The following is a 55,811-nucleotide window of genomic DNA, read 5'->3' as shown; positions in this document are numbered from 1 at the left end:
CGCCTTCAACCCCGGTCTGCCGCCCGCCGAGCCGTTCCCCATCCCGGTGCACTCCGGTGACATCCGGGTGGACGTGCAGTCGGCGCTCGCGATGCTGGCCCCGGTGTGGGGGCTCAGGCCGCTGCTCGACATCGACGAGCGGCAGGCGCGCGATGACCTGGCGCGGGCCGCCGTCATGGCCCTGTCCTACGTCGCGCAGTCCGCGCGCGGCCAGGGTCTGCCGATGGTGCCGCAGCGCGAGATCGACAAGGCGAACTCCGTGGTGGAGCGGTTCATGATCCGCTGGCGCGGGGAGCCCGACCCGAAGCACGTGGCGGCCGTGGACGCCTACTGGACGTCCGCCGCCGAGCACGGCATGAACGCGTCGACGTTCACCGCGCGGGTCATCGCCTCCACCGGCGCGGATGTCGCCGCCGCGCTGTCCGGCGCGGTCGGCGCGATGTCCGGTCCGCTGCACGGGGGCGCGCCGTCCCGGGTGCTCGGGATGATCGAGGAGATCGAGCGGACGGGGGACGCGGACGCCTACGTCCGGCAGGCGCTGGACCGCGGCGAGCGGCTGATGGGCTTCGGGCACCGGGTGTACCGGGCGGAGGACCCGCGGGCGCGGGTGCTGCGGCGCACCGCGCGGGAGCTGGGCGCGCCGCGGTTCGAGGTGGCGGAGGCGTTGGAGAAGGCCGCGCTGGAGGAGCTGCACAACCGCCGGCCCGACCGGGTGCTGGCGACCAACGTCGAGTTCTGGGCCGCGATCGTGCTGGACTTCGCCGAGGTGCCGGCGCACATGTTCACGTCGATGTTCACGTGTGCGCGGACCGCCGGGTGGTCGGCGCACATCCTGGAGCAGAAGCGGACGGGCAGGCTGGTGCGGCCTTCGGCCCGCTACGTGGGGCCGGGGGCGCGGCGGCCCGAGGACATCGCCGGGTTCGCGGACATCGCCCACTGAGCCCACGGAGCCCACGGAGCCCAATGGGAGGGTTGCTCGGGGCGCGTGGGCGGCTGCGGTGCGTCGTGGTTGCCGCGCCGGTCCCCGCGCCCCCTGGAAAGCGGCCCATCGGGCCTGCTTTTCACGCTGCCGTCAGCAAGTCCCTGTGGTGCCGCTCCGCGACCAGCGGGTGCGCCCTGAGCTTGCCCTTCAGTTCGTTGTAGCCGTACTCGGCGTACAGCGGATTCGACGGGTCCGCCGTGATGCCAGGGGCCTGCGCGGCGTGCGGGAAGGGCAGTGGCTCGATCCTCGCGTCCAGGCGCGGGTTGTAGAAGAACGGGACCGAGAAGCGCTCGGTGGCGCCGGGCGGGCTGACGACCCGGTGGTTCGTTGCCAGCAGGTAGCCGTTGGTGGCGACTTCGAGGAGTTCGCCGAGGTTGACCACGAAGGCACCCTCGATCGGCGGTACGTCGTGGAAACGGCCGTCCTCGCGCTGGACCTGGAGGCCGCCCACCGTGTCCTGGAGGAGCAGGGTGAGGAAGCCGTAGTCCTTGTGGGCCCCGACGCCCTGGCCGGTGCCGTCGTCCGCGCTGCCGGGGTAGCGGACGAGCTTGAGGTGCGGGTGGGCGTGGGCGCCGAAGACGGGGTCGTAGAAGTCGGCCGGGGCGCCGATGGCGGTCAGCAGCTCGCGCAGCAGGCGGTGGGCGACCGCGCTGAGCCGATCGATCCAGGCGAGGGCGGCGGTACGCAGTCCGGGGAGCGCGGCCGGCCACTGGTTGGGGCCCTGGAGCCACCAGTACGGGGGCTCGCCGGGGCCGGGGACCCGGGCGGGGCGTTCGGCGCCTATGTCGAGCTGGTCGCGCCAGTCGCGGGCGCCGCCGGTGCGTTCGTCGCCGGTGCGGGTGTAGCCGCGGAAGTGCGGGGACCGCACGTTGTCCAGGGCGAGCCGGTCGGCCGCGGGGAGGGCGAAGAAGGCGCGCATGGCGGTGAGCAGCGCGTCGGTCTCGGCCTGGGTCACGCCGTGTCCGACGAGCTGGAAGAAGCCGACGTCGTGGGCGGCGCTGTGCAGCTGGGCGTGGAGCAGGGCGCGGGCCTGGGGGCCGCGGTCGGCGGCCGACAGGTCGATGATCGGGAGCTGGTGGTACGACGTCGCTGTGTGCGTGGTCATGGTGCGTCCGCGGGGTGTACGGGGCACGGGTGGCCGCCGAGGGGTGAGGACGGCCCCCGGAGCCGGAAAGAAGGAAGAGTGGGGGCTGGGTCAGGCGGAGGTACGCCGACAGCCCATGCTCGTGACGCGCACGTAGTCCACGTGGCGGCGGCGGACGAGCATCGGAAGCATGCGCCAAGGGTAACGCGCTCCCGTGGCGGCCCCCCCCTCAGCCCAGGGCGTCCTCCAGCAGAGCCGCCCACTGGGCGACGACCCGTTCGCGGCGGGCGGTGTCGTCGGTGAGGAGGTTGGCCAGGCCGAGGCCGCGGGCCATGTCCAGCAGGCCCTGGACGGTCTCCCGGACGCCGGGGCGGGACTCGTCGGCGCCGAGGAGCTCGACGGCGATGCGGTGGGTCTCCCGGCCGACGCGGGCCTCCAGCTCGGTCACGCGGGGGCGCAGCGGTTCCTCGTTCGAGGCGGCGACCCACAGGTGCAGGGCGGACCGGAAGAGGGGGCCGGTGTAGAGGTCGACCAAGGCGGCGACGACGGCCCGGCGGTCGGCGGCGCCGTCCGGGAACAGGGCCCGCAGTGCGAGGGAGCGTTCCTCGGAGACGTACTCGACGGCCGCGGTGAAGAGGTCCTCCCGGGTCGGGAAGTGGTGCTGGGCGGCGCCCCGGGAGACGCCGGCGCGTTCGGCGACGACGGCGACCGTGGAGCCCGCCCAGCCGTACTCGGCGAGGCAGGCCACGGCGGCCTCCAGGAGCCGCTGCCGGGTGGCCCGGCTGCGGTCCTGCTTGGGGCTGCGGTCCGGCTTGGCACCGCGGTCCGGCTTGGCACCGCGGTGCGGCCTGGCGCCGCGGTCCGGCTGCCCGCCGCCGCCCGGCTCGCCGCCGCCCGGCTCCGCGCCGCGGTCCGGCCGGGGTGCGCGGTCGCGTTCCGCCGTCGTGCTCATGTGGTCACACCACCCATGCCGCGTCCCGTCTTTCCAGGAAGGCCGTCATCCCCTCCCGGGCCTGGCCGGAGGCGAACAGCCGGGCCGACAGCCCGCTCAGATCCGCCGCGTCCCGGTCGAATGTCTCCAGCACCCTAGCCGTGAGCAGCCGTTTCGTCTCGGCCAGGGCCTGCGGTGCGGAGCGGCGCAGCCCGTCCAGGACGGGAGCGAGGGCCTCGTCCACGTCGTCCGCCGTCACCGTCAGCAGACCGAGGCGTACGGCCTCGGCCGGGCCGAAGCGTTCGCCGGTGAGGTAGTAGCGGGCCAGCGCGCGGGGGTCGGTGCGCGGGATCACCGGCAGGGAGATCACGGCGGGGGCCACGCCGATGCGCACCTCGGTGAAGGCGAAGGTGGCGGCGGAGCCGGCCGCCGCCAGGTCGCAGGCGGCGAGCAGGCCGAGGCCGCCCGCGCGGACGTGGCCGGTGACCCGGGCCACGACGGGCTTGGGCAGCTCCACGATCTGCCGGAGCAGGGCGACCAGCGCTTCCGGGTCGGGCGGGTCGCGCAGGTCGGCGCCGGCGCAGAAGGTGCCGCCGGTGTGGGTCAGGACGACGGCCCGTACGCCGGGGTCCTCGCCGCACGCGGTCAGGGCCTCGGCGAGGGCGGACACCAGGGCCGCCGAGAGGGCGTTGCGGCTGCCGGTGGCGTCCAGGCTGAGGGTCTCGACCGCACGCGCGCGCGTGCGCCCGATCAGGTCCGTCATGTGTGCTCCCTGAGCTGTCGGCGCAGGATCTTGCCGGAGGCCGCGCGGGGGACGGTGTCGGTGAAGGTGACCCGGCGGACGCGTTTGTAGGGCGCGACGCGTTCGGCGACGTACAGCAGGACGTCGTTCTCGGTGAGGCCCCCGGTGCTCGCGTGGCGGACGACGAAGGCGTGCGGGACCTCGTTGCCGTCCTCGTCGTAGGCGCCGATGACGGCGGCGTCGGCTATGCCGGGGTGGGTGAGCAGCAGGGCCTCCAGTTCGGCGGGGGCCACCTGGAACCCCTTGTACTTGATGAGTTCCTTGACCCGGTCGACCATGAACAGCCAGCCGTCGGCGTCGACGTACCCGACGTCCCCGGTGTGCAGCCAGCCGTCGGCGTCGATCATCTCGGCGGTGGCGTCGGGACGGCCCAGGTAGCCCTTCATGACCTGCGGGCCCTGGATGAGGATCTCGCCCGTCTCGCCGGTGCCCAGGTCCTTGCCGGGGTCGTCCAGGGAGACGATCCGCATCCGGGTGCCGGCGATGAGTCGGCCGACCGTGCCGGCGGGGGCCTCGTGCAGGCGGTCGATGGGGACGACGTGGGTGCCGGGGGACAGTTCCGTCATGCCGTACGCCTGGCCGATCGGGGGCAGGCCCAGGCGTTCGGCGCAGGCCAGGGAGAGCCGGGCGTCCAGCGGGGCGGCGGCGCTGATGACGTACTCCAGCGAGGAGAGGTCGTAGCGGCTGACCGCCGGGTGCTTGGCCAGGGCCAGGATGATCGGCGGGGCGACGTACAGGCCGGTGATCCGGTGGTTCTGGATCGCGGCGAGGAAGGTGTCCAGCTCGAAGCGCGGCAGGACGACGACCGTGGCGCCCTTGCGCAGCGGGGCGTTCATCAGGGCGGTGAGGCCGTAGATGTGGAAGAACGGCAGGACGGCGAGGATGCGGTCGCCGGGGCCCATCGGGACGGCGGGTTCGAGCTGGTTGAGGTTGGTCGCGATCTGCCGGTGGGTGAGCATGACGCCCTTGGGGACGCCGGTGGTGCCGGAGGAGTACGGCAGCGCGGCGACGTCCTCGGCCGGGTCGATCACGACCCGCGGTTCGGGGGCGGTGGTGGCGAGCAGGTCGATCAGCGAGCGGTGCCCGGGCGCGTGGTCGCACACGAGGATCTCCCGGATGCCGCCGGCGAGTCCGGCGGCCCGGCGGGCCGTTTCCAGCAGCGGGGAGACGGTGACGATCCAGCGGGCCGCGCTGTCGGCGAGCTGCTTGGCGAACTCCTCGGCGGTGGCGAGCGGGTGCACGGTGGTGACGGTGGCACCCGCGCGCGTGGCCGCGTAGAAGGCGGTCGGGAAGGCGATCGTGTTGGGGCTGTGCAGGGCGAGGACGTCGCCCCTGCGGACGCCGGCGTCGGCGAGGGCGGCGGCGAGGCGGCGGTGGAACCGGTCCACCTGCTCGTACGTGAGGGTGGTGCCGTCCGTGCCGTCGATCAGGGCCGGCTGGTCGCCGTAGGCGGCGGCCCGGCCGAGGACGGCCTCGTGGATGGGGAGTTCTACGGGCGGAACGTCTGCGTACTCGCTGTGGAACACGGTTCCTCCTCGCGGGCCGTCAGTACGACTTGGGCAGTCCCAAGGTCTGGTGGGAGACGTAGTTGAGAATCATCTCCCGGCTCACCGGCGCAATACGAGCCACGCGCGCGGCCGTTATCAGCGAGGCGAGCCCGAACTCGCGCGTGAGGCCGTTGCCGCCGAGGGTGTGCACGGCCTGGTCGACGGCCTTCACACAGGCCTCCCCGGCCGCGTACTTGGCCATGTTGGCGGCCTCGCCGGCGCCGGCGTCGTCGCCGCAGTCGTAGAGCCGGGCCGCCTTCTGCATCATCAGGCGGGCCAGTTCCAGCTCGATGTGGGCCTGCGCGAGGGGGTGCGCGACGGCCTGGTGGGCGCCGATCGGGGACTTCCAGACCGTGCGGTCGCGGGCGTACCCGACCGCCTTGGCGAGCGCGTGGCGGCCCATGCCGATCGCGAACGCGGCCGTCATGATCCGCTCCGGGTTCAGTCCGGCGAACAGCTGGAGCAGACCGGCGTCCTCGTCGCCCACGAGCGCGTCGGCGGGCAGCCGCACATCGTCCAGGACCAGCTCGAACTGCTTCTCCGCGGCGCTCAGTTCCATGTCGATGGGCCGCTTGTGGAAGCCCTCCGCGTCGGTCGGGACGATGAACAGGCAGGGCTTGAGGCTGCCGGTGCGGGCGTCGGCGGTGCGGCCGACGATCAGGACGGCGTCGGCGATGTCGACACCGGAGATGAACACCTTGCGGCCGGTGAGGAGCCAGTCGGTGCCGTCCCGGCGGGCCGTGGTGGTGATGCGGTGGGAGTTGGAACCGGCGTCCGGTTCGGTGATGCCGAAGGCCATGAGACGGGACCCGTCGGCGATGCCGGGCAGCCACCGCCGCTTCTGCTCCTCGGTGCCGAAGCGCGCGATGACCGTGCCGCAGATGGCCGGGGAGACGACCAGCATGAGCAGGGGCGAGCCCGCGGCCCCCAGCTCTTCGAGCACGATGGAGAGGTCGGCGATGCCGCCGCCCCCGCCTCCGTACTCCTCGGGCAGGTTCACGCCGAGGTAGCCGAGCCTGCCGGCCTCGGACCAGAGCTCGGCGGGGGGTTTGCCCTCGGCGACGGTACGGGTGAGGTAGTCACGGCCGTAACGCTTGCCGAGGGCGGCCACCGCGGCGCGCAGGGCCTTGTGTTCTCCGGATTCGATGACGGCGGTCATGGCGCTCCTAGGAAGAGGTTTCCTGCACTACTGCCAGCAACGTGCCCGGCTCCACCTGCCGGCCCGGCTCGGCGTGCAGGGCGGTGAGCGTGCCCGTGGCCGGTGCCGTGATCTGGTGCTGCATCTTCATCGCCTCCAGCCATACGAGTCCCTGGCCGGCCCGGACCGTCGCCCCTTCCACCAGGCCCTCGGCGACGCGCACGACCGTCCCCGGCATCGGCGCGAGCAGCGAGCCCGGCGCGAGCCGGGCCGTCGGGTCGGGGAAGCGGGGCAGGGCGGTGAGCCGGGTGGTCCCCACGTGGACCTGGTCGCCGTACCGCGCCACCTCGAACCTCCGCTGCACGCCGTCGATCTCCAGGACGACGAGACCGGCGTCGGCGTGCACCACCCGCACCCCGTCGGCCGCGAGGCCCTGCCGCGTGTGCCGGTAGCGGACCTCGTGCTCCTGGCCCGCCACCGCGTACCGCTTCACCTGCGGCTGCGAGGGAACGTTGCGCCAGCCGCCGAAGCGGGAGCGGCCGTGGGCGTCGGCGAGGGCGGCGGCCAGGGGGGCGTACGGGTCGGGCGCCGGGGTGGTCAGGGCGGTCAGGTGGCGGTCGTAGAAGCCGGTGTCCATGCGGCCGCCGGTGAACTCCTCGTGGCGCAGCGAGCGGACGAGGAGGTCGCGGTTGGTGACCGGGCCGTGGATCGCGGCGGACTCCAGCGCACCGGCGAGCCGGCGGATCGCCTCCGCGCGGGTGGGCGCGTGGGCGACGACCTTGGCGAGCAAGGGGTCGTAGTGGACACCGATGGTGTCGCCGTCGGCGTAACCGGTGTCCAGGCGGACGCCGGAGGGGACGGCGAGGCGGTGCAGGGTGCCGGTCTGCGGGGCCCAGCCCCGGGCCGGGTCCTCGGCGTAGAGGCGGGCCTCGACCGCGTGGCCGCGCGCGCGGGGCGGCTCGGGCTCCAGGGCGTGTCCCTCGGCGACCCGGATCTGCTCCGCCACCAGGTCCACCCCGAACACCGCCTCCGTGACGGGGTGTTCCACCTGGAGGCGGGTGTTCATCTCCAGGAAGTGGGCGCGGCCGTCGGCGACCAGGAACTCGACCGTTCCGGCGCCGGTGTAGGAGACGGCGCGGGCCGCGCGCACGGCCAGGGTGCGCAGCTCTTCCGCGAGCCCCTCGGCGAGTCCGGGTGCCGGGGCCTCCTCCACGACCTTCTGGTGGCGGCGCTGGAGGGAGCAGTCACGGGTGCCGAGCGCCCAGACGGTGCCGTGGGTGTCGGCGAGGATCTGCACCTCCACATGGCGGCCGTGCTCCAGGTACGGCTCCACGAAGACCTCGCCGTCGCCGAAGGCGCTCGCGGCCTCGGCGCGCGCGGCCTCCAGCGCGGTCGCCAGCTCGTCCAGGCGGCGCACGATCCGCATGCCGCGCCCGCCGCCGCCGGCGGCCGCCTTGACCAGGACCGGCAGGTCGGCCTCGGTGATCCGGTCCGGGTCGAGGGGGTCGAGGCCCATCAGGCGCTTGGCGCGGGTCTTGGACGCCATGGCTTCGACGGCCTGCGGGGGCGGGCCGATCCACACCAGGCCGGCGTCGAGGACCGCGCGGGCGAAGCCGGGGTTCTCGGAGAGGAAGCCGTAGCCGGGGTGCACGGCGTCCGCGCCGGCCGCCAGGGCCGCCCGCACGATCAGGTCGCCGCGCAGGTACGTCTCGGCGGGCGCCGCGCCCGGCAGCCGTACCGCCGTGTCGGCCAGGCGCGCGTGGAGCGCGTCGCCGTCCGCGTCCGAGTGCACGGCGACCGTGCGGATGCCGAGGCCGGCGCAGGTGCGGAAGACACGGCAGGCGATCTCGCCCCGGTTGGCGACGAGCACACTGGAGATCATCTGGTCCCTCACATCCGGAAGACGCCGAAGCCGCCGCGCACGCCCTCGTAGGGCGCCGTGTGGATGGCGGACAGGCACAGGCCGAGGACGGTACGGGTGTCGCGCGGGTCGATGACGCCGTCGTCGTACAGCCGCCCGGACAGGAACATGGGCAGCGACTCGGACTCGATCTGCTGCTCCACCATGGCGCGCAGGGCGGCGTCCGCGTCCTCGTCGTAGGGCCGGCCCTTCGCCGCCGCCGACTGCCGGGCGACGATGGACAGCACGCCGGCGAGCTGCTGCGGGCCCATGACGGCGGACTTGGCGCTGGGCCAGGCGAACAGGAAGCGCGGGTCGTAGGCCCTGCCGCACATGCCGTAGTGCCCGGCGCCGTACGACGCCCCCATGAGGACCGACAGATGGGGCACGCGGCTGTTGCTCACCGCGTTGATCATCATCGCGCCGTGCTTGATGATCCCGCCCTGCTCGTACTCCTTGCCGACCATGTAGCCGGTGGTGTTGTGCAGGAAGAGCAGCGGGATGTCGCGCTGGTTGGCGAGCTGGATGAACTGGGCGGCCTTCTGGGACTCCTGGCTGAAGAGCACGCCCTGGGCGTTGGCCAGCACACCCACCGGGTAGCCGTGCAGGGCCGCCCAGCCGGTGACCAGGCTGGTGCCGTACAGCGGTTTGAACTCGTCGAAGTCGGAGCCGTCCACGATGCGGGCGATGACCTCGCGCGGGTCGAAGGGGGTCTTCAGGTCGTCGGGGACGATGCCGAGCAGTTCCTCGGGGTCGTACCTGGGCGGCTCGGCCGGGCCGGGGTCCGGGTACGCCTTGCGGTGGTTCAGCCGGGCGACCACCCGCCGGGCCTGGCGCAGCGCGTCCCGCTCGTCCACGGCGAAGTGGTCGGCGAGGCCCGACACGCGCGCGTGCATCCCGGCGCCGCCGAGCGACTCGTCGTCGCTCTCCTCACCGGTCGCCATCTTCACCAGCGGCGGACCGCCGAGGAACACCTTCGCCCGCTCCTCCACCATGATCACGTGGTCGGACATGCCGGGGACGTAGGCGCCGCCCGCGGTGGAGTTGCCGAAGACGACGGCGATGGTCGGGATGCCGGCGGCGGAGAGCCGGGTGAGGTCGCGGAAGATGGCGCCGCCGGGGATGAAGATCTCCTTCTGGGAGGGCAGGTCGGCGCCGCCCGACTCCACCAGGCTGATGCAGGGCAGCCGGTTGGCGAGCGCGATCTCGTTGGCGCGCAGGGCCTTCTTCAGGCTCCAGGGGTTGCTGGCGCCGCCGCGGACGGTCGGGTCGTTGGCGGTGATCAGGCACTCCACGCCCGCGACCACCCCGATGCCGGTGACCAGCGACGCGCCGACGGGGTAGTCGCTGCCCCAGGCGGCCAGCGGGGACAGTTCGAGGAACGGGGTGTCGGGGTCCAGCAGCAGCTCGACGCGCTCACGGGCGAGCAGCTTGCCGCGTCCGCGGTGCCGCTCGACGTACTTCTCGCCGCCGCCCTCCAGCGCCTTGGCGTGCTCGCTCTCCAGGTCGGCGAGCTTGGCGAGCATGGCCTCGCGGTGGGCCCGGTGGCCGGGTCCGGCGGGATCGACAGCGGTGGGCAGAACCGTCACAGCAGGGTCTCCGGTATGTCCAGGTGGCGGGAGCGCAGCCACTCGCCGAGGGCCTTGGCCTGCGGGTCGAAGCGGGCCTGCGCGGCGACGCCGGCGCCGAGGATGCCCTCGACGACGAAGTTGAGGGCGCGCAGGTGGGGCAGCACGTGCCGGGTGACGGGCAGATCCCGGCTCTCCGGGATGAGCTGCCGGAAGCGTTCGGCGGTCAGGGTGTGCGCGAGCCACCGCCAGGCGTCGTCCGTCCGCGCCCACACGCCCACGTTGGCGTTGCCGCCCTTGTCCCCGCTGCGCGCCCCGGCGACGCGCCCGAGCGGTGCCCGGCGGGTCGGGCCGGGCGGCAGCGGCTCGGGGAGCGGCGGGTGCGGTACGGCGTCCAGGGGCCGCGTCTCCTGGGGCGGCGGCACGGTGAGGCGGCGTCCGTCGGGGAGGACCGCCACATGGTCGACGGCCCCATGGGGCACGTACACATCCTCGAACACCCCATAGGGGGCGCCCTTTCCGGGTGGGGACAACACATGGAAACCCGGGTAGCTGGCGAGCGCCAGCTCCACGGCGGCCCCGCTGAGCGCCCGCCCGACGACCTGCTGGTCCGGATCCCGTACGACGAGCCGCAGCAGCGCGCTGGCCGTCTCCTCGGTGTCCGCGTCCGCCCGGTCGGTGCGCACCAGGTCCCACCGCACCTCCCGCGGCGGCGACGCGGCCAGCGCGCCGGCGAGCTGCTCGCGCACCAGGTCCGCCTTGGCCTCGACGTCGAGGCCGGTGAGCACGAAGACGACCTCGTTGCGGAAACCGCCGAGCCGGTTGAGCCCGACCTTGAGGTCCGGCGGCGGCGCCTCCCCGCGCACCCCTTCGATCCGCACCCGGTCCGGCCCCTCCTGGCCGAGCCGTACGGTGTCCAGCCGTGCGGTGACGTCGGGTCCGGCGTAGCGGGCGCCGCCCGTCTCGTAGAGCAGCTGGGCGGTGACCGTGCCCACGTCCACGAAGCCGCCGGTGCCGGGGTGCTTGGTGATCACGCTGCTGCCGTCGGCGTGGATCTCGGCGAGCGGGAAGCCGGGCCGGCGCACGTCGCCCTCGCCGAAGAACGCGTAGTTGCCGCCGGTCGCCTGGGTCCCGCACTCCAGCACGTGCCCGGCGACGACGGCACCGGCGAGGCGGTCGTGGTCCGCCGGTCCCCACCCGAAGTGGGCGGCGGCGGGACCGGTGACGAGGGCCGCGTCGGTCACCCGGCCGGTGACCACCACGTCGGCGCCGGCCCGCAGGCAGGCGGCGATGCCGAAGCCGCCGAGATAGGCGTGGGCGGCGAGGGTGCCGGGGTGCCGTGCCGTGAGGTCGTCGCCCTCGACGTGCGCGATGCGCAGCGGAACACCGAGGCGTTCGGCCAGGGCGCCGATTTCCGTGGCGAGGCCGCGGGGGTTGAGGCCGCCCGCGTTGGTGACGATCCGCACCCCGCGCTCGTGGGCGAGGCCGAGGCAGTCCTCCAGCTGGCGCGGGAAGGTGCGGGCGTACCCGGCGGCCGGGTCCTTCAGCCGGTCGCGGCCGAGGATGAGCATGGTGAGTTCGGCGAGGTAGTCACCGGTGAGGACGTCCAGCTCGCCGCCGGTGAGCATCTCGCGCAGGGCGTCGAAGCGGTCGCCGTAGAAGCCGGAGAAGTTGCCGATGCGCAGCGGCCTCACCGGTCGCCGTCCTTCGGCGGGCGGCCCGCGCCGGGCGGTCCCGCGAACGCCTGGGCGATGTCCAGCCAGCGGTCCGCGTCCGGGCCGGTGGCCGTCAGGGCGAGGTCGGCCCGGTGGGCGCGCTGGGTGACCAGGAGGCAGAAGTCGAGGGCGGGGCCGGTGACGCGCTGGCGGGCCTCGGGCGGGCCGTGGCTCCACACCTCGCCGGAGGGTGCGACCACCTCGACGCGGAACTCCTCCTCGGGCACCGGCAGTCCGCGCGCCCCGAAGGCGAAGTCCCGCGCCCGTACCCCGATGCGGACCACATGCCGGAGCCGGTCGGTGGGGGTGCGCACCACACCGAGGGCGTCCGCCACGTCCTGCCCATGGGCCCAGGTCTCCATGAGACGGCCGGTGGCCATGGAGGCGGCCGACATGGGCGGCCCGAACCAGGGGAACCGGGCGCCGCTCGGGGCCCGGCGCAGCGCCTCGTCCAGCGCGGCCCGGCCCTCCCGCCATCGGGAGAGCAGCTCGGCGGGCGGCAGCCGGGCGCCCTCCTCGGCCCCGTCGTCCACGAAGGAGCCGGGGGCCGCGAGCGCCTTCTCGACGATTTCCCGGAAGCCGGCCTCGTGGGTGACGGCGAGCAGGGCGGCCTTGTCGGTCCAGTGCAGGTGGGCGATCTGGTGGGCGACGGTCCAGCGCGGCGCGGGCGTCGCGACCGCCCACCCCTCCTCGCTCAACTCGGCCACCATACGGTCGAGTTCTCCGCTTTCCTCACACAGATCACCGAAGACGCGCGTCGGATCGGGCATGGGGGGAGCATGGCAGCGGGGGCGGAAACAATCAAGCGTGCTTGCATGACTTTGCCGCCGACAGCCGTCTGGGCCGTCCTCTGCTTCTGGGAATGACAGGGTCGGCGGGCGGCGGGGAGTGGTCAGCGGTCGGCGGACAGCTGACAGTGGGCGGCGGTCGCCGGGTAGCGGGCGTGGGGGGCGGGCAGCGGGCAGTGGGCGGCGATCGGTGGTCGCCGGGGGGCGGGCAGCGCGCAGTGGGCGGCGGTCGGTGGGTGGCGGGGGGCGCTAGACCGTCGGCTTGCCCCGCCCCACCTGCGTCCGGACCGCGCCGATGCTCGCTGCGATGACCAGGCTGATGGCCGCGGCCTCGGCGGCGGAGAGGGACTGGTCCAGGATGAGGAAGCCGGCCGTGGCGGCGATGGCCGGTTCCAGGCTCATGAGGATGGCGAAGGTGGAGGCCGGCAGCCGGCGCAGGGCCAGCAGTTCGAGGGTGTAGGGCAGGACCGAGGAGAGCAGGGCGACCGCCGAGCCGAGGGCGATGGTGGTCGGGTCCAGCAGGCGGGCGCCGGCCTCGGCGATGCCGATGGGGAGGAAGAGCAGGGCCGCGACCGCCATGGCCAGGGCCAGGCCGTCCGCCTGCGGGAAGCGGCGGCCCGTACGGGCGCTGAAGACGATGTAGGCAGCCCACATGGCGCCGGCGCCCAGGGCGAAGGCGACACCCGTGGGGTCGAGGTCGCTGAAGCCTCCGCCGCCGAGCAGGAACACGCCGGCGAGGGCCAGGCCCGCCCAGAGCACGTTGATCGCGCGGCGGGAGGCAAGCACGGACAGGGCCAGCGGACCGAGGACTTCCAGGGTGACCGCCGGCCCCAGCGGGATACGGGCGACCGCCTCGTAGAACAGGCCGTTCATCGCGCCCATCGCGATGCCGAAGACGGCGACCGTGCCCCAGTCGGTGCGCGAGTGGCCGCGCAGCCTGGGGCGGCAGACCAGGAGCAGGACGACGGCCGCCGCGAGCAGCCGCAGCGTGACGACGCCCGCCGCGCCGGCCCGGGGCATCAGGGTGACCGCCAGCGCGCCGCCGAACTGCACCGAGACGCCGCCGGCCAGGACCAGCCCGACCGGCCCCAGCGAGCCGAGGCGGCCGGGAGTACGCGGAGACGACGGCGGCGTCGGCACCGGTGTCGGCGTCGAGTGGGCGGCGCTGGGGCTGTTGACGGTGCTCACGGCGGTCCTGGTGGCTGGCTGGGATCAGATCACGTACATCTCCATGTACTCCAGAGTCCAGGGTAATAGACCCCGTCAGGAGTGTGAACCCCTGACGGAACTGTCCTGGATGGTGAGACGGGGCCCTCTCAGATGCCGGGCCAGGGGTCCTCGCGGGCCGGCTGGGGCCAGGCTGCGGCCTGGGTGGGGTGCGGGTCGTGGCCGTACGCCTGCGCGTGCGCCGGTACCTGCGTGTACGCCGGCGGGGTCCACGTGTGTGCGTGCGCCTGCCGGTGGTCCGTCGCGTACCCGTGCCCCGGCGCCGGGTGCCGCCCCTCCTCCCACAGCGGCATGCGCAGCTCGCCGGTGTCCTGCAGGGCGTTGTTCTGTGAGCGGTGCAGCCGGGAGTAGGCCCCGCCCCGGGCGAGGAGTTCCTCGTGGCGGCCGGCCTCCACGACGCGGCCCCGGTCCACGACGAGGATGCGGTCGGCGTCGGGGGCGAGGTTGAGATCGTGCGTGATCATGATCGTCGTACGGCCCGCCATCAGCCGGCGCAGGGGTCCGACCACGCGGCGGGCGGCCAGCGCGTCCAGGCCGGTGGTCGGCTCGTCCAGGACCAGGACGGGCGCGTCGCGCAGGATCGCGCGGGCGATCGCCAGGCGCTGGAGCTGGCCGCCGGACAGCCGGGCGGAGTTCGGGTCGACCCGGGTGTCGTAGCCGTCGGGCAGCCGCAGGATGAAGTCGTGGGCGTCGGCCGCCCGCGCCGCCTCCTCGATCGCCTGCTCGCTGGCGCCGGGCCGGCCGCAGGCTATGTTGGCGCGCACCGTGTCGTGCAGCACCAGGGTCTCCTGCGGGAGCAGGGTGATGTATTCGCGCAGCCGGGCCAGCGGGAAGTCCCGCAGGGGTACGCCGTCCAGGAGTACGTCCCCGCAGTCCGGGTCGTAGAAGCGCAGCAGCAGCTTGGACACCGTGGACTTGCCGGCGCCGCTCGGGCCGGTGACGATGACCAGCTCGCCGGGGGCGACGGCGAGGGAGAGGCCGTCGAGGGCGGCCTTCCCGGTGCCCGGGTAGCGGAAGGTGACGTCCCGGACCTCGACGGTGCCGTCCGGGCGGCCGTTCTCCGTGGGCCGCCGGGGATCGGTGACCGCGGGCCGGACGTCGAGGATTTCGATCAGGCGTTCCGCGCCCGCGGTGGCGGCGGTGACGGTGAGGCCGAGCTGGGCGAGGCCGCGGACGGGCGGGTAGAGGTAGCCGAGGAAGGCGGCGAAGGCGAGGAGCCGGCCGAGGGTCATCCGTCCGGTGGAGATCTCCCACGCGCCGATGCCGATCACGGCGAGCACGCACACCGTCTCGATGACCTGGACCAGCTGCTCGTACGCCTCGTTCAGGCGGGTGGCGCGGACCGAGGCGCGGAACCAGGCGTTCGCCTCCTCGCGCAGCCGCCGGCGCTCGGCGTCCCGGCGGTCGTACGCCTGGGTGAGCACGATGTTGCCGAGCGACTCCTCCACCACGGAGGTGATCGCGCCGTCGGCGACCCGGCCCGCGCGCGAGACGTCCTTGATGGAGCCGGCGAAGCGGCGCGCGGCCAGCCAGAACAGGGGGGCGAGGACGAAGGTGGCGGCGGCCAGGTCCCAGCGCAGCCAGAACGCGGCGGCGGCGTAGAAGAGGGCGGAGAAGGCCGCCGAGGCGGCGCCGACCAGGCCGGACACGACCATCGTCTCGATCGCCTCGACGTCACTGGTCAGCCGGGAGAGCAGGTCGCCCTGCCGGTGCCGCTGGAAGAAGTGCGGGGGCAGCCGCTGGACGTGGTCGAAGACGTGCTCGCGCAGCCGCATCACGAACCGCTCGGTGGCCCAGGCGGCCAGCGAGTTGCCGGCGTAGGCGACGAGCGCGCCGGCCACCGCGATTCCCAGCCACTGCGCCGCCGGGGACCAGAACGCGGCCGGCGACCCCTTCCGCAGGGCGTGGTCGGTCAGCTCGCCGAACAGCAGGACGGCCTTGGTCTCGGCGAGTGCGGCGAGCACCGTGCACAGCCACACCACAGCCAGCCAGCCGCGCAGCCCCCGGGTCAGCGGCCAGAAGCGGCGGAAAGCGGCGCGGGCCGGGATCGAGGGGGTGTCCGCGTATTCGGATTCCTCGGGATTTTCGGTGTCCATTCGCCCGCCTCCGGCCTTTCTGGTTTTTCTTGCAGCCGGCCCCCGACAGAATGCGGGGCACGAGAAAAGGGGGCCGGCGGCGCACCGTCGGCCCCCTTCACGGTCCGGCGTCGGATCAGTGGTCCTGGCCGGGCAGCGGCTTCGGCAGCGGCTTGTGCGCATGCTTCTTCGCCTTGGCCTTCGGCGGCGGGGGCAGCTGCTTCTTGGGCTTGGGGGACAGCGGGGCAAGCTTCTTGAAGCTCATTTCCGACTCCTTGTATCGCATTTTCCGATGGTGCTGAATTGCTGAATTCCGCGTCCGGAACCCGACACCAAAGAAACTACACGCTCCTCCCGGGCCCGAACGGCAAAAATGGCAAAGGAGCGCTGTGAATCCCCTGGGAAAAGCTTGGCAATGGCCGGAGAAGCTGAGAATGGCCTCAGCGCCGGGACATGTAGACGTCGAACGCCTTGTGCAGCAGACGGTTCAGCGGGAAGTCCCACTCCCCCACGTACTCCACGGCCTCGCCGCCCGCGCCCACCTTGAAGCGGAGCAGGCCGAGCAGATGGTCGGACTCCTCCAGGGTGTCGGTGATGCCCCGGAAGTCGTAGACATGGGCGCCGAGTTCGTGGGCGTCGCACATCATCCGCCACTGCATGGCGTTGCTGGGCTGCACCTCGCGCTTGCGGCTGGTGGAGGCGCCGTAGGAGTACCAGACGTGGCCGCCGACGACCAGCATGGTGGCCGCGGCGAGGAGGTCCCCGTCGTGGTGGGCGAGGTAGAGCCGCATCCGGTCGGGGTGTTCGGCGGTGAGCGCGCTCCACATGCGCTCGAAGTACGGCAGCGGGCGCGGGATGAACCGGTCGCGTGCGGCGGTCTCGGTGTAGAGCTCGTAGAAGGCCGGCAGGTCCTCCCGACCACCCCGGACGATCTTCACACCCGCCTTCTCGGCCTTCTTGATGTTGCGCCGCCACTGCTGGTTCAGTCCGCGGTGGACGTCCTCCAGGGACCGTCCCGCGAGCGGAACCTGGCACACGTACCGCGGCTGTCCGGCGGCGAACCCGTCCTCGCCGCCGGGTTCCGCCTGCCGCCAGCCCATGCGGCGCAGCCGGTCGGCGAGGTCCACGCCCGGCTCGCACGACGTCGCCGGCACATCGCGCAGCCGGTGCGCGCCGGGGTCGGCGATCGCGGCCTTGACCGCCTCGGGGCTCCACCGCCGGGCCACCACGGGCGGCCCCATCTTCACCGAGAAGGCGCCCCTGGCCTTCAGGTGGGCCAGCATCGGATCAAGCCAGCGCTCCAGGTCCGGGGCGTGCCAGTCGATGACCGGCCCCTCCGGGAGGTAGGCCAGGTACCGCTTCACCTTGGGCAGCGGCCGCAGCAGCACCAGCCCCACTCCCGCGAGCCGCCCGTCCGCCTCGAACCATCCCAGGCTCTCGGCCTGCCAGTCGGGTTTCACATCCCCCCATGACGGCAGCTGCAGATGGCTGACCGAGGGCCGCTCCGCCACGAAGGCGAGGTGCTCGGCACGGCTGATCGGGCGGAGGGTGAGGGACATCGGTGGGGCTCCTTCGAGTCCGGGCCGGTTCCCCCGGTGGGCCGGCCGGCTGTCGGCGAAGATCGCGGTGCCCTGTCACCCTACGAAGCACCCCGCCCGTCCTCCGGTCCCACGCCCCCGGCACCTCCGTGTCCGTCGCCCGAACAGCGACCTTCCCCGGGCCGCGCACGCGCAGGGTGAGGCCCTCGGCAGGCCGGCCGGGAAGCCGACTCGGTCGATCGGCGGGAGCAGCACGGCCAGGCGCGTGCGCTCCTCGCTCAACCGGCTCCGCTCAACCGCCCTCGCTCGACCGCCCTCGCTCAACCGGCGTCACTCATCCCCCTCGCTCAACCGGCTCCGCTCATCGGCTCCGCTCATCCGGCCTCGCCAAACCGGCTCCCCTTGTCCGGCTCCGCTCAATCGGCTCCGCTCATCCGGCCTTCCTCCCCTTCGCGTCCAGCGCCTCCGCCAGCACCTCCGCCAGGTGCCGGCCCCGGACGCCGGCGAGCTGCTCCAGCTGTGTGCGGCAGGAGAAGCCGTCCGCCAGGACCACCGTGCCCCGCGGTGCCTGCCGCACCGACGGCAGGAGCTGTTCCTCCGCGCAGGCCCGGGACACCTCGAAGTGGCCCCGCGCGAAGCCGAAGTCGCCCGCGAGCCCGCAGCAGCCGCCGCTCAGCTCGCCGGTGAGGCCCGCGGCCGCGCGCAGCCGGCGGTCGGGGCCGTCGCCGAGCACCGCGTGCTGGTGGCAGTGGGTCTGGCCGGCGACCGGGCGGCCGACGGCGGGCGGGCTCCAGTGCGGGGCGTACTGCTCCAGCGTCTCGGCGAAGGTGCGGACCGCGGCGGCCAGCCGGTCCGCGCGGGGATCGTCGGGCAGCAGTTCCGGCAGGTCGGTGCGGAGGGCGGCGGCGCAGCCCGGTTCCAGCACGACGACCGGGACACCGGCCCGCAGCACCGGCTCCATGAGGTCCAGGGTGCGGCGCAGGACCGCGCGGGCGCGGTCGAGCTGGCCGGTGGAAACATAGGTGAGGCCGCAGCAGACGCGCGCCCGGCGGGCGGTGAGCAGCGCGGTCGCGGCCCGGGTCCGGCCGTCGCCGACCGCCCCCCGGCGGGTCCGCAGCGTCGGTGGGAGGGCCACCCGCAGTCCGGCTGCCTCCAGCACCCGTACGGCGGCCCGGCCGACGGACGGGGACAGGTGCTCGGTGAAGGTGTCCGGCCAGAGGACGACCAGGGCTCCGGTGTCCCGGCCGGGGCGCCGCGCGCGCCACCACGCCGTGAACGTCCGCGTCGCCAGCCGCGGGATCCGCCGTTCCTCCGCGATCCCGCCGAGCCGCTTGCCGAGGCGGGCCAGCGGCGGGACCGCAGCGAGCGCGTTGAACAGTGCGGCCGTGCGGGTGCGGGCGGTCCAGCGCAGCCACTGCGGCAGCCGGCCCATGCTGTGGTGGGCGGCGGGGCGGCGGCGGCCGGCGTAGTGGTGGTGCAGGAACTCCGCTTTGTAGGTGGCCATGTCGACGCCGACCGGGCAGTCCGAGCGGCAGCCCCTGCACGACAGGCAGAGATCGAGGGCGTCCCGGACCTCGGTGGAGCGCCAGCCGTCGGTGACCACCTCGCCGGCCAGCATCTCGTGCAGCAGCCGGGCCCGGCCCCGGGTGGAGTGCCGCTCCTCGCCGGTGACCCGGAAGGAGGGGCACATCACGGCGGGGCCGGCCGCCGTGCTCGTCCGGCACTTGGCGACGCCGACGCAGCGGCGGACGGCCGCGCCGAAGTCGCCGCCGTCGGTCCGGTAACCGAAGGACACGTCGACCGGGCGGCTCGGCAGGACGGAGAAGCGCAGGTCCCGGTCGAGCGGGGCCGGGCGGACCAGGACGCCGGGGTTGAGCAGGCCGTCGGGGTCCCAGACCGCCTTGGCGCGTTCGAACAGCCGTACCGTCTCCGCGCCGTACATGCGGGGCAGCAGCTCCGAGCGGGCCAGACCGTCGCCGTGCTCCCCGGACAAGGAGCCGCCGTGGGCCACCACGAGGTCGGCCAGCTCCTCGGAGAAGCGGCGGAAGCGGCCGGCGCCGGCGTCGGTGAGCAGGTCGAAGTCGATGCGGACGTGGATGCAGCCGTCGCCGAAGTGGCCGTACGGCGTGCCGCGCAGCCCGTGGGCGGACAGCAGGGCCCGGAAGTCGCGCAGGTAGGCACCGAGCCGGGCGGGCGGCACCGCGCAGTCCTCCCAGCCCGGCCAGGCCTCGGTGCCGTCGGGCATCCGGGTGGCCGTGCCGGCCGCGTCCTCGCGGATCCGCCACAGGGTGCGGCGGGCGGCCGGGTCCGTCACCACGAGGGAGGCGAGCACGTCGGCCGCGCGCACGATCTCCGCCGCACGCGCGCCCGCCTCCGCCGCCGTCTCCCCGCCGGTCTCCACGAACAGCCAGGCGCCGCCGGCGGGCAGCCCGGCCCCGGCCGGCACCAGGTCGGCGGCCATGCCCTCCACCGTCAGCGGCCGCAGGGGCAGCAGACCCGCGGCGGCTTCGGCGGCCGCGCTCTCGTCGGCGTACGCCAGCACGGCCAGGGCGCGGGCGCGGGGGTCCTCGACCAGGCGGACGACCGCCTCGGTGAGGATGCCGAGGGTGCCCTCCGAACCGCAGAAGGAGCGGGCGACGTCCGCACCCTTCTCGGGCAGCAGGGCGTCCAGCGCGTAGCCGGAGATGCGGCGGGGCAGGTCCGGGAAACCCGTGCGCAGCCGGGCCAGTTCGCCCTCCGCCAGCTCGCGCAGCCCTGCCGGGGCACCCGCCCAGTGCGGCCCGAGCCGCAGCCGCTGCCCGCGCGCGGTGACGACGGACAGCTCCCGCACGCTGTCCGCGGTCGTGCCCCAGGCGACCGAGTGCGAGCCGCAGGCGTTGTTGCCGATCATTCCGCCGAGCGTGCACCTGCTGTGGGTGGAGGGGTCGGGGCCGAACCGCAGCCCGTGCGGGGCGGCGGCCTCCTGCAGCCGGTCCAGGACGAGGCCCGGCTGCACCACCGCCGTACGGCTTCCGGGGTCCAGCTCCAGCAGGCCGGTCATGTGCCGGGTGAAGTCCAGCACCACGCCGGTGCCGGTGGCCTGCCCGGCGATGGACGTGCCCCCGCCGCGGGCCACCACCGGCACGCCGTGCGCCCGGCACACCTCCAGCGCGGCCGCCACGTCGTCGGCGTCCACGGGCGCCACGACTCCGAGCGGGACGCGCCGGTAGTTGGACGCGTCCATGGTGGTCAGGGCGCGGGCGGTGGCGTCGAAACCGACCTCGCCGCGGACGGCCTCGCGCAGCGCGTCCGCGAGAGCGGCGGCATCGGGGACACCGGCACCGGTGGCGGCTTCGGCTCGATCTGTCATGCGTCCAGGATGCATCCGATCACGTACAGTCACCGAGAGTTTTCCACAGACCCGTCGTTATTGTCGTACGACATCACAAGTCTACGTCCCGGCGATCTCGTCTCATCCGACGGACAAGAGCACGCCCGGCTCTCCACCAGCGGTTAACCTCGTCCCGTGGCCGACATCCAGATTCCCGCTGACATCAAGCCCGCCGACGGACGCTTCGGCGCGGGCCCCTCCAAGGTGCGGACCGAGGCGCTGGACGCCCTCGCCGCCACCGGTACCTCCCTGCTGGGAACCTCCCACCGTCAGGCGCCGGTCAAGAACCTGGTCGGCAAGGTCCGCGAGGGCATCTCCGAGCTGTTCTCCCTCCCCGAGGGCTACGAGGTCGTCCTCGGCAACGGCGGCTCCACCGCCTTCTGGGACATCGCCACGCACGGCCTGATCGACAACAAGTCGCAGCACTTGAACTTCGGTGAGTTCTCCTCCAAGTTCGCCAAGGCCGCCAAGCTCGCCCCCTGGCTGGCCGAGCCCACCGTCGTCGCCTCCGAGCCGGGCACCCACCCGGAGCCGCGGGCCGAGGCCGGCGCCGACGTCTACGCCTTCACCCACAACGAGACCTCCACCGGTGTGGCCATGCCGATCAAGCGCGTGGCCGGCGCCGACGAGGGCGCGCTCGTCCTCGTGGACGCCACCTCCGGCGCGGGCGGCCTCCCGGTCGACATCGCCGAGACCGACGTCTACTACTTCGCCCCGCAGAAGTCCTTCGCCTCCGACGGCGGCCTGTGGATCGGCGTCTTCTCCCCGGCCGCCGTCGAGCGCGCCGAGCGGATCCACGCCTCCGGCCGGCACATCCCGGAGTTCTTCTCGCTCCCGACGGCGATCGACAACTCCCGCAAGAACCAGACGTACAACACCCCCGCCCTCTCCACCCTCTTCCTGCTGAACGAGCAGCTGGAGTGGATCAACGGCCAGGGCGGCCTCGACTGGTCCACGGCCCGCACGAAGGACTCCTCGACCCGCCTGTACAGCTGGGCGGAGGAGGCCAAGTACGCCACCCCGTTCGTCTCCGACCCGGCCAAGCGCTCGCAGGTCATCGGCACGATCGACTTCTCCGAGGACATCGACGCCGCCGCCGTCGCCAAGGTGCTGCGCGCCAACGGCATCGTGGACACCGAGCCGTACCGCAAGCTCGGCCGCAACCAGCTGCGCATCGCGATGTTCCCGGCGATCGACCCGGCGGACGTCGAGGCACTGACGAAGTGCATCGACTTCGTGATCGAGAAGCTCTGACCTCGCGCGTACGACGACGAAGGGCGCCCGGTGTTCGTCACCGGGCGCCCTTCGGCGTGTGCCGTGCGCCGCGCTACGCGAACTGCCGGACGAAGGCCTGCCAGCTGTCGCGGGAGACGGTGAGGAGGGGGCCGTCGTCCTGCTTGCTGTCGCGGACGGCTCGGCCGCCGGGGGCCGTGTCGGCGACCTCTACGCAGGCGTTCTCCGCACCCGAGTAGGAGGACTTCCAGAAGGGGCTAACAACCTCGGTCACGATGTGTCTTCCTTCAAGCTCCGCAGTATGCCCCGGATGAGCTTCGCACTCGCGTCCGGGGCCAACGCGGCCGATCGTAGTACGTCGTATGCATTGGCGTAAGCGGCCAGATCCTCGGCCCCTTCGAGGACTGAGGTGCCGCGCAGGTTGTCCATGGCGACTGCTTCGACCGTCGGTTCCTCGTCGAAGCTGAAGGAGGAGAAGGCGGAGGAGTAACCGGCCAGAACGCTCGCGCTGAACGGCAGCACCTGCACGGTGACGTTCTTCCGCTGCCCGATGTCGAGGATCGCGGACAACTGCTCGCGGTGAACGTCGACCTCCACCAACGGATGCCTGACGACTGCTTCCCAAATGATGGCCGTGTACGACGCTCCACCCTCCTCGATCTTCGCCTGCCGACCCATGCGTACCTTCACCAACTGGGCGGCCCTTTCCGCCCCGATGTAGTGGGGACTGGCCGCGATAACCGCTTCCGCATAGGCCGGAGTCTGCAGGAGCCCGGGCACCATGACCGGCTGCCACTCCCGGATATATGTCGCGTCGTCCTCCAACGCGATGTGATCCACGTAGTCCGGCCGCAGGTGTTCCGCGTGTTCGAGCCACCAGCCCCGGTTCTTGGAGTGCTTCGCCAACTCCTCCAGCTTGGCACGCACTTCCGGGTCGCTGACGCCGTACGCGTCCAGCAGCAGCCGCACTTCGATCACGCGCGCGGTGACGTGCCCGCTCTCAAGGCGACTGACCCTGGCCTGACTTGCAGCGATGATGTCGGCGGCCTCCAGCTGGTCCACCTTGGCGGCCTGTCGGTACTGCCTCAGCGCCGTGCCAAGACGCCTGCTTCGTACGGTCGGACGTCCACCTGCGGGCATGGGAACTCCCCTCTCTTCCGGCCACGATGCCACACAGACGGTCCGTCCCGAGCAGCCTTCACTCGATCGAGTGGACCATTGAATGTATTCAGTTGGAGGACTTGTACGTGCTCTGCATACAGTCGTAGCTTCCGGCCCATGCCCTCAACCGAGACCTTCCGCATCCCCACCCGCAGCCAGCACGTGCCCACCGCCCGGCACTACGTCCGCAAAGCCCTCGCCGACTGGGGCATCACCGACGACCTGGCGGACCGGGCGCTCCTCTCGGCGAACGAACTCGTCACCAACGCCGTGAGCCACTGCCGGGTCTCCCACGCCCGGGTCCGCGTCACGCTCGTCCTGTGCGGCCCGGACCTGCTCCTGGAGGTCTCCGACCCGGACCGGGACCGGCTGCCCCGGCCCCGCGACCCCGCCCTGGACGAGGGGGGCGGACGCGGGCTCGCGCTGGTGGCGGCGCTGGCCGACGCGTGGGGGCATCGGCAGGGGCCCTACACCAAGACCGTGTGGGCCCGGTTCACGCTCACTCCCGCGGAGGCGGACCGTGCGTGACGCACCGAGCCCCTACGACGCCCGTTGGCGCCGCTGGGCCAGACGCTGCCGTGCCGCCGGCCGCTGGCTCCCCTTCCCCCGTGACGAGGAGTGCTGGCAGGCCCCGCCCCCGGCGCCGGCGCCCCGGTGGGAGACCGCCGAGGACGTCGTACGGCCGTACGTCCTCAGACCTTGATGCCGCGGCGGACCCGGGCGATCACCTGCTGGGCCTCGGCGCCGTAGACGGCCGACTCGGCGAAGGTGTCCCAGACGCGGCGGTAGAGGGCGATCGTTTCGGCATCGTCCAGCCAGAGTTCGGCGTGCCAGTCCTCGACCACCACGAGGCGCTCGTCCAGTATGGAGAAGGGGTTGCCCGGCGGGATGCGAAGAGCCGCGTCGAGGGGAACAATGCCGAGGTGCACCGTGTCCATGCCCACTACGCCCAGCAATCGATCGAGTTGGGCAACCAGAACCCCCGGTGGACATACCTGGGCCCATAGGGCCCCTTCCCACATGAGCAGGTTCAGTCGCTTTCCAGGTCGGTACAGCCACTCCTGTCGCTGCATGCGGGCCCTCACGGCCTCGTCCATGTCGCGTGGGGAGCAACGGAGATCCGTGTAGCGCTCGAAAACGTATCGGGCGTACTCAGCGGTTTGAAGCATGCCGTTGACCAAGTTGTTCTCCCACATATGCAGGATCCGGGACTCAGCAACGAGCGTGTTCCACGTTTCCTGCACGGGACGGTGCCCTGCGGCCAGCTGGCGCCGCCAGGACCGGATGTGGCTTTCGAAGCCTCGTAGCCGGGCACGGAGTTCAGCGAACGCCATCGGCTGCCCCACGGCATCGGCCCATGCCCGTAGGTCGTCGTCCGTGGGAGTCTGTCTGCCGTTCTCCAGCTTGCTGACCTTTGACTGCGGCCATCCCAGCCGCTGGGCCAGCTGGGTTCCGGTGAGCCGGCCATCAGGATTTTCGATACGTAGTCCCCTGAGCTTGCGCCCAAGTTCCTCGCGTGCCCTCTGATAGTCCGTGCTCACCGGTATCCGCTCTTGCCCCTATGCGTCGTCGTGCATCTCAGCCGTGAACTTCGCCCACGGTACGGCGTGGTGCCAAGCAGCATCCCGCACCATGCAGCAGCGCACCACCTCTGCGGGCTCGGTGATCAGCTCCACGTGGGTGAGCTGGTCGTTCTCGTCGAACCGGAGGAGTGCGATGAGGCGGCTGTCGAACAGCCAGAAGTCCTCGGCGGGCAGCAGGAGCCGGTCGGCGTCGGCACGCCACAGGTTGCGGATGTCCTCACCGAGACCGACGTTCCACCTGGCGCTGTCGAGGAGGTACCGCTGACCGGTGGTGGCCGGCTGGTCCACGATGCGTACCCGCTCGATCCGCCTGCCCTGCGCGGTGTGCGCGCGAATCGTCTCGGTCCACCAGCCGTAGAGCGAGTCAGAATCCGCGCCTTCGCCAATCGTTCCATCCTTGATGAAGCGTTTCCACCTGCCGCCTGCTTCATCACTTGCATACCGGCGGCGCGTCTCCAGCCGCCACGCGGTGTGCTCGAACTTCTCGAACAGGGTATTGAACTCGTCCAGATCGATGGTGCGCACTTGCCGCGTACGCTTCTTCGGAGTCCAGTCCACCAGGAGATCGCGCGGCACCACCACGGCAACCTCACCCTCGGAGAAGTGCTGAAGCTGTGCGACGTCCTCCGGGTCGGTGAGCGGCGGGCCGTGGACGATCACCTCTCCGCTGCCCACATCTTCATGCACCGACGGGCATCCGGTAACACCGCTCCCCGTCCCGTTGAACCGCAACCTGCGCGCCATCTGCAACCCCCTTGAGGTCTGACGATGTTGGCGCTCACAAGATGTCGGTGCCCCTGAGTGAATGTCCATGCATCCAGAGTGACCGCGCGAGAATAACCGCGAATATTTGGCGCCTTGCTTCCCGCCCTCCCCCTACGGTCATCGACCAGAGCCACGGAGCAGAAAGGTGCACCCCATGGTGAACGGAAGTGACCTGTACGCGCTCGACCTCAGCGGCGTCTCGTTCGTGACGGCTTGCGGGGGCAACACTCACCCGGACGGCGAGTCGTGCCTCGTCCTCGCCCGGATCGGGCACGACGCCTGGGCCCTCGGTGACAGCAAGCGGCCCGACAAGGAGCCGCTGCGGTTCAGCACGGAGGAGCTGGCCGTGGCCGGGATCGACCCGGCGCGGTTCGGGCTGTCCGTCTGAGCCGTCCCCTCGTCCCACCGGTCCCGGTCGGGCACGGACCCGGCCGGGACCGGTCCGTCCCGGCGAACTGGATACTGCCGTGCACCACCACGCCTATCTCTGGGCCGGTCCCAAGGACCGTTTCGACCAGGAAGCACTGCGGCGGCCGCCGCATCCCGACCCGCCCCCGGCGGAGAGCAAGCCGGAAGTGATCCTGCGGTACCGGGAGGTGGCCACGGAGTTCTCCAAGTCGGAATTGCCGCCGATCGAGACGGCGTACTGGCTCGTCAAGCCGCGTTCGCTGGTTCGCGGCACATGGCCGGACCCGGACGCGGCGGCGGCCTGGCTCGGTGACCGTCTGACCGAGTACGCGCCCCGGTTCGCGTCCCCCGCGCAACGCGCCGCCGGCCGTCCGGCCGCACTCGTCGCCTCCGCCCGCGAGCGGCTGGCGACCGGTGGCGACGTGTCGCTCGGCTTCTACCTCGAACGCCCCGCCTACCTGTCCCTGGCCCTGGTGACCTGCTCCCCCAACCGCACGAGCCCCGGCCTGCCCTGCCCGTTCGACGCGTGAGGACGCCCGACCGGTGCCGGGCGTCCCCCTGTCAGACCGACGGGCGGGTGGGGCTCATGTGGCCGTGCAGGCCGGTGACGGTGCCGGTCCGCCGCCCGGTGTGCCGCTGAAGCCGAAGCTCGTCGAGGCGCCGGCCGCCACGCCGCCGTTGTGCGGCGCGTTCGACGCCGTCACGGTCGCGCCGCTCTGCGTGTAGCCCGCGTTCCACATGGACGTGACCTTCTGCGAGCCGCTCCACGTCCACGTCACCTTCCACGACGTGAGCGCCGTGGTCCCGGTGTTGGTGACCTTCACCTCCGCGTTGAAGCCGCTCCCCCAGTCGCTGCTGACGGCGTAGGAGGCCCTGCACGCGACCGTGCCGCCACCACCGCCACCGCCGCCACCGCCGCCGCCACCGCCGCCGCCGCCGCTGCTCGCGAACAGCGGTGCCTTGACGTTGGCCAGGTACCCGTCCTTCACGGTGTCGACGGTCGTCCAGTCGTCCTTCAGGATGCCGCCGGTGTCCCCGGAGTTGGGGTTGAGGGACCAGTAGGTCCAGTGGAAGGAGTCGGCGCCGTACGTCGACGTCGGCCGCAGGTAGTTGGCCAGCGCGGCGAGCCACTTCTGGTCGACGGCCGACTGGAGCGTCGTGCCGAACTCCCCCACCCACACGGGGGCGATGTTCTGCTTGAAGATGTAACCCCAGTACTTGTCCCAGATGCCCGGCATGTTGTCCGGGAAGGACGGGTCGCTGAACCAGCTCTGCTGGGCGACGCTCGTGGCGTAGTCGTGGGCGGAGTAGACGACCCGGTCGGCCACGCTGAGCTGCACCGGGTACTGGGCGACGCCCATCAGGTTGCCGCCCCACCAGCCGGAGACGCCGTTGACGGTCTGCACGCCCTCGACGAAGACGAGCAGGTCCGGATTGACCGAGAGCACCGCGTTCCCGGCGCGCTGGGCCGCCAGGCGCCAGTCGGTGGCCTGGTCGCCGCAGCCCCAGCAGGCCGGGTCGTGCGGCTCGTTGTGCAGGTCGATGCCGATGACCGTGTCCTGGCCCCGGTAGCGCGTGGCCAGCGCCTTGAGGTTGGTGATCCAGGTGGACTCGGGCACGGAGGCCGTGTACCAGAGCGCCGACTGGCCGGCGGAGTCGGGCCGATGCCGGTCCAGGATCACCTTCAGCCCGTCCTGCCCGGCATACGTGACGATCTTGTCCAGCACCTGGAGGGAGCCGAGCCCCTGGAGGTCGGCGTTCTTCCCGGCGGAGAAGTCGATGCCGCTGGGGACGGCGCCCGGCTTGAGGATGTCGTCGCTGTAGGGCAGCCGGAGGGTGTTGTAGCCCAGCGTCTTCACCTGGTCGATCATGCTCTTGTAGTCCCGGGACCACAGGCCGTGGACCACCTGGTTGCTGGTCTCGAAGCCGAACCAGTTGATCCCGGCGATGCGCACCGGCTGCCCGGCGGCGTCCAGGATCTGCCGGCCGCTGGTGTGCCAGTAACCGGCCCCGGGGGCGGCGGCGGCCGCGGGCGCGTCGGCCGCCTGCGCCGAGTACGCCCCGGCCAGGGGCAGGAGGAGCGCCGCCGCGGCGGCGCACAGCGCTCTTCGTAAGCTGCGGAACATGCGTCTGCTTCCTCTCGGGAGGCGCGGCCCGCGCCGGATGGGAGCGCTCCCACCACCGCGCACCCCTCAAGTAACGGGCGACTCCCCGGTCACGTCAAGACATGCGGCACACCCTGGTACGGACGACCGGCCCGAACGCGGGTACGCACCGCCGGCCGGATCACGGCCCGGTCCGGCCCCGTCCGGTCCGCCCCCGTCCGGCCCAGCCCCGTCCGGCCCGGTCACCCCCGTCGCAGCCACCGCAGGCCGAAGAGGGCCGCCACGCCGACCACGACGATCACGGCGCCGACCTTCAGGCTCCCGCCGCCGCCCTCGTCCGCCGACTCACCGGAACCCCCGTGCCCCGACGGCGACTTCGCGGCGGGCCGGTCCGGGGCGTCGACCGCCCGTACGGCGCTGTCCGCGCCCTCGCTGCCGAACATCAGCCGGGTGCCGTCGGCGGAGTAGGACACGGACTCGCCCTGCCCCTGCAAGGGCACCTCCAGGGTCCCCTCCCGCTTGATCCGGCCGCCGTTCCAGTCGTAGTGGATGCCGCCGAAGTAACCGCGCACGGCAAGGTGCTCGCCGTCCGGGGAGAAAGCGGCGTCGGTGGCCCAGAGGTCGACGGCGGCGACGGGCCGGAAGACGTTCGCACCGGAGGTGGAGAGGGTGGCCGGGCCTTCGTACAGGTGCCCGCCGTCCTCCTGCTTGTCCACGATGTAGACGCGCCCGGTCTTCGGGTGGACGAGCAGCGACTCGGCGTCGCGCGGGCCGTCCGCGTACTTCACCACGTACTGCGTGGCCGTGACCGTCTGGTCGGTCAGGTTCTTCGGCTCGGGCAGCCGGTAGACCCACACGTACGGCCACTTGCCGCCGAAGTTGTCCCCGATGTCGCCGACGTAGATCTCGTTGTGCGGTCCGATCGACACGGCCTCGACGTCCCGCGGGGAGCCGATGCCGCGCAGGGTGATCCGGGCGACGGTCTTGCCGGTGGCGCTGTCCACGGCGTAGAGGTACGGCCCGTCGTCGCTGTCGTTGTGCGTCCAGTAGACACCGGGGTGCTGCCGTGAGGCGGCGAGCCCGCTGGACTCGGTGATCCGCGGGTCCTTGATGGTGAACCCCTGGTCGCCGGCTCCGTCGGCGGCCGAAGCGGCGGCGGAGGCGGGGAACGCGCAGGCACCGGCGAGCAGGAACCCGGCGAGAACGGCGGACGATCGACGCATGCCCCAAGCCTGCCATTGTCCCCGGGCGTTCCGGGACGTGATCGTCGGGAGGCGGCGGACGTGGCAGGCCTCACAACGACCGCCGGCCCCACCGCTGCCCGGCCTCGTCCATCATGAGCGGATGCTTAGGTTCATGCCGGTGGGTGACTCCATGACGATCGGGAGCGCGGGCGAACACACATGGCGTCACCGGCTGTGGCAACACCTGCGCACGTCCTACGGCGGCCCGTTCACCTTCGTCGGCCCCCGCGAGACGCTCTACGACAAGCAGACCGACGCCCCGACGTCGCTCGCCTACGCCGACCCCGACTTCCCGCGCGGCCACCTGGCGGGCTGGGGCGAGGGCTGGCTGCACATGGCCCCGCTGATCGGCGACGCGGTACGGGAGCACCGCGCCGACGTCCTCCTGGTCTCCCTGGGCCTGATCGACCTGGGTTTCTACACGAACGCCGAGCAGACGGCGGAGAACGTGCGCGCCTTCGTCGCCGGCGCACGGCAGGCGGACCCGCGCGTCCGCATGGTCGTCCTCCCGGTGATACCGAACGTCCGGGCCGAGGCGGACGAGCCCTTCGCCGCCCAGGTGGACCTCTTCAACGACCTGCTGGCGAAGTGCGTGGCCGACCTGGACGAACCCCGGTCGCCCCTCCTGCTGGCCTCACGGCCGCAGGGGTACGACATCCACACCGACACCTACGACGGCACCCATCCCAACGCCGCCGGGGAACACCGGATCGCGGCGGCCTTCGCGGCGGCGATGTGGGAGGCGTGGGGGCTCGGACAGCCGTACGCGACTGGAACAAGCTGACCGAAATCCGAAGTCTCCCGGTCGCGGTGCCTATCGTTGAACAGCACGGCTGCACCGGTCCATGGGCAGCCGGGGAGGAGCGCCACGATGACCGTCCTCGAAGACAGGACCGAGATGGCCGACGCCGATGCCGACACCGAGAGTCTGGACGAGTGGTTCGATCGGCTGGAGCGCATGCCCGTCCCCGAGGGATACAGGGTCGAGATCGTCGGGGGCACCGTCTACATGACGCCGCAGCGGGACACTCATTGGCTGATCATTCGCGAGTTCCTCTGGGCTCTCGCGGACAGGTTCGGGAGGAAGGCGAAAGTCTTCTCGGACGTCCGCATCGACTTCCCGGGCCATGAGAACGGGTTCTGCCCGGACGTCGCCCTGCTCAAGGACTCGGCGGAGAAGGACGACAAGGGCCACTGGCGGTACCAGGACGTCGAGTTCGTCGCCGAGGTCATCTCCCAGGGCACGGCCGCCAACGACTACGGCCCGAAGAAGACCGCGTACGCGGTGGCCGAGGTCCCCGTCTACGTGATCGCCGATCCGTACCAGGGGCGGTGCCACGCCTACACGCACCCCAAGGACGGTGACTACGCCATGCGGACGTCGGTGGACTTCGGCACCGACGTCGATCTGACCGGCACCGTGGTCGACCTCGTGCTCGCCACCGGTGAGTTCCCCCGCGACTAGCCGCCCCCCTCCCGCACTGCGGCGTCCCCGTCCCGGCGCGGGACGCCGGACGCGCTGCCGGCAGGTCTTGCATAGAGCGCACTCCAAGCCGTTGGCTGGTGGACCATGGAGTACACGCAGCTTGGACGCACGGGACTCAAGGTCAGCCGGCTCGTTCTCGGGACGATGAACTTCGGTCCGCAGACCGACGAAACCGACAGCCACGCGATCATGGACGCGGCGCTGGACGCGGGCATCAACTTCTTCGACACCGCCAACGTGTACGGCTGGGGGGAGAACAAGGGCCGGACCGAGTCCATCATCGGCAACTGGTTCGCCCAGGGCGGCGAACGGCGCGACAGGACCGTCATCGCCACCAAGGTCTACGGCAACATGGGCGTCGACGGCGAGGCCGCCTGGCCCAACCACGACAAGCTCTCCGCGCTGAACATCCGGCGCGCGGTGGACGCCAGCCTGAAGCGGCTGCAGACGGACTACATCGACGTCTACCAGTTCCACCACATCGACCGGAACACGCCGTTCGACGAGATCTGGCAGGCGATCGACGTCCTGGTGCAGCAGGGCAAGATCCTCTACGCCGGTTCCAGCAACTTCCCCGGCTACAAGATCGCCCAGGCCAACGAGGCCGCCGCCCGCCGCGCCGGCACCATCGGCCTGGTGAGCGAGCAGTGCCTGTACAACCTCGCCGAGCGGCGCGCCGAGATGGAGGTCATCCCGGCCGCGCAGGAGTACGGCCTCGGTGTCATCCCGTGGTCGCCGCTGCACGGCGGTCTGCTGGGCGGGATCATCAAGAAGGAGGTCCAGGGCGGCCGCCGCGCCTCCGGCCGGGCCGCCGACACCCTGGCCGACCCGACGGCCCGCGCGCAGATCCAGGCGTACGAGGACCTGCTCGACAAGCACGGCCTGGAGCCCGGCGAGGTGGCGCTGGCCTGGCTGCTGACCCGGCCCGGCGTGACCGGCCCGATCGTCGGCCCGCGCACCGCCGAGCAGCTCCGGTCGGCGCTGAGGGCCGTGGAGCTGGAGCTGAGCGAGGAACTGCTGAGCGCGCTGGACGACATCTTCCCGGGACCGGGCCCGGCGCCGGAGGCCTTCGCCTGGTGAACGGCGCGCACCGGGGGCGGTGGGTACGGCGCCCGGCCACCGGGGTCCGTGGGTACGGCCCCCGGGTGCGCCGGGCCCGCGCCGCTACCTGACGGCGGAAGCCACGGCCACCACGACGAACATCAGCACGAGCGCACCGGCCATGATCCGGTTCCGGGTTTTCGGTTCCACGTGTTCGAGACTAACCGGCCCCGCCCAGTGCCCAGCGGGCGACCGCCTCGTACCGGGGCTGCTCGCCGGGTACGCCGGAGGCCGGCAGGTGGCTGCGTACCAGCACGAGGTCGGTAACGGTCCAGGTCCGGCCGGTGAACTCGCGCAGCAGCTCCACCTGCGGCCGTACATCGGCCGGGCCCCGGCTGCGGGCCAGTGTGAGATGTGCCTTGTAGCGCCGGTGCTCCCCCATCGGCACCCCGGCCTTCCGGGCCGCCGCCTCGGCCCGGTCGGCCAGCAGCCGCAGCGCCTCCACGTCGCCCCGGGCGCCCGCCCACAGCGCGCGGCCCTGCCCGAACCGGCCGCCGCCGGAGACGGCGAGCGGGAAGGGGTCCGCACGGCGGGCCGCGCGCTCCAGGCGGTCCGACAGGGCGGGTACGAGGTCGTCGGCGACCTCGCCGTAGAAGGCGAGGGTGAAGTGCCAGCCGGGGCGGTCGGTCCAGCGCAGCCGGCCGGCGCCCGGCAGCTGCCGCAACCGGTCCACCTCGGCGGCGAGTTCGTCGGCGACGTCCTCCGGGGGCAGTACGGCGGCGAAGAGTCTCATGGGGCTCACGATCCCAGAACCCGGCGGGCGGGACGCCCCTGGCCGTCACCGGCCCGGAGATCCGGTACAGACCGCGGGCCCGGTCCGCGGCCGCCGCCGGCTCGGACGGCGCGGCACGCGAGCGCGGGGAAGGCCCGTGGCGGCCCCCGGCCCGCCGCGGGCCCGCCGCCGGTCCCGAAGGGTCCGGAAGGCCCACCGTCGGTCCGGAGGGGTCGGCGGCGGTCCGGAAGGCCCACCGTCGGTCCGGAGGGGTCGGCGGCGGTCCGGAAGGCCCACCGTCGGTCCGGAGGGGTCGGCGGCGGGCCGGAAGGTTCGGGGGCGGGCCGGCAGGTTCGGCGGCGGCCCCCGCGAGACGCTTACGCGGCCGTTGGGGGCCGGCAGGTTCGGCGGCGGCCCCCGCGGGACGCTTACGCGGCCGTTGCCAGTCGCTCGCGCTCGCGCGGGACGAAGCGGATCCGCGGGTGGCCGTGGTGCCAGCCGACCGAGAGCCGCAGGCCGCCGATGCGGGCCAGGACCAGGCCGACCACGCCGGCCGCCGCGGCCGACACCACACCGCCGGCCAGGAAGCCGGCCCGGGCGCCGTAGGTGTCGGTGATCCAGCCGACGACCGGCGCGCCCAGCGGCGTGCCGCCCATGAACACCATCATGAACAGGGCCATCACGCGGCCGCGCATGGCCGGGTCGGTGGCCATCTGCACGGCGGTGTTCGCCGTGACGTTCACCGTGAGGCCGAAGACGCCGATGGGGACCATCAGCAGCGCGAACAGCCAGTACTGGGGAACCGCCGCGGCCACCATCTCCAGCACGCCGAAGGCCAGCGCGGCGGCGATCAGGACGCGCAGCCGGGCCGTGCCGCGCCGGGCCGCCAGCAGGGCGCCGACCAGGGAGCCGACGGCCATCAGGGTGTTGAAGAGGCTGTAGGCGCCGGCCCCGGCGTCGAAGACGTCGTCCGCGTAGGCGGACAGCCAGACCGGGAAGTTGAAGCCGAAGGTGCCGATGAAGCCGACCAGGACGATGGGCCAGATCAGCTCCGGCCGCTTGGCGACGTAGCGCAGGCCCTCCCGCAGCTGGCCCTTGCCGCGGGGCGCGCGCTCGACCGCGTGCAGTTCGCGGGCGCGCATCAGCAGCAGACCGGTGATGGGCGCGGCGAAGGACAGGCCGTTGGCGAGGAACGCCCAGCCGGTGCCCACTCCGGTGATCATGAGGCCGGCGACGGCGGGGCCGACCAGCCGGGCGGACTGGAAGTTCGCCGAGTTCAGGCTGACCGCGTTCTGCAGCTGGCCGGGGCCGACCATCTCGGAGACGAAGGACTGGCGGGCCGGGTTGTCGACGACCGTGGCGAGGCCGACGGCGAAGGCGGCGACGTAGACGTGCCAGACCTGGACGTGGCCGGAGAGGGTCAGCGCGGCGAGCGCGAGACCGGTGACGGCCATCGCGGACTGGGTGACCAGCAGCGTGGGCCGCTTGGGCAGGCGGTCCACGAGGACGCCGCCGTACAGCCCGAACAGCAGCATCGGCAGGAACTGCAGGGCCGTCGTGATGCCGACGGCCGCGGAGGATCCGGTGAGGCTGAGGACCAGCCAGTCCTGGGCGATGCGCTGCATCCAGGTGCCGGTGTTGGAGACGACCTGGCCGGCGAAGAAGAGGCGGTAGTTCCGGATCTTCAGCGAGCTGAACATCGAGGACTTGGCGGCAACGGGGGTGGCAGGGGTCGGTGCGGGGGCGGAAGGTGTTCCGGATCCCGTACTCAAAGGGTTCGCCTCCTCTTGGTGCGCTTACAGATGTGCGAGTTTCTCCAGCACGGGGGCGGCGGCCCGCAGGGCGGCCCACTCGTCCTCGTCGAGGCCCTCCACCAGACCGGCCAGGAAGGCGTTGCGCTTGCGGCGGCTCTCCTCGAGCATGGCCTCGGCCTGCTCGGTCTGGGTGACGACCTTCTGGCGCCGGTCCTCGGGGTGCGGCTCCAGCCGGACCAGCCCCTTGGCTTCGAGGAGCGCGACGATGCGGGTCATCGACGGCGGCTGGACGTGCTCCTTGCGGGCGAGCTCGCCCGGGGTGGCACTGCCGCAGCGGGCGAGGGTGCCGAGCACCGACATCTCGGTCGGGCTCAGCGACTCGTCGACCCGCTGGTGCTTGAGCCGACGGGACAGCCGCATCACGGCGGAGCGGAGGGCGTTCACGGCGGCAGCGTCGTCGCCATGCGTAAGGTCCGGCATGTTCTTTAGTCTAACTCATTACCCTGGCTAAGTACCACTCGGGTACGCCACCGCCGTCCGTGACGCCCGCCATCGCGCCGCATATCACCCGTACGAGTGAGCCGGTTCCGGAAAGTGACACACCGGACGGCCGGCTGTGGCAACCCTCGTACGCATGGGGACCAGCGTGCTCAGCCTGCGGATGGACGGGGAGCTGCTCGAAAGGCTCCGGCACCGCGCGGCCAGAAGAGGAATGAGCGTCCAGGACTATGTCGTCCGGACGCTCATTCGGGATGACTTCGACGAACGGTTCCAGACCGCCGTCGAGGAGACGGAGAGGTTCTACGGGGTCACCTGACGGCTCCCGCGCGGGCTCAGGTCAGGCCCAGCGCCGGCATCAGGTAGTAGAAGGCGAAGACCGCCGAGACGACGTACATCGGCGCCGGGATCTCCCGGGCCCGGCCGGCGGCCAGGCGCAGCACGACGAAGGTGATGAAGCCCATGCCGATGCCGTTGGTGATCGAGTAGGTGAACGGCATCATCAGCATCGTCACGAAAGCCGGGACCGCGATCGTGTAGTCCGCCCAGTCGATCTCCTTGACGGAGTTCGACAGGATCAGGAAGCCCACCGCGATCAGCGCCGGGGTAGCCGCCTGGGACGGGACCATCGTGGCGATCGGCGTGAGGAAGAGCGCCACCGCGAAGAGGCCGCCCGTGACGACGTTCGCCAGACCGGTCCGGGCGCCCTCGCCGACGCCCGCCGTGGACTCCACGAAGGCGGTGGTGGCCGAGGAGGAGGTGCCGCCGCCCGCCGCGACCGCGAGGCCGTCGACCAGGAGGACCTTGTTGATGCCGGGCATGTAGCCCTGGGCGTCGGTCAGCTTGGCCTCGTCGCCGATGCCCATGATCGTGCCCATCGCGTCGAAGAAGCACGACAGCAGGACCGTGAAGACGAAGAGGATGCCGGTCAGCACGCCGACCTTGGAGAAGCCGCCGAACAGGCTGACCTGGCCGACCAGGCCGAAGTCGGGCGTGGCGACCGGGTTGCCCGGCCACTTCGGGACCGTCAGGCCCCAGGAGGGGATGGTGGCGACCGCGTTGATGATCACCGCGAGGACGGTCATGCCGACGATCGAGATGAGGATCGCGCCGGGCACCTTGCGGACGATCAGCGCGAACGTGAGCAGCGCGCCCAGGATGAAGACCAGCACCGGCCAGCCGGTGAGGTGACCACCGGTGCCCAGCTGCAGCGGGACGGTGGTCTGGGCGGCGTCCGGCATCCGGGTGACGAAGCCGGAGTCGACCAGGCCGATCAGCATGATGAACAGACCGATGCCGATCGAGATCGCCTTGCGCAGGCCGAACGGCACGGCGTTCATCACGCGCTCGCGCAGGCCGGTGGCGACCAGCAGCATCACCACGAAGCCGGCCAGTACGACCATGCCCATCGCGTCCGGCCAGGACATGCGCGGGGCGAGCTGGAGCGCGACGACCGAGTTCACGCCGAGGCCGGCGGCGAGGGCGATCGGCACGTTGCCGATGACGCCCATCAGCAGGGTGGCGAACGCGGCCGTCAGCGCCGTGGCCGTCACCAGCTGCCCGTTGTCCAGGTGGTGCCCGTACATGTCCTTCGCGCTGCCGAGGATGATCGGGTTCAGCACGATGATGTACGCCATCGCGAAGAAGGTGGCGAAGCCGCCGCGGACCTCCCGGGCGACGGTGCTGCCGCGCTCGGAGATCCTGAAGTAGCGGTCGAGGGGGCCGTACGCGGCCGAACCGCCCGGCTTCTCGGGGGTGGGGACCTTGGCGCGAGCCGAGGTGGACATGGAGGACCTCATCACCAGCGAGGTTCCCCCGAGCCCCGTTGGAGTTTCATACGATCAGAAGCGGTCAAAGACAAACGGTTTCAGTATGAATGCATGAGTGCCGTAACGCTATCTCCGCGCGTAGACAGGGCCGGCGCTTAAGCTGTGCGCATGGCTAAGTGGACCCCCAAGCACGAGGCGCCGGAGCCCCTGGAGGGGCCCGTGGTCGCCACGATCACCGGCGGCACCCTCGTGTGGTTCGTCCTCTTCCTGGTCCAGCTCCCCTTCTACGGCTGGTTCGACGACCACGGGCACCTGTGGTGGCTGTGGACCTGCCTGGCCGGGGGTGGGCTGGGGCTGATCGGGGTCTGGTACGTCCGCAGGCGGGACGCGGCGATCAAGAGGGCGGCGGCGCCGGGGCCGGCGGCGGCCGAGTAGTCCCGTCGGCCGTCACCGCCCCGGTCCGGTGGGCGGGTGGGCGGGGGCCGCCGTACCGTCGGAGGCATGAGCCACATGGACGCGGGTGCCGAAGTCGACCCCGTGCGACCCGTGGCCCTGCCGAAGAGGCCGGCCGGGCTGACCGGTGCCGAAGTCGCGGACCGCGTCGAGCGCGGTCTCGTGAACGACGTGCCGGTGCGCAGCAGCCGGTCGCTCGCGGAGATCGTGCGGGCGAACGTCCTGACCCGGTTCAACGCGATCATCGGCGTGCTCTGGGTGATCATGCTCTTCGTCGCGCCGATCCAGGACAGCCTCTTCGGCTTCGTCATCCTCGCCAACACCGGCATCGGCATCGTCCAGGAGTGGCGGGCCAAGCAGACCCTGGACTCGCTGGCGGTGATCGGGGAGGCCCGGCCGACGGTACGGCGGGACGGGGTGGCGACCGAGGTGGCCACCCACGAGATCGTCCTGGACGACCTCGTGGAGATCGGCCCGGGCGACAGGATCGTGGTCGACGGGGTGTGCGCGGAGGCGGACGGCCTGGAGATCGACGAGTCGCTGCTCACCGGCGAGGCCGACCCGGTCGTCAAACGCCCCGGCTCCCCGGTGCTGTCCGGCAGCTTCGTGGTCGCGGGCGGCGGCGCCTTCCAGGCGACGAAGGTCGGCCGCGAGGCCTACGCCGCCCAGCTCGCCGAGGAGGCGTCCCGCTTCACCCTCGTCCACTCCGAGCTGCGCTCGGGCATCTCCACGATCCTCAAGTACGTCACCTGGATGATGGTCCCGGCGGCCCTCGGGCTCGTCGTCACCCAGCTCGTCGTGGAGAAGGACGAGCTGGACGACGCCGTGGCCCGCACGGTCGGCGGGATCGTCCCGATGGTCCCCGAGGGGCTGGTGCTGCTCACCTCCGTGGCCTTCGCGATCGGCGTCATCCGGCTCGGCCGCCGGCAGTGCCTGGTGCAGGAGCTGCCGGCCATCGAGGGCCTGGCCCGTGTCGACACCGTCTGCCTGGACAAGACCGGCACGCTCACCGAGGGCGGCATGGACGTCACCGAGCTGCGCACGCTGGACGGGGCGGACGAGACGTACGTGCGCAAGGTGCTCGGCGCGCTCGGCGAGTCCGACCCGCGCCCGAACGCCTCCCTCCAGGCGATCATCGACGCCTACCCGGACAGCGACGAGTGGCGCTGCGTGGAGTCGCTGCCGTTCTCGTCCGCCCGCAAGTACAGCGGGGCCGCGTTCAGCGAGGGCGACGGCGAGAGCAGCACCTGGCTGCTGGGCGCCCCCGACGTCCTCCTCGGCCCCGGGGACCCGGCGCTGGCGGAGACGGAGCGCCTCAACGAGCAGGGTCTGCGCGTCCTGCTGCTGGCCCGTGCCCACCGCGACCTGGACGACGCCGAGCCGGCCCGGGGTGCCCGCCCCACCGCCCTGGTGGTCCTGGAACAGCGGCTGCGGCCCGACGCCTCCGACACGCTGCGCTACTTCGCGGAGCAGAACGTCCGCACCAAGGTCGTCTCCGGCGACAACGCGGTGTCGGTCGGCGCGGTCGCCGCGAAGCTGGGGCTGGCGGGCACGGCGGTGGACGCGCGGCGGCTGCCCCCCGACCGGCCGGCGATGGCCGAGGCCCTGGAGGCGGGGACCGTCTTCGGCCGGGTCACCCCTCGGCAGAAGCGGGACATGGTCGGCGCGCTCCAGTCGCGGGGGCACACGGTCGCGATGACCGGGGACGGCGTGAACGACGTGCTCGCGCTGAAGGACGCCGACATCGGCGTGGCCATGGGCTCCGGGTCGGAAGCGACCCGTGCGGTGGCGCAGATCGTGCTGATGGACAACAGCTTCGCGACCCTGCCCTCGGTGGTCGCGGAGGGCCGCCGGGTGATCGGCAACATCACGCGCGTGGCGACGCTGTTCCTGGTGAAGACGGTGTACTCGGTGCTGCTCGCGGTGCTCGTGGTGTGCTGGCAGGTGGAGTACCCCTTCCTGCCCCGGCACCTGACCCTGCTCTCCACCCTCACCATCGGCGTCCCGGCCTTCTTCCTGGCCCTCGCCCCCAACAGCGAGCGGGCCAGACCGGGCTTCGTGCGCCGGGTGATGCGGTACGCGGTACCCGGCGGCCTGGTGGCCGGAGCGGCGACCTTCGCGACGTACCTGCTCGCCCGGCACCACTACGCCGGGCCCGGCGCCTTGGACGCCGAGACGAGCGCGGCCACCCTGACCCTGTTCCTGATCTCGCTGTGGGTGCTGGCGATCATCGCCCGCCCCTACACCTGGTGGCGGGTGGTCCTGGTGGCCGCGATGGCCGTGGCCTTCCTGCTCGTCCTGGCGGTCCCGGAGCTGCAGGACTTCTTCGCGCTCAGGCTGGTCGGCATGACCCTGCCGTGGACGGCGGTCGGCGTGGCGGCGGTGGCGGCGGCCGCCCTGGGGTACCTGTGGAGGTGGGTCGACCGCCGCTTCCCGTCCTGAGACGGGTGTGACGGGTGTTACTGCACGTCGACGTAGTCGCCCGGGGCGCTGACGGCCGGGGTGGTCGAGGTGCCCGCGAAGCTGAAGCGCCAGTAGCCGTCGTAGTTGGCGGTGGTGGTGGTCTTCAGGTTGCCGGAGGAGTCCGTGTACACCGTCTTGACGGTGGTGTAGGTGGTCGTGCCCGCCTTGCGGAACTGCAGCTTGACCGGCTGGCCGGAGTAGCCGTGGTACAGGTTGTCCTCCCAGTTGGCGCGGGTCAGCTTGCCCGTCACCGTGAGAGTGCGGCCCTTCCCGACCGGCTCGGGGCCGGCGTTGACCGTGAGCTTGGAGTTGCGCTGCACCGAGGTGCTGCCGAGGCCGCCCTGGTCCTTGTAGCCGACCTTGCTCAGGTCGGGCTCGTCCTGGTTCTGGCCGTTGAAGGCCACGGCCTCGGCGCCCACGCTCCAGGAGCCGGCCCAGGCGTTCATCAGGTCGCCGTAGTCCGGGTAGATGTCGACGGTGCCCTTGCACGTGGCCGTCGTCGCCGAGGTGGCGGTGCAGGTCGCCGGTTCGTCGCCGTACAGCTCGGCGGTCGGGTCGTCGTACGAGCCCTTGTAGAGGAAGGCGTCGGTGTAGAAGTCCGCCGCCGTCACGTCCACGTCGGCGCCGTGCGTCAGCGTGTACGAGTAGCTCGCGCTCACCTTGCTGGTGGTGCCGACCTTGATCGCCTTGGCGATCGTGACGTTCGAGAAGCTGACGTTCAGCGTGTACGGCGTGCCCGCCTCACCGGTGGCGTGCGCGGCCGGGACGGCGAGGGCGGAGAGGGCCAGGGCGCCGGAGACGGCGGCCACGGTGGCACGTATGCGCATTGCGTTCCCCTGGAGGGAGAAGTGATCGTGGAGTCGGTCGACTCACCCGGGTCAGATCCACGAGACACACGATGGGTTGTACGGCAAGACCGATTCCCGGCCAGATTTTTCGCCGGGCCCGCCCGCACGCGACACCGGACCGGCCCGCACGCGACACCGGGCCCGCCCGTATGCGGCGCAAACGGGGCAGAACGTATGCGGCGCAAGCGGGGCAGAACGTGCCGCACCCGGGGCCCGGTGATCGCCTGGGCCCCGGGTGCGCCGGGTTCAGCGGACGTCGACGAAGTCACCCGCGGCGCTGACCGCCGGGGTGGTCGTGGTGCCCGCGAAGGAGAAGCGGTAGTAACCGTCGGCCGTGGCCTTGGTCGTCGTCTTCAGGCCGCCCGTGGAGTCCGTCGTGACGGTCTTCAGCGTGGTGTAGGTGCTGGAGCCCTTCTTGCGGAACTGCAGCTTGACGGCCTGGCCGGTGTAGCCGTGGTACTTGTGGTCCTCCCAGTTGGCCCGGGAGAGCTTGCCCGTCACGGTGAGGGTCTTGCCCTTCGTCACCGGCTCGGGGGAGGCGTTGACCGTCAGCGTGGAGTTGCGCTGGACCAGGGTGGTGCCCAGGTCGAACTGGACGGCGGTCTTCTCGCTGTCGAAGTCCAGGGCGATGGCGGCGCCGTGCCAGGTGCCGGCCTGGGAGTTGCGCAGCCGCAGGTCGGCGTCGGTCTCCCGCGGGTCGATGTCGATCGGACCCTTGCAGGTGGCCGTGGTGGCCGAGGTCTCGACGCAGGTGGCCGGGTAGTTGCCGCCCTGGACGCTGTCCGGTTCCTCGGCGGAGCCGCGGTAGATCAGCGGCCCGGTGGCGAACGTCTCGCTGTCGACGTCGACGTCGGCGCCGTGGGTCAGCGTGTAGGTGACCGTGGTGGAGACCTTGCTGGTGGTACCGACCTTGATCGCCTTGGTGATCTTGAAGTCGGAGAACGACACGTCCAGGTCGCCGATCGGCGCCGAGGTCGCGCTGAAGGCCGCCTTGCCCGAGCTGTGCTGCGCGACGGCCCGCAGGGCCTCGGCGCGGTACGACGGGCCGCCGTCCGCCGCGTGCGCGGCGGGCAGGGCGAGGGCGGAGAGGGCCAGGGCGCCGGAGACGGCGGCCACGGTGGCACGAAGGTGCATGTGTTGTCCCTGCTAGGTGATGGTGCGGTGGATCGGCCGCTTACTGCACGTCGACGTAGTCACCGGCGGCGCTGACCGCCGAGGTGCTCGCGTTGCCCGCGAAGGAGAAGCGGTAGTAACCGTCGGCCGTGGCGGTGGTGGTGGTCTTCAGGTTGCCCTTGGAGTCCGCCTTGAGGGTCTTCAGCGTGGTGTAGGCGCTGGCGCCCTTCTTCTTGTACTGGAGCTTCACGGACTGCGAGCCGTAGCCGCCGTACTTCAGCGACTCCCAGTCGGCGCGGGTGAGGGCACCGGTGACGGTGAGCGTCTTGCCCTTCTTCACCGGCTCCGGGGTGGCGTTGGCCGTGAGCTTGGCGGCGCGCTGGAAGGAGAAGGAGCCGGCCTTCTCCTTCCAGATGTAGTCCTCGTCGTTGGCGTCCACCCACGCGTCCACGTACCAGGTACCGGCGCTCTTGTTGGTGAGGTAGTCCGTCTTCGGGTCGATCTTCACCGAGGCGGTGCAGGTGGAGGTGGTGGCGTTGACCTTCGTGCAGGCCGGCTTGCCCGTCGACGCGAAGCCGTTGTCCGGACCGAAGAGGTCGAACGCGTCGGCGCCCTTGATGCCCGAGTCGTCCGTGGCGGTCACGCTGACCTTGACGGTCACCGCGCTGGTGGTGCCGATCTGCACCTTGTTGTCGCCGTCGACGACCACCTTGGTGATCTTGGTGTCGCCCTGGCCGCCGTCGGCCTGCGCGGCCGGGACGGCGAGGGCGGACAGGGCCAGAGCGCCGCCCACGACGGCGACAGAGGCACGGATGCGCATGTGAGGTCCCCACGTTGAGATGCTGGGGAGTCTGATGACTCCGCAGATGTGACGCGGGGACAATGTGAAAGGTTGTACGACTGGTGTGATGTTCGTGGAGGACCTGTCGAGGTCAGTCGAACCAGCGGTCGCGGGCCAACTCCTCGGTGCGTGACGGGTCTTCGAGCAGCGCCGCCACCTCGAACCGCCGCGGCCACTGCCCCGCCGCCCACGCCAGCCCCGCGGCCACGCCCTCCAGGGTGGCCGCGTGCAGCACGCCGTCGTCGGTCAGCCGCCAGTCGATCTCCACGCCGTCCACGACGAGTTCCCCGTGCTCGACGTACGTCCGGGGCGTCCCCGGGCCGAGCAGCACCCGCACCGGGTCGGGCACGTCGTGCTCGGTCCCCTCGGAGTGCACCTCGCCGGTGACGGACTCGCTCAGCCGCCGCACCTGGAACAGCTCGGCGAGTTCGGCGGCGACCGCCGGCCGGACCGGCAGCAGCGGCACCCCGGAGGTGAACGGCAGCAGGTCGGGCGAGTCGACCACGACGGCCCGGCCGGCGTCCACCACCTCCACCCGCCCGTCCACGACGGCCCGCAGCTCCTCCGGCAGGGTCACCTGCTCGGGGTCCAGCTCCGCCAGCGCCCCGTACAGCCCGTGCAGCTGGGCGGCCGTGACCGGCCGCTCCGGATCGGCGAGCCGGTCCAGCAGCTCTGCGGCGCCGCCCGGCTCGTCCAGCAGCGCACCGACGGAGGTGCGCACCCCGAGCGCCCGCAGCACCTGCTCGTCCTCGAACCCGGTGGCGTCGGCCTCGTCGTACAGGCCGCGCAGCAGCGGGTCCCCGCCGGCCGCGCGCAGCCCCGCCGGGCGCCGCCCGTCGAGCACCGGGTGCCCGCGCAGCCACCAGGCGGTGTACGGCCGTACGACCTCGTGGGTGCCGTCGGGCAGCAGGATCCGCACGGGCTGGGTCAGCGCGTCCCGAAGCGGCGGCCGGGCCAGCAGCGCGAGCGCCTCGGGCCAGTGGTCGTCGTCCACCAGGTCCAGGTCCCGTACGGCGACGAGTTCGGTGGCGACCGGCGGCACCGGGCTGTCCGGGAACCGGTCGAGGACGTCCTCGCACCACACGTCCACGGCGTCCAGCAGCCCCGCGTCGTCGGGCTCGGCGTAGTCGCCCTCGCGGGGTTCCAGCTCGTCGGGGTCGAGGACGACGTCGGTGGCGCGGACGAGTGCGAAGTCGGCGAGCACCCCGCACGCGGCGAGCGGCTGCTCGCCCCACTTCTCGGCCAGCTCGGCGTCCACGGCGGCCAGTTCGCCCTCCCGGATCACCCGGGCGAAGGGGCTGCCGGGCAGCACCAGTTCGCCGGCGGGGGCGAGTTCACCGTCCTCGTCGGGCAGCGCCAGCGCACCCAGCCAGGGCTCGTCCCCCGGCTCCAGACCGGCGTCCCGGACGAGGGCGAGGACGGTGTCGGCCAGCTCCTCGGCGTCCAGCGCGTCCTCCTCCCAGCCAAAACCGCCGTCGTCCTCCAGGGAGCCCGCCACGGCCGCCCGCACCTGAGGGGTGGTCAGCACCGCGCGCGGGGTGGCGGGCAGCGCGCCCAGCTTCTCCAGCAGCGGGTGCGCGGCGTCCTCGTGGGCGACCTTCAGCCCGAGCCGCCCGAGGACGTCCGGGTCGATCCGGGCACCGTCCGGCGTGGGCAGCAGCACCTGCCGGGGCCCGATCACGGTCCGGCCTCCCCCGCTGCCGAAAGCCTGGGAGGTGCCCCCGGCAAGCGGCACCGGCAGCCCGGACAGCCGCTCCGGGTCGACGCCGGCGAGGCTGTCGTACAGCCGCCGCCACCAGCCGGGCTCCTTGTCCAGCCCGGCGAGCCGGTCGACGGCCTCGGCGAGCGGCAGCCGGGCCACCCCGAGGGTGCGCAGCTCGACGCGCCGCTCCAGCCCGGCCGGCAGCAGGGTGGGCAGCACCTCGGCGAGCACCCGCACGGTGTCGGCGCCGGCCCCCTCCACGATCTCGGCGTCCCGCGGCCGCAGCGCCTCCGGCAGCTCGTCGTCCTTCCCGGCCTCGACGGCCGGGGGCAGGAAGGCGGTGCGGGGCAGCCGGTCCAGGACGGCCTGGCGCAGCGCCCCGTCCAGCTCGCCCTTGCCGAGCGGTCCGGGCACCAGGTCGATGAGCCCCTCCCCGACCGGACGCCACTCGGCGAGCAGGTCGGCGTAGGCGTCGGCCGCGCGCTGCACCAGGAAGTCGGTGAGGGGGCCGGGGGCGGTGTGCCGGCGGGTGGTGTCGAGGGGGAAGGAGGCGATGAGCAGCGCGGGCACGCCCAGCGGTTCGTCGCTCGGGGTCGGCGCGTGCACCACCGGGCTGGTCCGGGGGCGGACCGGGGCGCCGTAGGCGTCGACGGGCACGGCCCAGGTCACCGACCAGTGGGGGCGCAGCCGCTCCTCCACGGGCCGGTCGGCGAGCAGGTCCGGGGTCAGTGCCCCGTGCGCGGAGGCGGTACGCCAGTTCGTGATGCCGTCGCGGGAGTCCTCGACCACCGTGAAGGGGCCGTCGGTGCGGCGGCCGAGCGTGCGCGGTGCCTCCCCGTCGATCTCCACGACGACTTCCGCCAGCCCCGGCAGGGCCAGGAGCAGGGCGTCGTCGACACCGTCGAGCAGCCGCTCGGCGAGACCGGCGGCGGCGGCGTCGCGCAGGGGCAGGATGACGGCGGTGTCGTACGGCTCCGGGGCGGTGCCCTCGGCGGCGAAGGGCAGCCGCAGCAGGGGCACGTGCCCGTCCCGGCGGCGCACCTCGTCCCCCAGGCCCGGACTGTGCCGGGCGACGTCGGCGGCCAGTTCCCGCGCCTCCGCGAGGGACCAGCGCACGCCCCCGTGCCGCCCCACGAGCGCCGGTTCGTCGGTCACGGCGAGTACGGCGGCGAAGCCGACCCCGAACCGGCCGACGGCACCGTGGGTCGTCCCGGTGTCCCGCTTGGCGGAGGCGCGCAGCGTGGACAGCGACTCGACACCGGCCGCGTCCAGCGGTGCCCCGGTGTTCGCCGCCACCAGCACCCCGTCGCGGAGGGTGAGCCGCAACCGCCCCGGCACGCCGGCCCGCGCGGCGGCGTCGGCGGCGTTCTGCGCCAGCTCCACCACCAGCCGGTCCCGGTAGCCCCCGAGGACGAGATCCTCCTCGGCGTTGGCGTCCTCCCGGAAGCGGGCGGGGCTGGTCGCCCAGGCGTCCAGGACACCGCGCCGCAGACGGGCGGTCCCGAAGGGATCGGCCCCCTCGGCCGCCGGTCGCACGAACTTGCTCACGTCCACTCTCCATCCTCCGCGTGAGGACGAAGGTACAGCGCGCGGGAGGGAGGCCATCAACGCGGACGGGGCGGGTAGGCGGTAGTGACCATCCGTTGGCACGAAGGTGCCGTCGCACGAAAGTGGTGGCCTCCCATGCCCGAGACACAGGACGTAGTCGAGCTCATCCTCCGCGACCACCGGCGTATGGAGGACCTGTTCCGCCTGATGCGCAGCGTGGAGGCGGACCGGGCCGCGGCGCTGGAGGAGTTCGCGGACCTGCTGATCGCCCACGCGCTCGCCGAGGAGGCCGAGGTCTACCCCGCCCTGAAGCGGTACAAGAACATCGACGACGAAGAGGTCGAGCACGGCGAGCACGAGCACGACGAGGGCAACCAGGCCCTGCTGGCCCTCCTGGAGGTCGACGAGGTCGGCTCCGAGGAGTGGGACGAGAAGCTGGAGGAGCTGGTGCAGGCCGTCACCCACCACGCCGACGAGGAGGAGCGCACCATCCTCAACGGCGCGCGCGAGAACGTGGCCATGAAGCGGCGCGAGGAGCTGGGCGCGGCGTTCCGGGAGGAGCGCGAGCGCCGGCTGAAGTCCGGCTGCGGCTCGGTGGACAACGTGCGCCGCATCGTCGGCTCCTGACCGCGCGCCGCCGGCGGGCGGCCGGCGGGCCGCGGCCGCCCTGGGACGGCCGGCGGGCCGGCGCCGTCAGGGCCCCGGCCCAGGGTCCGGCCGCACGGCGCGGCCCAGACCGGCCCGGGCCGCCTCCAGCTGTGCGGCGAACGCGATGCCCAGGAACAGGGCGACGCCCGTCAGGTTGGCCCACAGCAGCAGCGCCACGAACGCCGTGAGGGGCCCGTACACGGCACCGAAGGAGCCACTGTGGGAGACGTAGAGCGCAAGCAGCCAGGTCGCGGTGACCCACAGCACCAGGTGGACGGCGGAACCGAACGCCAGCCAGGTGTAGCCGGGCTGGTCCCGCCGCGGCGACCAGCGGAAGACGACGGCGGAGGCGGCCCAGGCGAGGACCGTGCCCACCGGCACCTCCAGGGCGCCCCACCAGCCCGGGGGCCGGCCCGTGCCCAGTGCCTCGGTCGTCGCGGTGGTCACGGCCTCGCCGGCGACCAGCACGAGGAAGCCCAGCACCATCGGCACACCCGCCGCGAAGGCGAGCAGCACGGCCCTGCCGTACTTCCGGGGGAAGGACCGGTCCCGTTCGACGCCGTAGATGCGGTTGGCGCCCCGCTCGACCTGGCCCATGGCCGAGGCCAGGTTCACGACGGAGAAGACCAGGCCCAGGCAGAGCGCGACCGTGCTCCAGGTGTCGGAACCGGCGGTGCGGCGGGTGCCGCGCAGCGCCTCCCGGATCACGTCGGAGCCGGCACCCGGCACGATCCGGGACAGGGTCAGCTCGATGATCCGTCCCACGCTCTCGGTGTGCGCGGCCGTGGCGAGCCCGACGAGCGCGATGGTGAACGGCACCATGCCGAGCACGATCTGGAAGCCCAGGGCGCGGGCGTTGGTGAACCCGTCGGCGTAGCGGAACCGGGAGAAGGCGTCGCTCAGCAGCCGTACGCCCCCGTACCGCCGCAGCGCGGTGAAGGCCTCGTCGCCGGAGAGCTCCTCCCCGACCATGTCCCGCGTCTGCGGGACGTGCACCACCGTCCCCATGGTCGCGTTCCTCCTCACCCGTGGCCGCGGCCACGCCCCGCGCGGTCCCCTTCAACCTGCCCGCACGGGCCGGACCCAGACCCCCGACGCGCCCGGCGGGCGGCGTCCGCCGGGCGCGTCCCGGTACGGTCTTCGCGGTCGTTGCCATCCCTACGGTGTCCCTACCGCGTCAGACAGGAGGGCGATCACATGGCCGAACTGCGCCTTGGACCGCTGCTGAGGTACACGGACGGCTCCCGCGCGACCGTGTGGGTGGAGACCAGCCGCCCCTGCACGGCCGAGGTGCGCTGCTCGGACGGCGCCGGCGGCACCGCCCCCACCTTCCAGGTGGCCGGGCACCACTACGCGCTCGTCACGGTGACCGGGCTGCGACCGGACGGCTGCTCCTACGAGGTGTTCCTGGACGGCACCCGGGTCTGGCCGCTGCCCGACTCCCGTTTCCCGCCCAGCGTCATCCGTCCGCCGGGCTCGGGCGACGCCGTCCGCGTCACCTTCGGATCGTGCCGCTGGGCCGCGCCCCCGGCCGACGGCAAGGACCCGGTCGGCCCCGACGCCCTCGACACCCTCGCCCGCCGGCTGTCGGCCGACCCCGGCGCCGAGCGCCCCGACGTCCTGCTGCTCCTGGGCGACCAGGTCTACGCCGACGAGACCTCCGAGGCCACCCGGCGCTGGCTGGCCGCCCGCCGCGACCTCGACCAGCCGCCCGGCGGCCAGGTCACCGACTACGAGGAGTACTGCCACCTCTACTACGAGTCCTGGCTCGACCCCCAGGTGCGCTGGCTGCTGTCGACCGTGCCCAGCTTCATGATCTTCGACGACCACGACATCGTGGACGACTGGAACACCTCCGCCGCCTGGCTCGCCGACATGCGCACCACCGACTGGTGGCAGGGCCGGCTGCTGAGCGGGCTGATGTCCTACTGGGTCCACCAGCACCTGGGCAACCTCTCCCCCGCCGAACTGGCCGACGACCCGACCTGGGCCGCCGTACGCGCCGCGGCCGACGGCACGCCCGCGCTGCGCGCCCTCGCCGAACGGGCCGACGCCGACCTCTCCTCGGTCCGCTTCAGCTACCGGCGCGACTTCGGCCGGGTCCGGGTGGTGATGGTGGACTCCCGGGCCGCGCGGGTCCTCGAAGAGGACCGCCGCGCCATGCTCGACGCGGAGGAGGCCGCCTGGCTGCGCGAGCAGGTCCTGGCCGACGAGGGCTCCTACGACCACCTCCTGCTCGGCACCTCCCTGCCCTGGCTGCTGCCGCACCTGGTGCACGACACCGAGAGCTGGGACGCGGCCCTGTGCGCGGGCGAGCGCGGCAAGCGCTGGGCCCGCTTCGGCGAGTGGCTGCGCCGCGGGGCCGACCTGGAGCACTGGGCGGCCTTCCCCCGCTCCTTCACCGACCTCGCCGGCCTCATCGCCGAGGCCGGGTCCGCGACGGACGCCCCGGCCAGCGTGTGCGTGCTGTCCGGCGACGTCCACCACGGCTACATCGCCGAGGCGTCCTGGCGGTCCGACGGCCCCGGCATCCCCGTCGTCCAGCTCACCTGCTCACCCGTGCACAACTCCGTGCCGCTGACCATGCGGATCGGCTTCCGCTTCGGCTGGAGCGCGCCGGCCCGCCTCCTGGGCCGCCTCCTCGCCCGCCACGGCCGCTGCCCCCGGCCGCCGGTGCGGTGGCGCAAGCGCGGCGGACCGTGGTTCGGCAACCAGCTCATGACCCTGACCCTGCGCGGCCGCGCGGCCCACCTGCGCCTGGAGCACTCCGGCGAGGACGGCATGCTCCGCACCGTCCACGAGGCCGAGCTGACCGTCGGGTGACTCGGCGCCGGGCGGCGTACGACACGACGGCCCGTCCGGCCGGCTGCCGGCCGCGGAACAACTGCGGTATCGGGAGCTGCCGTTGACCCCGCGGAGCTGATCGTGGCGGAGCGCGCCGCCGACGCCGCCGCCCACGGCCGGGTCGCCGGGCGGGACGGGAGACCGTGGTGGGCGGAGGTGCGGGTGGGCCCGGGGGTGCGCCGAACGGTGCGGCGGCGGCCGGAGGTCAGGAGTGGCCGAGTTCCGCCGTCTCGTCGTCGCCGGTCTCCGGGACCGATCCCGAGTCGCGGGCCGGGCGGAGCGGGAAGGGGTCGACCCGGGTCTCGTCGATCACCGGTGCCGCGGGCTGCGGGGGCTTCGGCATGACCGCCGCCTCCGAGTGGCCGCCGCAGCCGTAGCCGAGGGAGACCACGCGGCCGTCGGCCGGGGAGAACTCGTTGGCGCAGACGCCGAAGGCCTGGCCGAGGGAGCCGCCGATGGGGGTCAGGAAGCCGCAGCTCATGCAGGTGGCGGGGGCCGCCTGGGCCATCGCCGTCTTGGGGCCGAACGCCTCTTCCCAGCGGTCGGCGGCGACGTGCAGGCCGTAGCGGGACAGGACGCGGGCGCGGCGCATGCCGAGTTCCTCGGCCACCGCGGCGATCGAGCCGCGGGACGGCGCCGTCGGCTGGACGGCGGGGGCGCCCGGGGAGACGTCGGCGTCCTCGGCCTCCGCCAGCTCCCGCATCTCCTCGGAGACGACCGAGTTCGGCGGGGGCTGCTCCTCGGCCGTGTAGCCGGGCTCCAGGCGCAGGTCGTCCTGGTCGGTGGGGAGCAGGTCGCCGGGGCCCAGGTCGCCGGGGCGCAGGCGCTCGCTCCACGGGACCCACTCGGGGGCGAGGAGGGCGTCGGGGCCGGGCAGCAGGACGACCTCGTCGAGGGTGACGACCTTGGCCCGGGAGGCGCGGGCCACCGTCACGGCCCAGCGCCAGCCGCGGTAGCCCAGCTCCTTGCACTCGAAGAAGTGCGTGACAACACGGTCGCCCTCGGAGAGCAGGCCGGTGTGCTCGCCGACCACGCCGGGGGCGGCGGCCTCCTCGGCGGCGGCACGGGCGAGGTCGACGGCCTCGGCGCACAGACGGTCGGGGGTGCGGCTTCGCGTTGTCGCTGCGCTCACAGGTATCGCTTCTCTCCTACGCCGTCTCGTCGAGTGCGGCTGCCTCCGGCGGTTCAGCCGACGGAGCGGACCAGGGGACCGCATCGACGTCTGCATCCGCGCGCCCGGGCGCACCTCTGCCATCCATTCTGCGTTATGGCTGAGACAGGCACGCTACACCGGACGGGATTCGCGCATATTCCCACCCGCCCACCTGAAGCGGCCACGGGGAAGACGCGGGCCCCGGTTCACGGGACCGTACGCCGCCATACGCGCCGTATCCGCACTATCCGGCCGCTTCTCGGGGCACTATGAACGTCGTGACAGCCGCGGACAAGCTGAGTGGCCGGGGCGGCGGTTCGGGCCGGGTGGGTGGTGCCGTCCGCGCGGTCGGCCGTGCCCTGCACCTTCCCGTCACCGGCACGGCACGGGGGATCCGCAAGGCCACGCACGCGCACGGCGCCGGCGAGTCGGGGCTCGGCAAGCTGATCGAACTGCACGCGGTGAACGGCGCCGGGGACGTCATGGTCACCGTGGCGCTGGCGTCCACGGTGTTCTTCTCCGTGCCGACCGACGAGGCGCGGGGGCGGGTCGCGCTGTACCTGGCCATCACCATGGCGCCGTTCACGGTCCTCGCCCCCGTCATCGGCCCGCTGCTGGACCGGCTGCCGCACGGGCGGCGGGCGGCGATGGCCGGGGCGATGCTGGCGCGGGCGCTGCTCGCACTGATCATCTCGGGGGCGGTGGCGAGCGGCAGCCTGGAGCTGTACCCGGCCGCGCTCGGGGTGCTGGTGGCGTCCAAGGCGTACGGGGTGGTGCGCAGCGCGGTCGTGCCGCGGCTGCTGCCGCCCCGGTTCTCGCTGGTGAAGGCCAACTCCCGGGTCACCCTCGCCGGGCTGCTGGCCACCGGTGCCGCGGCGCCGGTGGCGGCGGGACTGCACGCCCTCGGCGACCCGTGGCCGCTGTACGGGGCCTTCGTGATCTTCGTTGCCGGGACGTTTCTCTCGTTCACCCTGCCGCCCGTGGTGGACTCGGCCAAGGGCGAGGACGTGGCGCTGCTCGCGGCCGACGAGCGGCATCTGCACGGGCCGCGCCGCCGCCAGGTGAGACGGCCGGGGCTGCGGACCGTGGGGCCGGCCGTCACCCACGCGCTGGGCGCCAACGCCGCCCTGCGGTGCCTGTCCGGCTTCCTGATCTTCTTCCTCGCCTTCCTGCTGCGCGAGCATCCGCTGACCGGGGAGAGCGCGGCGGTCTCCCTGGGCATCGTGGGGGTCGCGGCCGGGGCGGGCAACGCGCTGGGCACGGCGGTGGGGGCCTGGCTCAGGTCACGCGCCCCGGAGATCATCATCGTGACCGTCGTCGCGGTGGTGCTCGGCACCGCGGTCGTCGCCGCCGTGTTCTTCGGGGCGTTCCTGGTGGCCTGTCTGGCGGCGGTCGCCGGGTTCGCGCAGGCGCTGGCCAAGCTGGCGCTGGACGCGCTGATCCAGCGGGACGTGCCGGAGCTGGTGCGTACCTCGGCGTTCGCCCGTTCCGAGACGCTGCTGCAGATGGCGTGGGTGTTCGGCGGCGCGGTCGGCATCGTGATGCCGCTCAACGGCACGGTCGGGCTGCTGGTCGGCGCCGCGTTCGTGTCCGTCGGCTGGCTGACCACGCTGAAGGGGCTGCTCGCCTCGGCCCGGCAGGGCGGCCGGGCCCGGCTGGCGTAACGAACCGGGCACGCCGCACCCCGCATGGGCGGGTGCCTGCGGGCGCCCGATAGCCTTCGGCCATGACCACGCTGCACTCCGCATCGCGACGCCGCCGCGCCGTCGCCGTCGCCGGCGCCGTTTCCGCCGGACTGCTCGTCCTGTCGGCATGCGAGAAGCCGTCTCCCGTCGCGACGCTCACCGTCGGCGGGAACTCGGTCAACTCCGAGGCCGTCTGCTACAACGACGGCAAGGCGCTGAACGAGAAGTCGCTCCAGGACTGCCTCAAGAACGCCGACGACGCGAAGTCGATCAAGGTGGGCCAGGACGAGACCGTCCGCATCGGCGTCGACCCCGAGATCGCGGACGAGGGCTGGATCGTGCTCGTCAACGGCCGCCAGTTCAGCGACTACAGCAAAGAGACCTACCGCACGATCCCGAGCAGCGCGTTCTTCAACGTCCAGTACGGCACGCAGGGCGAGACCAACACGCTCGTGATCCAGATGGGCGAGAAGACGAAGCAGGGCTTCTGGTCCTTCAAGCTGAAGAAGGGCTGATCACGGCCTCCGCGCGGATCCTGGTCGCCACCGCGGTCCCCGTCGAGCGGGACGCGGTGGCGCGGGCGTTGCCCGCGGCGGCCGAGGAGGTACGGCTGCCGGGCGCGGACCTGCGCCGGACGGCCGCGGGCTGGGACCTGCTGGCCGCCGGTGTCGGCCCGGCGCTCGCCGCCGCGTCCACCGCCGCCGCCCTCACCGCCGCCGCGCTGGCCGGCCGCCCCTACGACCTGGTCGTCTCGGCCGGGATCGGCGGCGGCTTCGCGCCCGGGGCGCCGCTCGGCTCGCTCGTCGTCGCCGACGCGATCACCGTCGCCGACCTGGGCGCGCAGACCGCCGACGGCTTCCTCCCGGTCACCGAACTCGGCTTCGGGACCATCACCCACCGCCCGCCGGAATCACTCGTACGAGTCGTGTCCGAGGCCACCGGCGCCCGTACCGGCACGATCCTGACCGTCTCCACCGTGACCGGCACCGCGGAGCGCGCCGCCGCCCTGCGCGCCCGGCACCCCGGCGCGCTCGCCGAGGGCATGGAGGGGTTCGGGGTGGCCGAGGCGGCCGCCGCGCACGGCGTGCCCGTGCTGGAGCTCCGCGCGGTCTCCAACCCGGTCGGGCCCCGCGACCGCGCCGCCTGGCGCATCGGCGACGCCCTCGACGCCCTCACCGAGGGCTTCGGGAAGCTCGCGCCCGCACTGGAGAGTTGGAACCCACATGACCACTGAGCCCCTCCGCATCGCCTACTCCCCCTGCCCGAACGACACCTTCGTCTTCGACGCCCTCGCCCACGGCCGCGTCCCCGGCGCGCCCGCGCTGGACGTGACCTTCGCCGACATCGACATCACCAACGGCATGGCCGAGCGCGGCGAGTTCGACGCGCTGAAGGTGTCGTACGCGGTCCTGCCGTACGTCCTGGACACCTACGCGCTGCTGCCGTGCGGCGGTGCGCTGGGGCGGGGCTGCGGGCCGCTGGTGCTGACCCGCGAGGCGGGAGCCGACCTGACGGGCCGTACGGTCGCGGTGCCGAGCGAGAAGTCGACCGCCTACCTGCTGTTCCGCCTCTGGGCCGCGGACACGCTGCCCGGCGGGGTCGGGGAGATCGTGGTCATGCCGTTCCACGAGATCATGCCGGCCGTGCGGGACGGCAAGGTGGACGCCGGACTGGTCATCCACGAGGCCCGGTTCACCTACCGGAACTACGGGCTGCACAAGCTCGCCGACATGGGCGAGCACTGGGAGCGGACCACCGGGCTGCCGATCCCGCTGGGCGCGATCATCGCCAGGCGCTCGCTGGGCGCCGAGGCGCTGCGCCGGCTCGCCGACTCCGTCCGCGCCTCCGTGCGGGCCGCCTGGGACGATCCGGAGGTCTCCCGGCCGTACGTCATGGCGCACGCCCAGGAGATGGACCCGGCCGTCGCCGACCAGCACATCGGGCTGTACGTCAACGAGTTCACCGCCGACCTCGGCGAGGACGGCTACGCGGCGGTCCGGGGGCTGCTCACGCGTGCGGCGGCCGAGGGGCTGCTGCCGCCCCTCGGCCCTGACGCGCTCGCTTTTCCCTGACGGATTCCCGGATTCCGCGACAACGGCCGGGACGGGCTCAGACGTCCAGCTGGTCGGCGACCGCGCGGAGCAGACCGGCGATCTTCTTACCGGACGTCTTGTCCGGGTAACGGCCCTTCTCCAGCATCGGCGTGATGTTCTCGAGAAGGGTCGTCAAATCCTGCACGATCGACGCCAACTCGTCCGGCTTCTTGCGCTGGGCGGCGGCGACCGACGGCGTCGGGTCCAGCACGATCACCGACAACGCCTGGTCACCGCGCTGACCGGCGACCACCCCGAACTCCACGCGCTGTCCCGGCTTGAGCGAATCGACTCCGGCGGGGAGAACCGAGGAATGGACGAAGACGTCACCGCCGTCGTCGCGGGAGAGAAAGCCGAAGCCCTTCTCGCTGTTGAACCACTTGACCTTGCCGGTAGGCACGTCTGTCCTCGTCCTCGTACTCGTTGGGAAAACTACTTCGGAAACGGCTCTTGATAGCACGAGAGCGGGTCGACCACGACCCGCCGATACCAAGCGCTACAAGGCTAATGCTCTTCGCGCGGGTGACAAGACGTCCCCCGGTTGTTCTCTCGCGCAGGGAACTACCCTGGTGGGGTGCGTGACAAAACCCAAACGAATTCCGCCGCGCCCGGTGACCGACTGATCCGCGCCGGTGCCGTCGTCTTCTTCCTCGGGGCCGTGGCCACCCTCGTCACGGTGGCCCCGCTGCTCCTCGGGTGGAAGCCTTTTCCGACCTACATGTTCGGTCTGAGCATGCTCATGGGCGTCGGATTCCTCGTCGCCGGTGCCGGTGTCCTGCGGTCCGTCGCCGCCGGACGGCGTCAGGCGCGGGAGGCCGCCCCGGGCGCCTCGCGGTAGCCGGACAGCCACGACGGGAAGGCGTGCAGGTCGGTCAGGACGACGTCCGCGCCGGCCGCGCCGAGTTCGTCGGCCGGGCACGGGCCGGTCGCCACGGCGACCGAAAACGCACCCGCCGCGCGGGCTCCGCGTACGTCTCCGACGTGGTCGCCGACGTAGACCCCGGCGCCGTGTTCGCGCAGTGCCGCCGCTTTCTGCTCGGCCCACAGGTCGCCGACCACGACGTCCGGTTCGATGCCGAGGTGGGCCAGGTGGAGCCTGGCGTTCGGCTCGTACTTCGCCGTCACCACCATCGTCCGGCCGCCGGCCGCCCGCACCGCGGCGATCGCCTCCCGGGCGCCGTCCATGGCGGGTGTCGCGGCGATGGCTATGGACGGGTACATCTCCCGGTACAGATCGGCCATCGCCGGCACGTGCTCCGCCGGGAACCAGTGGATCAGCTCCTCCACGAGGGGCGGGCCGAGCCGGGTGACCGCCAGATCGGCGTCGATGAACGTCCCCGTCCGCTCTGCCAGGGCCAGGTAGCAGGCGCGGATGCCCGGCCGGGAGTCGATGAGCGTCATGTCGAGATCGAACCCGACGGTGAGGGAGGAGACCATGCCCGCCATTCTGCCGGTCCACCCCGACGCCCCGGGGGACCGGGCGGGCTCTCGCCACGGGAATGACCGACATCCGCCGGGCGCGGGTCACGTGGGCCGGGCGGGCTCCCGCCGCGGGGGATGACCGTCATCCGCCGGGTGCGGGTGCGTCGTGGCTGATCGCGCAGTTCCCCGCGCCCCTGCAGGGCGCCCGTCCGCACGGCACCGACGAAGCGGGCGGAACGGCAGCCGGCCCAGGGGCGCGGGGAACTGCGCGAAGGGGCACCACGGGCCCGCGGACGAGTACGGCGGCGCGGCGTCAAGAGGGCACGGTGCCGATCGAAGCGGGCGGAACGGCAGCCGACCCAGGGGCGCGGGGAACTGCGCGAAGGGGCACCACGGGCCCGCGGACGAGTACGGCGGTGCGGCGTCAAGAGGGCACGGTGCCGATCGAAGCGGGCGGAACGGCAGCCGACCCAGGGGCGCGGGGAACTGCGCGAAGGGGCACCACGGGCCCGCG

The 55,811-nt window shown here is 72.7% G+C and carries 51 protein-coding genes (1 of these 51 only partly in view); 19 read left to right on the top strand and 32 right to left on the bottom strand.

The features are described from left to right. Window positions 1–940 carry the 3' portion of a citrate synthase 2 gene (locus ABZ576_RS05135; RefSeq protein ID WP_360735928.1) on the top strand. The gene continues 161 nt to the left of window position 1, outside the view, so the window shows 940 of its 1,101 coding nt (coding positions 162–1,101); its start codon lies off the left edge, out of view; it ends in the stop codon at window positions 938–940. Window positions 941–1,061: 121 nt separating this feature from the next. Here ABZ576_RS05135 and ABZ576_RS05130 read toward each other — a convergent pair whose 3' ends face one another. The 14 genes from ABZ576_RS05130 to ABZ576_RS05065 all read right to left on the bottom strand — a co-directional run bounded on the left by ABZ576_RS05130 (window position 1,062) and on the right by ABZ576_RS05065 (window position 20,644). After that, entirely contained in the window at window positions 1,062–2,087 is a 1,026-nt protein-coding gene (locus ABZ576_RS05130; RefSeq protein WP_360735926.1) for a 2-oxoglutarate and iron-dependent oxygenase domain-containing protein, read from the bottom strand. Window positions 2,088–2,295: 208 nt separating this feature from the next. Beyond that, window positions 2,296–3,018: a TetR/AcrR family transcriptional regulator gene (locus tag ABZ576_RS05125; RefSeq protein WP_360735924.1), complete on the bottom strand. Its 723-nt coding sequence runs from the start codon at window positions 3,016–3,018 to the stop codon at window positions 2,296–2,298. A 4-nt stretch (window positions 3,019–3,022) separates the two neighbouring features. Continuing rightward, window positions 3,023–3,760, bottom strand: a complete 738-nt coding sequence (locus ABZ576_RS05120; RefSeq protein ID WP_360735922.1) for an enoyl-CoA hydratase family protein — start codon at window positions 3,758–3,760, stop codon at window positions 3,023–3,025. Further along, complete coding sequence (locus ABZ576_RS05115; RefSeq protein ID WP_360735919.1) at window positions 3,757–5,325, bottom strand: 4-coumarate--CoA ligase family protein; 1,569 nt, start codon at window positions 5,323–5,325, stop codon at window positions 3,757–3,759. The genes ABZ576_RS05120 and ABZ576_RS05115 overlap by 4 nt, the downstream gene beginning before the upstream one ends. A gap of 19 nt (window positions 5,326–5,344) precedes the next feature. Further along, the gene (locus tag ABZ576_RS05110; protein WP_360735916.1) at window positions 5,345–6,505 is read right to left on the bottom strand and encodes an acyl-CoA dehydrogenase family protein; all 1,161 of its coding nucleotides are present in this window, start codon (window positions 6,503–6,505) and stop codon (window positions 5,345–5,347) included. Window positions 6,506–6,512: 7 nt separating this feature from the next. Beyond that, window positions 6,513–8,366 carry a biotin carboxylase N-terminal domain-containing protein gene (locus ABZ576_RS05105; protein WP_360735913.1) on the bottom strand — a complete coding sequence of 618 codons (1,854 nt, stop codon included), beginning with the start codon at window positions 8,364–8,366 and terminating at the stop codon, window positions 6,513–6,515. Between the two features lie 8 nt (window positions 8,367–8,374). Then, a complete protein-coding gene (locus tag ABZ576_RS05100) occupies window positions 8,375–9,973 on the bottom strand; it encodes a carboxyl transferase domain-containing protein (protein WP_360735911.1) in 1,599 nt (532 codons plus the stop codon). Then, entirely contained in the window at window positions 9,970–11,646 is a 1,677-nt protein-coding gene (locus tag ABZ576_RS05095; RefSeq protein ID WP_360735909.1) for an acyclic terpene utilization AtuA family protein, read from the bottom strand. The genes ABZ576_RS05100 and ABZ576_RS05095 overlap by 4 nt, the downstream gene beginning before the upstream one ends. Continuing rightward, window positions 11,643–12,437 carry a TIGR03084 family metal-binding protein gene (locus ABZ576_RS05090; RefSeq protein ID WP_360735907.1) on the bottom strand — a complete coding sequence of 265 codons (795 nt, stop codon included), beginning with the start codon at window positions 12,435–12,437 and terminating at the stop codon, window positions 11,643–11,645. The genes ABZ576_RS05095 and ABZ576_RS05090 overlap by 4 nt, the downstream gene beginning before the upstream one ends. 267 nt (window positions 12,438–12,704) lie before the next feature. Then, complete coding sequence (locus tag ABZ576_RS05085; protein WP_360736650.1) at window positions 12,705–13,595, bottom strand: EamA family transporter; 891 nt, start codon at window positions 13,593–13,595, stop codon at window positions 12,705–12,707. Window positions 13,596–13,771: 176 nt separating this feature from the next. Continuing rightward, window positions 13,772–15,778, bottom strand: a complete 2,007-nt coding sequence (locus ABZ576_RS05080; RefSeq protein ID WP_360735904.1) for an ABC transporter ATP-binding protein — start codon at window positions 15,776–15,778, stop codon at window positions 13,772–13,774. A 115-nt stretch (window positions 15,779–15,893) separates the two neighbouring features. Further along, window positions 15,894–16,022: a hypothetical protein gene (locus tag ABZ576_RS05075; RefSeq protein ID WP_360735902.1), complete on the bottom strand. Its 129-nt coding sequence runs from the start codon at window positions 16,020–16,022 to the stop codon at window positions 15,894–15,896. Between the two features lie 175 nt (window positions 16,023–16,197). Further along, the gene (locus ABZ576_RS05070; RefSeq protein ID WP_360735900.1) at window positions 16,198–17,316 is read right to left on the bottom strand and encodes a peptidoglycan bridge formation glycyltransferase FemA/FemB family protein; all 1,119 of its coding nucleotides are present in this window, start codon (window positions 17,314–17,316) and stop codon (window positions 16,198–16,200) included. Between the two features lie 409 nt (window positions 17,317–17,725). Continuing rightward, window positions 17,726–20,644 carry an FAD-binding and (Fe-S)-binding domain-containing protein gene (locus tag ABZ576_RS05065; RefSeq protein WP_360735898.1) on the bottom strand — a complete coding sequence of 973 codons (2,919 nt, stop codon included), beginning with the start codon at window positions 20,642–20,644 and terminating at the stop codon, window positions 17,726–17,728. 156 nt (window positions 20,645–20,800) lie between these two features. On the opposite strand from ABZ576_RS05065, the gene serC reads away from it, so the two are divergent. After that, the gene (gene serC, locus ABZ576_RS05060; protein WP_360735896.1) at window positions 20,801–21,919 is read left to right on the top strand and encodes a phosphoserine transaminase; all 1,119 of its coding nucleotides are present in this window, start codon (window positions 20,801–20,803) and stop codon (window positions 21,917–21,919) included. Between the two features lie 73 nt (window positions 21,920–21,992). On the opposite strand, the gene ABZ576_RS05055 is transcribed toward serC, so the two are convergent. Together ABZ576_RS05055 and ABZ576_RS05050 are read right to left on the bottom strand one after the other, a co-directional pair. Further along, window positions 21,993–22,172 carry a DUF397 domain-containing protein gene (locus ABZ576_RS05055; RefSeq protein WP_360735894.1) on the bottom strand — a complete coding sequence of 60 codons (180 nt, stop codon included), beginning with the start codon at window positions 22,170–22,172 and terminating at the stop codon, window positions 21,993–21,995. Continuing rightward, the gene (locus ABZ576_RS05050) at window positions 22,169–23,038 is read right to left on the bottom strand and encodes a helix-turn-helix transcriptional regulator (protein WP_360735892.1); all 870 of its coding nucleotides are present in this window, start codon (window positions 23,036–23,038) and stop codon (window positions 22,169–22,171) included. The genes ABZ576_RS05055 and ABZ576_RS05050 overlap by 4 nt, the downstream gene beginning before the upstream one ends. A gap of 138 nt (window positions 23,039–23,176) precedes the next feature. Here ABZ576_RS05050 and ABZ576_RS05045 point away from each other — a divergent pair, with 138 nt between their 5' ends. Next, window positions 23,177–23,587 (top strand): ATP-binding protein, encoded by a 411-nt coding sequence (locus ABZ576_RS05045; RefSeq protein WP_360735890.1) that lies wholly within the window; start codon window positions 23,177–23,179, stop codon window positions 23,585–23,587. After that, window positions 23,580–23,762 carry a hypothetical protein gene (locus ABZ576_RS05040; protein WP_360735888.1) on the top strand — a complete coding sequence of 61 codons (183 nt, stop codon included), beginning with the start codon at window positions 23,580–23,582 and terminating at the stop codon, window positions 23,760–23,762. Before ABZ576_RS05045 ends, ABZ576_RS05040 begins: the two co-directional genes overlap by 8 nt. Here ABZ576_RS05040 and ABZ576_RS05035 read toward each other — a convergent pair. Beyond that, window positions 23,752–24,600 (bottom strand): helix-turn-helix transcriptional regulator, encoded by an 849-nt coding sequence (locus ABZ576_RS05035; RefSeq protein ID WP_360735886.1) that lies wholly within the window; start codon window positions 24,598–24,600, stop codon window positions 23,752–23,754. The genes ABZ576_RS05040 and ABZ576_RS05035 overlap by 11 nt on opposite strands. 18 nt (window positions 24,601–24,618) lie before the next feature. Next, window positions 24,619–25,386 carry a DUF6879 family protein gene (locus tag ABZ576_RS05030; protein ID WP_360735883.1) on the bottom strand — a complete coding sequence of 256 codons (768 nt, stop codon included), beginning with the start codon at window positions 25,384–25,386 and terminating at the stop codon, window positions 24,619–24,621. 175 nt (window positions 25,387–25,561) lie between these two features. Between ABZ576_RS05030 and ABZ576_RS05025 the strand changes: the two genes are divergently transcribed. Together ABZ576_RS05025 and ABZ576_RS05020 are read left to right on the top strand one after the other, a co-directional pair. Beyond that, complete coding sequence (locus ABZ576_RS05025; RefSeq protein ID WP_360735881.1) at window positions 25,562–25,795, top strand: DUF397 domain-containing protein; 234 nt, start codon at window positions 25,562–25,564, stop codon at window positions 25,793–25,795. 79 nt (window positions 25,796–25,874) lie between these two features. Beyond that, complete coding sequence (locus ABZ576_RS05020; RefSeq protein ID WP_360735879.1) at window positions 25,875–26,345, top strand: hypothetical protein; 471 nt, start codon at window positions 25,875–25,877, stop codon at window positions 26,343–26,345. A 54-nt stretch (window positions 26,346–26,399) separates the two neighbouring features. On the opposite strand, the gene ABZ576_RS05015 is transcribed toward ABZ576_RS05020, so the two are convergent. Both ABZ576_RS05015 and ABZ576_RS05010 read right to left on the bottom strand, forming a co-directional pair. Beyond that, on the bottom strand, window positions 26,400–27,941 hold the full coding sequence (locus tag ABZ576_RS05015) for a cellulase family glycosylhydrolase (RefSeq protein WP_360735877.1): 1,542 nt from the start codon (window positions 27,939–27,941) through the stop codon (window positions 26,400–26,402). A gap of 221 nt (window positions 27,942–28,162) precedes the next feature. Continuing rightward, entirely contained in the window at window positions 28,163–29,143 is a 981-nt protein-coding gene (locus ABZ576_RS05010; RefSeq protein ID WP_360735875.1) for a WD40 repeat domain-containing protein, read from the bottom strand. Window positions 29,144–29,264: 121 nt separating this feature from the next. On the opposite strand from ABZ576_RS05010, the gene ABZ576_RS05005 reads away from it, so the two are divergent. From ABZ576_RS05005 to ABZ576_RS04995, 3 genes are all read left to right on the top strand, one after another. After that, entirely contained in the window at window positions 29,265–29,948 is a 684-nt protein-coding gene (locus ABZ576_RS05005) for a GDSL-type esterase/lipase family protein (protein WP_360735873.1), read from the top strand. Window positions 29,949–30,035: 87 nt separating this feature from the next. After that, window positions 30,036–30,629: a Uma2 family endonuclease gene (locus ABZ576_RS05000; protein ID WP_360735870.1), complete on the top strand. Its 594-nt coding sequence runs from the start codon at window positions 30,036–30,038 to the stop codon at window positions 30,627–30,629. A gap of 105 nt (window positions 30,630–30,734) precedes the next feature. Next, window positions 30,735–31,730, top strand: a complete 996-nt coding sequence (locus tag ABZ576_RS04995) for an aldo/keto reductase (RefSeq protein WP_360735867.1) — start codon at window positions 30,735–30,737, stop codon at window positions 31,728–31,730. Between the two features lie 181 nt (window positions 31,731–31,911). Here the strand turns inward: ABZ576_RS04995 and thpR are convergent, their stop codons facing one another. The 3 genes from thpR to ABZ576_RS04980 all read right to left on the bottom strand — a co-directional run bounded on the left by thpR (window position 31,912) and on the right by ABZ576_RS04980 (window position 34,697). Further along, a complete protein-coding gene (thpR, locus tag ABZ576_RS04990) occupies window positions 31,912–32,484 on the bottom strand; it encodes an RNA 2',3'-cyclic phosphodiesterase (RefSeq protein ID WP_360735865.1) in 573 nt (190 codons plus the stop codon). Between the two features lie 407 nt (window positions 32,485–32,891). Then, window positions 32,892–34,163 (bottom strand): MFS transporter, encoded by a 1,272-nt coding sequence (locus tag ABZ576_RS04985; RefSeq protein ID WP_360736647.1) that lies wholly within the window; start codon window positions 34,161–34,163, stop codon window positions 32,892–32,894. Between the two features lie 96 nt (window positions 34,164–34,259). After that, complete coding sequence (locus tag ABZ576_RS04980; RefSeq protein WP_030642980.1) at window positions 34,260–34,697, bottom strand: MarR family transcriptional regulator; 438 nt, start codon at window positions 34,695–34,697, stop codon at window positions 34,260–34,262. A gap of 154 nt (window positions 34,698–34,851) precedes the next feature. Between ABZ576_RS04980 and ABZ576_RS04975 the strand changes: the two genes are divergently transcribed. Beyond that, the gene (locus ABZ576_RS04975; protein ID WP_360735862.1) at window positions 34,852–35,034 is read left to right on the top strand and encodes a ribbon-helix-helix protein, CopG family; all 183 of its coding nucleotides are present in this window, start codon (window positions 34,852–34,854) and stop codon (window positions 35,032–35,034) included. Window positions 35,035–35,050: 16 nt separating this feature from the next. On the opposite strand, the gene ABZ576_RS04970 is transcribed toward ABZ576_RS04975, so the two are convergent. After that, window positions 35,051–36,502 carry an NCS2 family permease gene (locus ABZ576_RS04970; protein WP_360735860.1) on the bottom strand — a complete coding sequence of 484 codons (1,452 nt, stop codon included), beginning with the start codon at window positions 36,500–36,502 and terminating at the stop codon, window positions 35,051–35,053. Between the two features lie 150 nt (window positions 36,503–36,652). Between ABZ576_RS04970 and ABZ576_RS04965 the strand changes: the two genes are divergently transcribed. Continuing rightward, window positions 36,653–36,919, top strand: coding sequence for a DUF2530 domain-containing protein (locus tag ABZ576_RS04965; RefSeq protein ID WP_360735858.1), 267 nt, complete (start codon window positions 36,653–36,655; stop codon window positions 36,917–36,919). 66 nt (window positions 36,920–36,985) lie between these two features. Beyond that, complete coding sequence (locus ABZ576_RS04960; protein WP_360735857.1) at window positions 36,986–39,379, top strand: HAD-IC family P-type ATPase; 2,394 nt, start codon at window positions 36,986–36,988, stop codon at window positions 39,377–39,379. 17 nt (window positions 39,380–39,396) lie between these two features. On the opposite strand, the gene ABZ576_RS04955 is transcribed toward ABZ576_RS04960, so the two are convergent. The 4 genes from ABZ576_RS04955 to ABZ576_RS04940 form a co-directional block, all read right to left on the bottom strand. Further along, window positions 39,397–40,227, bottom strand: a complete 831-nt coding sequence (locus ABZ576_RS04955) for a hypothetical protein (RefSeq protein ID WP_360735854.1) — start codon at window positions 40,225–40,227, stop codon at window positions 39,397–39,399. A 267-nt stretch (window positions 40,228–40,494) separates the two neighbouring features. Continuing rightward, window positions 40,495–41,382 carry a hypothetical protein gene (locus ABZ576_RS04950; RefSeq protein ID WP_360735852.1) on the bottom strand — a complete coding sequence of 296 codons (888 nt, stop codon included), beginning with the start codon at window positions 41,380–41,382 and terminating at the stop codon, window positions 40,495–40,497. A 40-nt stretch (window positions 41,383–41,422) separates the two neighbouring features. Beyond that, window positions 41,423–42,181 carry a calcium-binding protein gene (locus ABZ576_RS04945; protein ID WP_360735850.1) on the bottom strand — a complete coding sequence of 253 codons (759 nt, stop codon included), beginning with the start codon at window positions 42,179–42,181 and terminating at the stop codon, window positions 41,423–41,425. Window positions 42,182–42,293: 112 nt separating this feature from the next. Continuing rightward, a complete protein-coding gene (locus tag ABZ576_RS04940; protein ID WP_360735848.1) occupies window positions 42,294–45,452 on the bottom strand; it encodes a molecular chaperone Hsp90 in 3,159 nt (1,052 codons plus the stop codon). A 135-nt stretch (window positions 45,453–45,587) separates the two neighbouring features. On the opposite strand from ABZ576_RS04940, the gene ABZ576_RS04935 reads away from it, so the two are divergent. Further along, entirely contained in the window at window positions 45,588–46,079 is a 492-nt protein-coding gene (locus ABZ576_RS04935) for a hemerythrin domain-containing protein (RefSeq protein WP_360735846.1), read from the top strand. Between the two features lie 66 nt (window positions 46,080–46,145). Here the strand turns inward: ABZ576_RS04935 and ABZ576_RS04930 are convergent, their stop codons facing one another. Next, a complete protein-coding gene (locus tag ABZ576_RS04930) occupies window positions 46,146–47,108 on the bottom strand; it encodes a YihY/virulence factor BrkB family protein (RefSeq protein WP_360735844.1) in 963 nt (320 codons plus the stop codon). 189 nt (window positions 47,109–47,297) lie between these two features. Between ABZ576_RS04930 and ABZ576_RS04925 the strand changes: the two genes are divergently transcribed. Then, window positions 47,298–48,923: an alkaline phosphatase D family protein gene (locus ABZ576_RS04925; protein ID WP_360735842.1), complete on the top strand. Its 1,626-nt coding sequence runs from the start codon at window positions 47,298–47,300 to the stop codon at window positions 48,921–48,923. A 226-nt stretch (window positions 48,924–49,149) separates the two neighbouring features. Here the strand turns inward: ABZ576_RS04925 and ABZ576_RS04920 are convergent, their stop codons facing one another. Continuing rightward, window positions 49,150–50,076 carry a DUF3027 domain-containing protein gene (locus ABZ576_RS04920; RefSeq protein ID WP_360735840.1) on the bottom strand — a complete coding sequence of 309 codons (927 nt, stop codon included), beginning with the start codon at window positions 50,074–50,076 and terminating at the stop codon, window positions 49,150–49,152. A 290-nt stretch (window positions 50,077–50,366) separates the two neighbouring features. Between ABZ576_RS04920 and ABZ576_RS04915 the strand changes: the two genes are divergently transcribed. The 4 genes from ABZ576_RS04915 to ABZ576_RS04900 all read left to right on the top strand — a co-directional run bounded on the left by ABZ576_RS04915 (window position 50,367) and on the right by ABZ576_RS04900 (window position 53,854). After that, window positions 50,367–51,761, top strand: coding sequence for an MFS transporter (locus ABZ576_RS04915; protein ID WP_360735838.1), 1,395 nt, complete (start codon window positions 50,367–50,369; stop codon window positions 51,759–51,761). A gap of 62 nt (window positions 51,762–51,823) precedes the next feature. Further along, window positions 51,824–52,297 carry a DUF2771 domain-containing protein gene (locus ABZ576_RS04910; protein ID WP_360735836.1) on the top strand — a complete coding sequence of 158 codons (474 nt, stop codon included), beginning with the start codon at window positions 51,824–51,826 and terminating at the stop codon, window positions 52,295–52,297. Window positions 52,298–52,314: 17 nt separating this feature from the next. Beyond that, the gene (locus tag ABZ576_RS04905; RefSeq protein WP_360736644.1) at window positions 52,315–53,016 is read left to right on the top strand and encodes a futalosine hydrolase; all 702 of its coding nucleotides are present in this window, start codon (window positions 52,315–52,317) and stop codon (window positions 53,014–53,016) included. After that, window positions 53,006–53,854, top strand: a complete 849-nt coding sequence (locus ABZ576_RS04900; RefSeq protein WP_360735834.1) for a 1,4-dihydroxy-6-naphthoate synthase — start codon at window positions 53,006–53,008, stop codon at window positions 53,852–53,854. Before ABZ576_RS04905 ends, ABZ576_RS04900 begins: the two co-directional genes overlap by 11 nt. 37 nt (window positions 53,855–53,891) lie before the next feature. Here ABZ576_RS04900 and ABZ576_RS04895 read toward each other — a convergent pair whose 3' ends face one another. Next, window positions 53,892–54,275: a cold-shock protein gene (locus ABZ576_RS04895; protein WP_030989397.1), complete on the bottom strand. Its 384-nt coding sequence runs from the start codon at window positions 54,273–54,275 to the stop codon at window positions 53,892–53,894. Between the two features lie 174 nt (window positions 54,276–54,449). On the opposite strand from ABZ576_RS04895, the gene ABZ576_RS04890 reads away from it, so the two are divergent. Beyond that, window positions 54,450–54,713: a hypothetical protein gene (locus ABZ576_RS04890; RefSeq protein WP_360735832.1), complete on the top strand. Its 264-nt coding sequence runs from the start codon at window positions 54,450–54,452 to the stop codon at window positions 54,711–54,713. On the opposite strand, the gene ABZ576_RS04885 is transcribed toward ABZ576_RS04890, so the two are convergent. Beyond that, window positions 54,677–55,321 (bottom strand): HAD family hydrolase, encoded by a 645-nt coding sequence (locus ABZ576_RS04885; RefSeq protein ID WP_360735830.1) that lies wholly within the window; start codon window positions 55,319–55,321, stop codon window positions 54,677–54,679. The genes ABZ576_RS04890 and ABZ576_RS04885 overlap by 37 nt on opposite strands. Window positions 55,322–55,811: the final 490 nt, after the last annotated feature.

The organism is Streptomyces sp. NPDC013455 (assembly GCF_040632975.1).
In the GTDB taxonomy this organism is placed as follows: Bacteria; Actinomycetota; Actinomycetes; order Streptomycetales; family Streptomycetaceae; genus Streptomyces.
Note: the sequence above shows the minus strand (reverse complement) of the source record. Positions and strands in the feature narration are given on the sequence as shown.

Excerpts from the sequence above, each read along its gene's own strand:
- ABZ576_RS05130 (WP_360735926.1), bottom strand. The coding sequence starts at position 2,087 with ATGACCACGCACACAGCGACGTCGTACCACCAGCTCCCGATCATCGAC.
- ABZ576_RS05125 (WP_360735924.1), bottom strand. The coding sequence starts at position 3,018 with ATGAGCACGACGGCGGAACGCGACCGCGCACCCCGGCCGGACCGCGGC.
- ABZ576_RS05120 (WP_360735922.1), bottom strand. The coding sequence starts at position 3,760 with ATGACGGACCTGATCGGGCGCACGCGCGCGCGTGCGGTCGAGACCCTC.
- ABZ576_RS05110 (WP_360735916.1), bottom strand. The coding sequence starts at position 6,505 with ATGACCGCCGTCATCGAATCCGGAGAACACAAGGCCCTGCGCGCCGCG.
- ABZ576_RS05105 (WP_360735913.1), bottom strand. The coding sequence starts at position 8,366 with ATGATCTCCAGTGTGCTCGTCGCCAACCGGGGCGAGATCGCCTGCCGT.
- ABZ576_RS05090 (WP_360735907.1), bottom strand. The coding sequence starts at position 12,437 with ATGCCCGATCCGACGCGCGTCTTCGGTGATCTGTGTGAGGAAAGCGGA.
- ABZ576_RS05080 (WP_360735904.1), bottom strand. The coding sequence starts at position 15,778 with ATGGACACCGAAAATCCCGAGGAATCCGAATACGCGGACACCCCCTCG.
- ABZ576_RS05075 (WP_360735902.1), bottom strand. The coding sequence starts at position 16,022 with ATGAGCTTCAAGAAGCTTGCCCCGCTGTCCCCCAAGCCCAAGAAGCAG.
- ABZ576_RS05070 (WP_360735900.1), bottom strand. The coding sequence starts at position 17,316 with ATGTCCCTCACCCTCCGCCCGATCAGCCGTGCCGAGCACCTCGCCTTC.
- ABZ576_RS05065 (WP_360735898.1), bottom strand. The coding sequence starts at position 20,644 with ATGACAGATCGAGCCGAAGCCGCCACCGGTGCCGGTGTCCCCGATGCC.
- ABZ576_RS05050 (WP_360735892.1), bottom strand. The coding sequence starts at position 23,038 with ATGCCCGCAGGTGGACGTCCGACCGTACGAAGCAGGCGTCTTGGCACG.
- ABZ576_RS05045 (WP_360735890.1), top strand. The coding sequence starts at position 23,177 with ATGCCCTCAACCGAGACCTTCCGCATCCCCACCCGCAGCCAGCACGTG.
- ABZ576_RS05030 (WP_360735883.1), bottom strand. The coding sequence starts at position 25,386 with ATGGCGCGCAGGTTGCGGTTCAACGGGACGGGGAGCGGTGTTACCGGA.
- ABZ576_RS05025 (WP_360735881.1), top strand. The coding sequence starts at position 25,562 with ATGGTGAACGGAAGTGACCTGTACGCGCTCGACCTCAGCGGCGTCTCG.
- ABZ576_RS05015 (WP_360735877.1), bottom strand. The coding sequence starts at position 27,941 with ATGTTCCGCAGCTTACGAAGAGCGCTGTGCGCCGCCGCGGCGGCGCTC.
- ABZ576_RS05010 (WP_360735875.1), bottom strand. The coding sequence starts at position 29,143 with ATGCGTCGATCGTCCGCCGTTCTCGCCGGGTTCCTGCTCGCCGGTGCC.
- ABZ576_RS05005 (WP_360735873.1), top strand. The coding sequence starts at position 29,265 with ATGCTTAGGTTCATGCCGGTGGGTGACTCCATGACGATCGGGAGCGCG.
- ABZ576_RS05000 (WP_360735870.1), top strand. The coding sequence starts at position 30,036 with ATGACCGTCCTCGAAGACAGGACCGAGATGGCCGACGCCGATGCCGAC.
- ABZ576_RS04995 (WP_360735867.1), top strand. The coding sequence starts at position 30,735 with ATGGAGTACACGCAGCTTGGACGCACGGGACTCAAGGTCAGCCGGCTC.
- thpR (WP_360735865.1), bottom strand. The coding sequence starts at position 32,484 with ATGAGACTCTTCGCCGCCGTACTGCCCCCGGAGGACGTCGCCGACGAA.
- ABZ576_RS04985 (WP_360736647.1), bottom strand. The coding sequence starts at position 34,163 with ATGTTCAGCTCGCTGAAGATCCGGAACTACCGCCTCTTCTTCGCCGGC.
- ABZ576_RS04980 (WP_030642980.1), bottom strand. The coding sequence starts at position 34,697 with ATGCCGGACCTTACGCATGGCGACGACGCTGCCGCCGTGAACGCCCTC.
- ABZ576_RS04975 (WP_360735862.1), top strand. The coding sequence starts at position 34,852 with ATGGGGACCAGCGTGCTCAGCCTGCGGATGGACGGGGAGCTGCTCGAA.
- ABZ576_RS04970 (WP_360735860.1), bottom strand. The coding sequence starts at position 36,502 with ATGTCCACCTCGGCTCGCGCCAAGGTCCCCACCCCCGAGAAGCCGGGC.
- ABZ576_RS04965 (WP_360735858.1), top strand. The coding sequence starts at position 36,653 with ATGGCTAAGTGGACCCCCAAGCACGAGGCGCCGGAGCCCCTGGAGGGG.
- ABZ576_RS04960 (WP_360735857.1), top strand. The coding sequence starts at position 36,986 with ATGAGCCACATGGACGCGGGTGCCGAAGTCGACCCCGTGCGACCCGTG.
- ABZ576_RS04955 (WP_360735854.1), bottom strand. The coding sequence starts at position 40,227 with ATGCGCATACGTGCCACCGTGGCCGCCGTCTCCGGCGCCCTGGCCCTC.
- ABZ576_RS04950 (WP_360735852.1), bottom strand. The coding sequence starts at position 41,382 with ATGCACCTTCGTGCCACCGTGGCCGCCGTCTCCGGCGCCCTGGCCCTC.
- ABZ576_RS04945 (WP_360735850.1), bottom strand. The coding sequence starts at position 42,181 with ATGCGCATCCGTGCCTCTGTCGCCGTCGTGGGCGGCGCTCTGGCCCTG.
- ABZ576_RS04935 (WP_360735846.1), top strand. The coding sequence starts at position 45,588 with ATGCCCGAGACACAGGACGTAGTCGAGCTCATCCTCCGCGACCACCGG.
- ABZ576_RS04930 (WP_360735844.1), bottom strand. The coding sequence starts at position 47,108 with ATGGGGACGGTGGTGCACGTCCCGCAGACGCGGGACATGGTCGGGGAG.
- ABZ576_RS04925 (WP_360735842.1), top strand. The coding sequence starts at position 47,298 with ATGGCCGAACTGCGCCTTGGACCGCTGCTGAGGTACACGGACGGCTCC.
- ABZ576_RS04915 (WP_360735838.1), top strand. The coding sequence starts at position 50,367 with ATGAACGTCGTGACAGCCGCGGACAAGCTGAGTGGCCGGGGCGGCGGT.
- ABZ576_RS04910 (WP_360735836.1), top strand. The coding sequence starts at position 51,824 with ATGACCACGCTGCACTCCGCATCGCGACGCCGCCGCGCCGTCGCCGTC.
- ABZ576_RS04900 (WP_360735834.1), top strand. The coding sequence starts at position 53,006 with ATGACCACTGAGCCCCTCCGCATCGCCTACTCCCCCTGCCCGAACGAC.
- ABZ576_RS04885 (WP_360735830.1), bottom strand. The coding sequence starts at position 55,321 with ATGGCGGGCATGGTCTCCTCCCTCACCGTCGGGTTCGATCTCGACATG.